This is a genomic window from Planktothrix sp. PCC 11201 (assembly GCF_900009135.1).
In the GTDB taxonomy this organism is placed as follows: Bacteria; Cyanobacteriota; Cyanobacteriia; order Cyanobacteriales; family Microcoleaceae; genus Planktothrix.
This window is the reverse complement of record NZ_LT797686.1, coordinates 1-42,500: the sequence shown is the minus strand read 5'-3', so window position 1 is coordinate 42,500 and position 42,500 is coordinate 1. Positions and strand designations below refer to the sequence as shown.

The following is a 42,500-nucleotide window of genomic DNA, read 5'->3' as shown; positions in this document are numbered from 1 at the left end:
TACTAAGATGTTTCAGTTCGCCCGGTTCGCTCATGCCCACTTATTTGATTCGGTGGGCTGTTTTTGGGTTGCCCCATTCGGACACCTCCGGCTCATTGCTCGCTTCCAGCTCCCCGGAGTTTATCGTCGGTCGCCACGTCCTTCTTCGCCTCTGTGTGCCAAGGTTTCCACCGTCAGCCCTTTCTATCTTGACCACTTTCTCTTTTTTCGAGATTTTCTGTTCTTTTGTGATTAGTTCTCTCAACCTGGGGTTAGTTTCCTTTCCCTCGGCTGGAAGTTCCAACTACGAACTACTGCCAGTTTTTGTTTCTCTGCAATTTTCAAGGTTCTGTCTGGACTTGGTAGTCCAGCATTCTGGCTTCTTTTCAGAGAAGCTAGGTGCTGAATTGTCCTAGGTTTGGAACCGGACTTCGGAGTTTGAAAGCGTCTGTTTGTTTTTCATTCTTCTCGTAACGACCTGGGATGACTTTTGAGGGTGCTATATTTGTTGGATTCAACACTCAACTCAAAAGTAGGTCTCCCTAAAAGGAGGTGATCCAGCCACACCTTCCGGTACGGCTACCTTGTTACGACTTCACCCCAGTCATCAACCCCGCCTTCGGCACCCTCCCCCCTTACGGGTTAGAGTAATGACTTCGGGCGTGGCTCACTTCCATGGTGTGACGGGCGGTGTGTACAAGGCCCGGGAACGGATTCACCGCAGTATGCTGACCTGCGATTACTAGCGATTCCTCCTTCATGCAGGCGAGTTGCAGCCTGCAATCTGAACTGTGCCAGGGTTTAAGAGGTTCGCTCTCCCTCGCGGGTTGGCTGCTCTCTGTCCCTCGCATTGTAGTACGTGTGTCGCCCAGGACGTAAGGGCCATGCTGACTTGACGTCATCCTCACCTTCCTCCGGTTTGTCACCGGCAGTCTCGCTAGAGTTCCCAACTTAATGATGGCAACTAACGACGAGGGTTGCGCTCGTTGCGGGACTTAACCCAACATCTCACGACACGAGCTGACGACAGCCATGCAGCACCTGTCTTCTGGTTCCTTTCGGCACTCCCACCTTTCAGCAGGATTCCAGAGATGTCAAGTCCTGGTAAGGTTCTTCGCGTTGCATCGAATTAAACCACATACTCCACCGCTTGTGCGGGCCCCCGTCAATTCCTTTGAGTTTCACACTTGCGTGCGTACTCCCCAGGCGGGAAACTTAACGCGTTAGCTTCGGCACGGCCCGGGTCGATACAGGCCACACCTAGTTTCCATCGTTTACCGCTAGGACTACTGGGGTATCTAATCCCATTCGCTCCCCTAGCTTTCGTCCCTCAGTGTCAGTTATAGCCCAGCAGAGCGCCTTCGCCACCGGTGTTCTTCCTGATCTCTACGCATTTCACCGCTACACCAGGAATTCCCTCTGCCCCTACTACACTCTAGTCTTACAGTTTCCACTGCCTTTACGAAGTTAAGCCTCGCTCTTTAACAGCAGACTTGATTGACTACCTACGGACTCTTTACGCCCAATCATTCCGGATAACGCTTGCATCCCCCGTATTACCGCGGCTGCTGGCACGGAGTTAGCCGATGCTTTTTCCTCAGGTACCGTCATTGAGTTCTTCCCTGAGAAAAGGGGTTGACAATCCAAGAACCTTCCTCCCCCACGCGGTCTTGCTCCGTCAGGCTTTCGCCCATTGCGGAAAATTCCCCACTGCTGCCTCCCGTAGGAGTCTGGGCCGTGTCTCAGTCCCAGTGTGGCTGATCATCCTCTCAGACCAGCTACTGATCGTCGCCTTGGTAAGCCTTTACCTTACCAACTAGCTAATCAGACGCAAGCCCCTCTCTAGGCGATAAATCTTTTACCTTTCGGCTCATCCGGGTTTAGCAGTCGTTTCCAACTGTTGTCCCCGTCCTAGAGGCAGGTTCTTACGTGTTACTCACCCGTCCGCCACTAAATCCCGAGGGATTCCGTTCGACTTGCATGTGTTAAGCAGACCGCCAGCGTTCATCCTGAGCCAGGATCAAACTCTCCATTTTGAAGAATCTGTTGTTTTGGCTCTAAAACTTGTTTCTCAAAGTTTTAGAATTTTTTGCTTTTTCAGAAAGTTTGTGTTAAACTCCCTGATTAAGAATCAATTCTTTAATAACGAGATTAAGAATGTTTTAACTTGGCTTTCAAACTCTTTAGTTGTCCAGGTTCGGTGTGTCTTTGTTTTTCGACACTTTTATAAATCTATCAGTCTTTTCTCAAGATGTCAACCCTTTTTGGGAATTTTTTTTTCGACTTTGCATACCCTTGCTATTTAGGCGTTTGAGCCTCTTTTCCCTGGAGATTAGTCAAAGATAAATCCCTAATTGGGTTTTTTACGGGTTTTTGGTGGCTTACGGAATTTTTATAGGTGTTACTGTAGCTGGGGGAAGCAGATATCAATTTTGCGTTGATTGCTGAGGGAGAAGCCGTTTGAGACAAAGGCTTCGATGAATAGGTGATCGGTGTTGGACTTATATATAGGTTTAGCAGATGATGCTCTATTTCTCGGGGGCAAAATTGAAGCTAAACTAACGGATATTTTGATCAATCAAGGCCACGGTTATGATTAACGATGCTAACAATCCAGAAATTCAAGCGGAATGGGATTTACTCAATGATCTATTTCCCCATGATCTACTATATCCCTGGAATCCTTATACAATAGAGGCTGAAGCCTATTTTGTAGAGCAGGAGGCGGGGAATTCTATTGTGGCGGTGTTTACTGAAGCGGAACTGGCGCAAAGCTCTCAACGGTTAATGAGCCAAATTAATCAATTGTGGTCAGCGACCCATTTACAAACATCTTTATTAAAACGCTTTGCAGAAAAAATACCTGATGAGTTGTTAAATCGTTTGGTACAAGTGGTCACCCGTATTACTGAACAGGTTTCTTCCCAAAGTTTGTCCCTAGCTGATCAATTAGTTGAGTGTGTTCAGGAACTATTACCCGAATGGCCAGAAGATGATTTGCAGGTTTTAGCCCGTCCTTTTGCTTATGCGATGCGAGGAGCAGAACCGGATGGAGCAGGATCGAATTCGACTATCCTGGAAGGAGCGAGTTGGTCTGAGTTATCCGAGATTGAACAAGCCAGAACTTGTTTGGTGATCGCTCGGTATGCTTTATTGGGGGTTTTTTCTGATCAGGAAGCCTCTTGATGTGGCTCTTGGTCAGCTTAGGATCAGCAAATTTTATTTTTTTTGCTCAACCCCCTAGCCATTTTTCTGATCCTGTGCTAAATTTAAAAATTGTACGGCGAGCGTAGCCAAGTGGTTAAGGCAGAGGATTGTGGTTCCTCCACTCGTGGGTTCGAGTCCCATCGTTCGCCCTTAAAGTAATATGATCTGTTAAAACTGGGGGTCAGGACAGGTTTTTTCCCGATTTAACTCAATCGCAGTGGGAAGTACGACATCCTGCCTGATAGGGGCGCTGGGTGGATAGCGACAAAAAACAAACTACAAAAGTGTTATATCTAGCTTAATCTAATAATTTGAGAAACTTTCCTCGCCACCATTGAGAGATCTGGATCATAAATTCGATTTTTATTATAAATTATTATTTTATAGTTATGTAATTAATTTTGTTTACTGACTTATTGAGATTAGGGCTATTTAATTTTGATCAATACCCCTGCTTTTAAACCCTATAGCGATTTTTGCCTTTGTTTAAAGAGTATATATTTAACATCAAAAAACATTCCCTCTATACTCAGAGTATAGAGGGTTAGGGGATATATTCAAAATATATTGATCAGGAAAATTAAACGGTCTAAAAATTCATCCAACTTTATCCAAATCGATAGCCAAACCCCCGAACAGTAATCACATATTCGGGTTTGCTAGGATCTAATTCTAGGTTTTCGCGTAACCAGCGAATATGAACATCAACAGTTTTGCTATCCCCGATGAAATCTTGTCCCCAAATTATGTCTAATAATTGTTCCCGTGACCAAACTCGCCGCGGATAACTCAGAAATAACTCTAGTAAACGAAACTGTTTAGGAGATAGTTTCACCTCTTGACCACGAACCAGAACCCGACATTCTTCTTGATACAAAATTACTTCTTTATATTGCAGCATGACTGGCTCTGGCAGTTGACAATAGCGTCTTCGTCGCATTAAAGCCCGACAACGCGCCATAAACTCCCGCATTCCAAAGGGTTTAGTTAAATAGTCGTCGGCTCCTGCTTCTAAATAAAAAGCCGAATTATTCGCGCTCTCCCGCAACCCAATAATTAAAATGGCTACGGAATTTCCCTGATGTCGTAACATACGACACAGATCTAAACCGTTGATCGAGTCCATAATTAAAAGGTTAAATGGAAAATCACCGACGGGATAATTATGGTTTTGGATTGAGGGGAGGGCATCCCGCCCATCAGATGTCACCGTAACCCGATAACCCTGTTCTTCCAGAGCTAGGGAAAGCATTTCTCGCCAAGGCTGTTCGTTTTCCAAAAGTAAGATATGGCCATTTTGTCTTACATCAGAACGGTAAGGACTCTTGCTTAATTCAGGAGAAAACATAAAAAATTTTTTGTGGGTTGGATGAGTATAAGTTGTTGAAACTGGCTATTGTCGCCACGAGCAACTCGACATTCTGAGGAGTTAGTCCAGTGTCAACCATCCAACGTAATTATGTTCTCCGTTACGAATCCCTTCACATAGAGACGACCGATATCGGACTGCGAAGGGAAATCCAACCCCCGATTTTGTTGGGGGGTCGCTAGACTCATCCTGATTTAGCCTCGGTTCTAGGTTTTTAAGCATTGTTCACGCTCAATTTGCCTGGTTGTTGGAAATCTGAATATGGTCGACAGCTTCATAGTATTAGGAGAAGGTTAACACAAGGTAAAGCCAGGGTAATCTTATGGTTAAATTATTCTAATCAAATCAAAATTTTGAACGGGTCGTCTTTTGGGTTACCAAGGGGTCAATTTATATAATCGGTTTAACTTTTGTTTTTATTTGGTGAACAGACGACTCAGATACAATAAGAGCAAATCTGAAATTTTAAAGTTGTTTAACTTAACTTAACATAACATAATGTTACTACATCTGAGTACATGGCAAGAAGTAGAAGTTTACCTAACCCACTCCGGCGGTATTATCATTCCTATTGGTTCCACAGAACAACATGGGCCAACCGGATTGATCGGCACTGATGCGATTTGCGCCGAAGCAATCGCCAAGGGAGTAGGAGAAGCAACCAATGCCTTAGTTAGCCCGACTATCAATGTTGGCATGGCATTACACCACACGGCTTTTCCAGGTACTATCAGTCTGCGACCGACAACTTTAATTCAGGTAATCAATGATTATATCACAAGTTTATCTAAAGTTGGGTTCACTCACTACTTTTTTATTAACGGACATGGGGGAAATATTGCTACCCTGAAAGCAGCTTTTTCTGAAACCTATAGCAATTTAGCTGATATTAATATACCCAAAGCCCATCAAGTCAAATGTCAAATCGGCAATTGGTTTATGTGTGGCTCAGTTTATAAATTAGCAAAAGAACTCTATGGCGATCAAGAAGGTTCCCACGCCACGCCCAGCGAAGTAGCTCTGACACAATATGTTTATCCTGATTCGATTAAACAGGGTTTCCTGACACCAGAAGTGGCTTCTGGATATCCTATCTATGGCTCAGAGGATTTTCGCCAACACTATCCCGATGGTCGGATGGGATCTAACCCCGCCTTAGCTACCCCGGAACATGGTCAACAATTTTATGAATTAGCTGTCAAGGAATTAAGTAAAACCTATTTAGATTTCCTGAATAATTAGCAAACAGTTAACAGTCATCAGTTAACTGTTTAGAAGTTGACGGCTATTTCTGCCACTGACAACTATTAATTAATGACTATTAATTAATGACTAATAACTGATGACTAATAGATTAAGTTCTGGATCGAAATTCAACAACGTCTTCCTTAATAGTCACATCATATCCACTCAAGAAATTTTGACCCAGTAAACCCACATCCAAAGCTGGAGCGATCGCAACGGTCAGATTATTTTTGATAGCTCCAGCAACATTAAGAGTCTGAATTGAACCTATTTCAAATTCAACTCCCTTTTGACTAGGTGTATCCGCTTTACCTCGCCCGATGGGAATCACCCCTAGGAGTTCCGCCATCGCAGAAGTAATAACCGTGCCACTTGCTCCAGTATCTACCAACATTTCAAAAGGAATTTGATCATTAAAAATTACTTGTATGACAGGAATTCCACCTTGTCTTCTAATAATTTTGGCCTGATGAACCCCCGGTGTTGACAGGGGAGAGACCGCAGTTTTTGGATCGATTTGCGGAAAAACACAAACTTCATTTAAAGATATAACCTGTCCAGCTTTTGTTTTTAGAAAACAACCCGGATGTTCTTGAGATAAAGCTCCGATACTATCAATTAATATTAATCCTGTGGTTGATAATAAAATCGAAACCAGGAAGATTAACCGAGATAAACTTTGATTTGGAACTTGATGATTAACAAACTTCAAAAAATAGGACATCATAGTTGCAGAACCCGACAATTGGTATAACCGAACTAAATAATAGGAATTTTTCATGATTAAAATAAGTAAATAGTTAATTAAATTCTTACAGAGATATTTGAAGCTGTCAATTTAGTAGAAAAAATATCAGCCTCAAACTAAAAACGTCAAAACAGAAAAACTGTTTGATTGATTCGGCATCTACCGATCTAAGATCTTGACCTAGGAAAATTTTACCCCTGAATTGAGAACGATATATCTTTTCGCGGTATTCTAAAAAATCGGAACCAAAGTCAGTTCGTTTAAGGAAGTCTGTGAAATACTTTTTTTTAACCGATGGATGGACAATTGGACGAGTCTGGGGAGTAGGGGGTCTGTGGGATCAAGCTCTGCGTCGCCGTCCACCAGAAATTCAAAGAATGGATCTGTGTCTTTGGGATCAGAATCAACAAGAAAAGATGTGGCTGTATCGGGTGGAAGATTCTGTCTTGATGTTAGAAGTTAGGCCAGACATCGCCACAATTACCGACTCCTCCAACACCATTGGTCAAGTGGTTCTCACCCGCTTAATTACGGCGGAACAAGTCCTAGAACGTTTAGCCAGTGCTACAACTGAATGTCAAACCAACCAAAGCCTATAGTCTATAGTCCGTGTGGGATTAATTGTAGTCAGCGTTCGTGATATTATCGAAAAATTGGGTCTAAAACCCCTAACTTCCTGGACATCTTTCATATTAGAATATAGATGGTCACTAAGAACCGCAGGACTTGCGGGGATAGTCTGTGGAGCGAACGTAAGACCAAGACTTTTTGAGGGTGGAGGCAGTTGCAAAGAAGCAGAAACCTAAATCGTGAGGTTTAGGAATCGCCGCACTTTTAGGACGGTGAGGATGTCAAAATTACTGCTCTCTTGAAAATCTCAGTCCCTTTAGACATGAAAATGTCAAAAAGCACTGGACAAAGAGGAGCAAAAACTCTTAAAACAACTAGAGAATCAACTTAATTCTCTATACCAGAAAATAAATAATTTGGTTCAATTAATTTAGTAGGGCGACACAGGCCCGAACTCTAGGCTTGTATCGTAGTAAGATGAGTAGAGATAGACCCTCTGGGGTAGCTGTGACTTAGACTTTGTAATTAGTACAGTAGTACGGTTAGGAGGTTTAAGAACTGCCACAAGGACATAGTGCTTAAAGGTCAGTCGCTCAATTAAGAATCCTCGTCTCTTTAGAGCGGGGATTGTCAAAAAAAAGTAACCATTATCAACTAGAAGGAGCGTAGTCAATGGGACTACCCTGGTATCGTGTACACACAGTCGTTCTCAATGATCCGGGACGGTTGATTTCTGTACACCTGATGCACACCGCTTTGGTGGCAGGTTGGGCTGGATCTATGGCCCTTTATGAACTCGCAATTTATGATCCTTCTGATCCCGTCCTCAACCCGATGTGGCGTCAAGGGATGTTCGTCATGCCCTTCATGGCCCGCTTAGGAGTCACTCAATCTTGGGGAGGCTGGAGCCTCACCGGAGAAGCAGTAACTAACCCGGGGATTTGGTCTTTTGAAGGAGTAGCAGCTACTCATATCATTCTGTCTGGTTTACTGTTCCTCGCTGCCGTGTGGCATTGGGTCTTTTGGGATTTGGAACTGTTTACCGACCCCCGAACAGGCGAACCCGCTTTGGATTTGCCCAAAATGTTTGGGATTCACCTGTTTTTATCTGGTCTGCTTTGCTTTGGTTTCGGAGCATTCCACTTAACGGGTTTATTTGGCCCGGGAATGTGGGTATCCGATCCCTACGGCATTACAGGCAGTATTCAACCCGTTGCACCCGCTTGGGGGCCAGAAGGATTTAACCCGTTCAATGCGGGGGGAATTGTGGCTCACCATATTGCAGCTGGAGTTGTGGGGATTATTGCGGGTCTGTTCCATCTGTCTGTTCGTCCGCCCCAAAGGTTATACAAAGCCCTGCGGATGGGGAACATTGAAACCGTCTTATCCAGTAGTATTGCCGCCGTGTTCTTCTCGGCTTTTGTCGTGGCGGGAACCATGTGGTACGGTTCTGCTGCTACCCCCATTGAACTGTTTGGCCCTACCCGATATCAATGGGATAGTGGTTATTTCCAACAGGAAATTCAACGCCGGGTACAGTCTAGTGTTGCCCGTGGGGATAGCTACGCTCAAGCTTGGGAAAAAATTCCTGAAAAACTTGCCTTCTATGACTATGTGGGCAATAGCCCCGCTAAAGGCGGTTTATTCCGGGTCGGCCCGATGAATAACGGCGATGGTATTGCGAAAGCTTGGTTGGGTCATCCCGTATTCAAAGATTCTGAAGGACGGGAATTATCCGTTCGTCGTCTTCCTAACTTCTTTGAAACCTTCCCCGTGGTTCTCACGGATAAAGACGGTGTGATTCGGGCTGATATTCCCTTCCGTCGGGCTGAATCTCGCTACAGCTTTGAACAAGCTGGGGTAACGGTTAGTTTCTATGGTGGCGACTTAGATGGCAAAACCTTTAAGGATTCGCCTACCGTCAAGAAATACGCTCGTTTAGCCCAACAAGGGGAACCCTTCGAGTTTGATCGGGAAACCTTGGGATCGGACGGTGTGTTTCGGACGAGTACCCGGGGCTGGTTCACCTACGCTCACGCTTGCTTTGCATTATTGTTCTTCTTTGGTCATATTTGGCACGGTTCTCGGACGATCTTCCGGGATGTGTTTGCTGGGGTAGAAGCCGATCTCGAAGAACAAGTGGAGTGGGGTCTATTCCAGAAAGTGGGTGACAAAACCACTCGTGTTAAAAAGACCGTCTAGGATATTTCTAGTTCGAGCTTGTGGGGTATTTTTGTAAACCCTAATTTTCAACAGAGTTGGAACTTTAATTCATGAAGTTTCCAACTCTTTCTTTATGTGGAATTGATTGATCGAAGTTGATCATTTTTTTCTAAGTTCTAAAACTGGTAATGTGGGTTTAAATCCAGTGGGTAGTTCACTCTCTCAATGGTAGACTGTTATAAAACAATAGGTTTAGGGAAAATTGACATGGAAAGTGTTGCTTACATCTTAGTTTTGACATTGGCTTTGGGAGTTCTCTTTTTTGCAATTGCCTTCCGGGAACCGCCTCGGATTGGTAAATAACTAAATTAGAGCATCTTCGTCCACTCCAATACTGAGTTATGGGGTTTAAGGTTGGTTTAATGCTTTTTACACAGGGGGAAACCAGATACCCCTAAATTTTTCCCAGGGATTCGGGTGTTCATCAGTTTAAATAAAAACCCTGAGTACCCATAACTCGGTATTGGAATGTTAAAGAGTTAAAGGCTGTGCTTTGTAATCGCTGATCGGAAAACAACTGTTCAGTGAAACAACCGCTCAAAGGACGTTAATTATGCAGTGTCCAGTTTGCCAATATACGAATAGTCGAGTTCTTGAGTCCCGTGCTGCTGAATCGGGTAAAAGCATTCGGCGACGGCGAGAATGTCTTCAGTGTCAGCATCGCTTCACCACCTATGAACGGATTGAATTTGTTCCGATTACGGTGATGAAGCGGGATGGAAAACGGGAGTCCTTTGACCGTTCCAAGTTATTGCGAGGAATGGTTCGAGCTTGTGAAAAAACAGGACTTTCTGCTACGGATTTAGAATCAATTATTGATGAAATTGAAGCGGAACTGCAACAACGTTCCCAACGAGAAATTCCCACCCAGGAAATTGGAGAATTGGTTTTGCACCGACTTAAATCCTTGAGTGAAGTGGCTTATGTCCGATTTGCTTCGGTTTATCGACAATTTCAAGGGATTCGAGACTTTGCAGAAGCTTTGAATCACTTTGAAACGGGTAATGATCATGCTCAAGAGTTAGAACTCGTTGCAGAAGAAGATTCTGTCTGTGCCTGTGAGAATTCATCAATGGATGCCTCCGCTTCTCTGTGTTCTGCATCCCTACTCGGATCTCAACATTAAGATCAATCACCTGTCGTTAGTTTGCTAACAGTCTCTAGTTTATGCTATAACTCAGGGACGGTATTATATATATTGCCTACATATCAAAACAAAAAAACAAAAGTTAACGAAGAAGTATCGGCATTCGTCTGATATCCAGTTAATGACCTAGAGATCAGCACTAATTTTGTTTCGGTCGGAGCTTTCCTGACTCCCGTTGCAGTTGATCGACTTAACGGCAGGTGCGTTGCGACCTAAAAAATGATCCAAAATCGAAAAAAAATGATAGGATAGGAAAGCTAATCTACCAAACTGTGCCAAGATCGGCAAGATTAGCGATTCTCGGTATTCAAAAAATGTCCAGCCGAAATATAAATACCTGATCACAGGGGCGACACAATTGATAAACGAGAAGTCGGAGTATAGTTAAGGTTTTTGGGTCTGCTGTCGGACAGTCAGTGGGCTTTAGACAAATGCTTGTGTAAAAGAATCTGGATGCGGTTTTTAGGGCAGAGATGATCTAAGACTAGACAGACCCTTTGAAACAAGACTCTCCTTTTGCGTCAATCGCGATGTAAGAGTGGGAGTGTAAAATTGACTGGACGTGGTAATGCTCGTTTTTTCTGTCTTGGACAGGTATTCAGTGGTACTAACGATGTCGAGTCAGCAGTAGTTTTGATCGAAAAAGCGAAATATTGACCCTATCGGTCATGATCAAAAACAAGAGCGCTTACTGCAAAACAACCATTTAATAGGAGCAACTTTAGGATAAAACTCGCATGATCAATCAGAAAACAAAACCAAAAGATGTGGGCTTCACCCACGAAGATTTTGCCGCCTTACTCGATAAATACGACTATCACTTTAGTCCCGGTGACGTAGTGGCGGGGACAGTTTTTAGTCTGGAGCCAAGGGGCGCTCTGATTGACATTGGCGCTAAGACCGCAGCATACATTCCACTACAAGAAATGTCAATTAATCGGGTGGAAAGTCCTGATGAAGTATTACAGTCTAATGAGACCCGTGAGTTTTTCATCCTCACCGATGAAAACGAAGATGGGCAATTAACTCTTTCCATTCGTCGCATTGAGTATATGCGGGCTTGGGAGCGTGTTCGCCAACTGCAAGCCGAAGATGCTACCGTCCGTTCTCAAGTCTTTGCCACAAACCGAGGCGGCGCTTTGGTTCGGATTGAAGGATTGCGGGGCTTTATTCCAGGCTCCCATATTAGTACGCGCAAACCTAAAGAAGAACTCGTTGCTGAAGAATTACCCTTAAAATTCCTAGAGGTTGATGAGGATCGCAATCGTCTTGTCTTAAGCCATCGTCGGGCTTTAGTTGAGCGGAAGATGAACCGCTTAGAAGTGGGTGAAGTGGTAACAGGAACCGTTAGAGGAATTAAACCTTACGGGGCGTTTATTGATATTGGTGGCGTGAGTGGTCTGCTCCACATTTCAGAGATTTCTCACGATCACATTGACACACCCCATAGTGTTTTCAATGTCAATGATGAAGTTAAAGTCATGATTATTGACCTAGATGCAGATCGAGGTCGGATTTCCCTTTCGACAAAACAACTGGAACCCGAACCAGGAGCTATGGTTAAAAACCCTCAGCTTGTTTATGAGAAAGCCGAGGAAATGGCAGCCAAATTCCGTGAAAAACTTTTGGCGGCAGGCCAGGGAGCCACGACGGAAGAAGTTTCAACGGAACTCGATGAAGCTGATATTCCTTCTGCGATTGAGGAAGATATTCCTTCTGCGATTGAAGAAGATATTCCTTCTGCGATTGAAGAAGATGTTGAACCTGTGGCTGACGGAGTATAGGTTTCAACCCATCAAGACAAAAAGGGGGATTATCCCTCTTTTTTTTTATCATAAACAAATTAGAAATCCTATTAAAAATTGAATCAGGAGTTTTTGAGGTTGGTTACCCTAGAAGTTCAGAATATTACCTTTAAGAATATTGAAGCGGTTATTTTCGATAAGGATGGAACCTTAGAGGATTCTGCGGATTTCTTGAGAAATTTAGCTCAAAAGCGATCGCGTTTAATTGATGCTCAAATTCCAGGCGTCGGAGAACCTTTATTAATGGCGTTTGGTGTTCAAGGAGATACCCTTGACCCTACAGGATTAATGGCCGTGGGTAGCCGACGGGAAAATGAAATTGCGGCGGCGGCCTATATTGCGGAAACTGGACGAGGATGGTTAGAGTCGGTCAATATTGCCCATCGTGCTTTTGCCGATGCGGATCAATATTTGAAATCTAGCCCCCCTTCGACCTTATTTGTCGGGGGTTTAGAAACCCTCAAATCCCTATCCGATGCAGGGTTAAAGCTAGGCATTGTGTCGGCGGCTCCAACGGCTGAAGTCCAAAAATTTGTCACCCACCATCAGCTAGAACCCTATATTAAATTTCATCAGGGGGTAGATGGCGGCCCGACAAAACCCGATCCGATTTTATTCCTGAATGCTTGTCAAGCCCTTGGGGTTGATCCCGCCCATACTTTAATGGTCGGGGATGCTCAAGGAGATATTGATATGGCGCTCGGGGCTGGGGCTGCGGGTTGTGTCGGGGTTTTTTGGAACCAATCCAACCCTAAACACCTAAATCGGGCGACGGTGGTGATCTCCGATTGGGATCAATTGAAAATTAAGAGCTTGACATTCCCAGGAGTATTCGGGGATTCTTAAAACAATTGGACTTTTAACGGCGATATCAAAACGCCTCTACCCACTCGACTAGGATCTAACCCTAATTTTGCGACTACTTTTCGCAAAGATCGTAATGTTGTCTGAAAATTTATGTAAAGATTTTTGTACTTTCTTTAAGATTTGTGTGCTATAGTCAAAACATGAGCAATTTTAAGATCATGTTCTGTTAAAGTTCATCCCCTGTTTTGAAACTCAGAATTGGTTTTTGTCCAAATTTTAGTCTGGAATTTACTTTATGTCATTTACAGTCGATTCAGCCCGTGGGATTTTTCCAAATACTTTAACTGCTGACGTAGTACCCGCTACCATCGCCCGCTTCAATCAACTTAATGCTGAAGATCAACTGGCATTAATCTGGTTTGCTTACCTGGAAATGGGTAAAACAATTACCGTTGCTGCTTTAGGCGCGGCTAATATGCAGTTTGCTGAAATAACGATGAATCAAATTCGGCAAATGTCTTTCCAAGAACAAACACAGGTCATGTGTGATTTGGCAAACCGAACCGATACACCAATTTCACGGGCTTACGGTAGTTGGACTGCCAACATTAAGCTAGGTTTTTGGTATCAGCTTGGGGAATGGATGGCTCAAGGAATTGTCGCTCCAATTCCATCAGGATATAAGCTATCAGCTAATGCAGCTTCTGTACTGCAAGCAATTCAAGCACTAGAATCAGGTCAACAAATCACTGTTTTACGCAATTGCGTTGTTGACATGGGATTTGATACAAGTAAGTCTGATAGTTTTCAGAGAGTTTCTGAACCTGTGGTTGTTCCTAAAGATATGGCACAACGGACTCAAGTTACTATCGAAGGCGTTGATAATCCCACGGTTCTCAACTACATGAATAACATGAACGCCAATGACTTTGAGGTGCTGATTGAGTTATTCACCCCCGATGGCGCGCTTCAACCTCCTTTTCAGAAACCAATTGTGGGGAAAGATGCTGTTCTTCGATTTTTCCGAGAAGAGTGTCAGAATCTCAAGTTGATTCCAGAGCGAGGCGTAACAGAACCCGCAGATGGTGGTTATACCCAAATCAAAGTAACTGGTAAAGTGCAAACTCCTTGGTTTGGTGCTGGTGTGGGCATGAATATGGCTTGGAGATTTTTGCTAAGTCCTGAAAATAAAATTTTCTTTGTGGCAATTGACTTGTTAGCATCACCTAAAGAGTTGTTAAATTTAGTTCGTTAATTAATAAACGAATCTAATTTAATATAGCAACGGGTTTAAACCCGTTGCCACCCAGACAAAACCCTAATTGTGTGGGTTTTTTAGAGTCTATTTTTTAATAAATAGTGTATTTTAACCTGTGGTTTAAAAGGGAAGATAATCAATAGTTTTTATTTTCCATGTTGGTGCGATTTAATAAACATAAGCCTAATTATGCTTGTGTAAGTTCTGATTAATAAACCTTTTAACTTTAGTAATGATGCAAGTAAATGAGATTGAATGGTCTGAAGCAGAAAAAGAAGTAGCTAAAGCTGCCTTTGATATGGCTTATAAACGAGAAATAAAGGCTTTGATAGACGAAGTTCGTAAACAATCAAGTGCGATTGTAGAAATTGATGATATCTGGCGTTTGCACGACTTTTTAAGTGCTAGAAGACACAATATAGATGGCAAATATGATTATGAATATTCAGGACTAATTTTTATTTTTGCCAGTTTGGTTAAAGAGGGTTGGCTAGATCTTAATGAACTAGATGGACTCAACACAAATAAGCTGACTAAGATAGCCGCTATTGCCCGTATTTGATACTCTGGGCGAATATGGCGACGGGGATTCTTAAAACAATTTGAGTTTTAACATTGACAATCTGGCTACCAAAGCCGCCCTCCACTCGGCTCAAGGGCGGGGCTTTAAACCCATAATTTTCAGTAAATTGGGAATAACCCCTGTATAATTGCTGATCGTCGCAACTTTCTATAATAGAATCCGTCTGATCGGTGAAAGTGAACTTGCGGATTTGATGAGAATTAAGAGATGATGCTGTAGTAGTGTAATTTCAATCCGGTTCTACTGAATCAATCTCACTCGAATACAAGGAGGAATGATTATTGTCTCGCCGTTACCTGTTTACGTCTGAATCCGTGACTGAAGGCCATCCCGATAAAATCTGCGATCAAATTTCCGATACGATTTTAGATGCCTTATTAACTCAAGATCCTAAAAGCCGTGTGGCCGCGGAAGTGGTTGTCAATACGGGTTTAGTATTGATCACGGGTGAAATTACCACCAACGCGCAAATTAACTATATTGATTTAGCTCGGAAAAAAATTGCGGAAATTGGTTATGTTGATGCAGATAACGGCTTTTCTGCAAGTAGCTGCTCCGTTCTAATTGCCCTAGATAAACAGTCTCCCGATATTGCCCAGGGGGTAAACCAAGCCCACGAAGCCAGAGAACTGTTAAGCGACCAAGAACTTGATGCGATTGGTGCCGGGGATCAGGGGATTATGTTCGGTTTTGCCTGCAATGAAACCCCAGAACTGATGCCCATGCCGATCAGTTTAGCCCATCGGATTGCTCGGCAATTGGCAGCGGTACGGAAAAACGGGACACTCCCCTATTTACGTCCTGATGGTAAAACCCAAGTGACCGTGATCTATGAAGATGATCGTCCCGTGGGAATTGATACTATTCTAGTCTCGACTCAACATACCGAGACGATTGGGGATATTACCGATGCAGCGGCAGTACAAGAAAAAATCAAAGCCGATCTCTGGTCTGCTGTTGTTCAACCTGTATTTGAGGATATTGCCGTCAAACCCGATGACCAAACTCGCTTTTTGGTGAACCCAACGGGTAAATTTGTAATTGGTGGCCCTCAAGGGGACTCTGGGTTAACGGGTCGCAAAATTATTGTCGATACCTATGGTGGCTATTCCCGTCATGGTGGTGGGGCGTTTTCAGGGAAAGATCCCACGAAAGTAGACCGCAGCGCGGCTTACGCTTGCCGTTATGTGGCGAAAAATATTGTGGCTGCGGGGTTAGCGGATAAGTGTGAAGTTCAGTTGAGCTATGCAATTGGGGTGGCTCGACCCGTGAGCATTTTGATTGAAACCTTTGGAACATCTAAGGTGGATGAAAACAAATTGCTTGAAGCTGTACAAGCCAACTTTGAATTGCGTCCGGCGGGAATGATTCAAGAGTTTAATTTACAAAAATTACCCGGTCTGCGGAAGGGTCGTTTCTTTCAAGATTTGGCTGCTTATGGTCATTTAGGTCGGATAGACTTAGATTTACCCTGGGAGAAAACCGATAAGGCGGAATTACTCAAAGCAGCCTTACTGCAACCTGTTGCTGCCCTTGGATAGTAGTTACCATTTTTTGTGGCTGAGGTTAATGATGGTGACAGCCAGGGGTCGGTTTGCCAAAAAAATTGCTCCCGTCGGGTTCGGGAAAACCGCTACTGATTTTTAAACCCACTAAAGTATTTAATATTGCTGTCTTATCACCCTTCAGTAAAATCTGGAGGGTTTTTCACATTTTTATTGAATTAAAGCAGTTGCCATCACACTTAGGATATGGATTCGCTGCTTTCTGGCTGGATGACAGCTTCTAAATTGTCCTAACTACCTTGACGGTTGCTATATTTAATGACTGAGAACAGTAGTAACAATAACAAACCCATGTCACAATTGTAGTTAGGGGGTCAAACCCTAAACTCAAAATGGGTTCTGTCAAACCCAGATAAGGTTATATGACTTGAAAATCTAAGGGTTAAGGTTTAACAAGATGAACCAAGAAAATGTTCTTTAGTCAAACGTAACATGGGAGGGAATGGGAGTATAGGCTGATGCCATCTGAAGACTTAAAATCTAACGCAACGAACCAAGATACTAAAATCTTTGTAGCCAATTCTTTCAAGGATTATATCAGACAACATAATCCCTTTCGATGGAATAAGCATTCGGGGTATCGTTGGTTTATTTATCAAAAAATTGGGTATGGCTATTTTTTAGCCATTGCTATTGGTTTTATCGGTTCAATTACGGGATTACTACTGGCGGATATTTACCAAAAACAAGCCTACTACCAATTATCTGATGCTCACCGACAAGCACAACTTTTCAATCACTTTAATACAGCAGTTCTCAATATACAATTGCAAAGTTATCACTTAATATCTTCTGCAGATCAGGCTAAAATTTGGAATCAGGAGCAAAAAAATATCCGCCATAACTTAACTGAAATTGAACAGCTTGTGGTTCAAATTGAAGATTTTATCGATCAAAATCCCAGCTGGTTAGTGGCGAAACCAACGGTTGTAAAATCATTTTTCATAACCTATAAAGATAGTTTAAAAACTTATGTTAAAACCGTTAATACCTTAAAACAAATTTCACCTAATTTATCGGAAAATTCAAAAAATCAAGGAGTTTATGAATCATTAAAATTATTATCTAATCAGCAATCTATTCAAACTTTGGAAAAGCTAAATAATCAGCTAAAAGATTGGTTAAAAGAAGCTCAAAAACAGGAAAAAATGAGTGAAATTTCGATGAAAAATGCTCGAAATTTACAAAATTTAATTATTGTAATTAGTGCATTTTTATCAGTTTTGATTTCTGTACTCACAGCTATAAAAACCACCCATTCAATTACTCAGCCTTTAAGTTTGACACAGCAAGTAGCGGAACAAGTTGCCCAGGAGTCTAACTATAATCTTCGAGTTTCTTCCCAGACTAATATTCATGAAATCTATTCCTTAGCTAACTCAGTTAACTACTTAATTGAACAAGTTGACCAACGCACTCAGCAGTTAGAACAATCAAAGAATTCAGCCGAATCTGCTAACCTGGCAAAAAGCCAATTCTTAGCTAATATGAGTCATGAGTTAAGAACACCTTTAAACGCTATTTTAGGCTATAGTGAAATGCTGGCTGAAGACGCAAAAGATTTAGGTCAGGATGAATTCGTCACGGATTTAGAAATGATCAATACAGCAGGGAAACATTTACTGTCTTTAATTAATGATATTTTGGATTTATCAAAAATTGAAGCCGGACGCATGGAATTGTATTTAGAAACTTTTGATCTAAAAGATTTAATTGAAAGTGTTGTTTCTACGGTTAAACCCTTAGTTAATCAGAATGATAATGTTTTAATTCTCAATTACGATCCTGGTTTAAATCTTATTTATTCTGACTCAACAAAGGTGAGGCAAGTTTTATTTAATTTACTTAGCAATGCGGCAAAATTTACACAGCAAGGTCAAATTACATTAACTATAACCCGTGAAGTAATTGATCCCCCTTTAGATTCTTTAAATCCCGGAAATTTAACTTCTAATTCTTTACAACATTATCAGATTAATTTTTGTATTCAAGATACGGGGATTGGGATTCCTGAAGAGCAACAAAAATATGTTTTTGAGGCTTTTATTCAAGCGGATAATTCAACAGCCCGCAGATACGGAGGGACGGGATTAGGTTTAGCCATTAGTCGTCATTTTTGCAAAATGATGGGAGGGGATTTAAAATTACTGAAAAGTCAGGTTGGATATGGGTCAACTTTTAATGCTTCTTTGCGATCTTCACTGACCGTTGACCTAGGCTCATCACCAGAAATATCCCCTGAGAAAATATAGAGAAATCAAGACACCCGATTTTATCAAGTCGCATCTATCATGTTAGTATGAGTCTAATTTATATTAATTCCCATTTTTTGGGAAGTAGTTTAAAACTTTGAGTCGAGTTTCTGCCGTCAATTTTTGCATGAGGTTTGAGATGACACATCGCCCGATTATTTTAGGTATTGTTGGAGACAGTGCCGCCGGAAAAACAACCTTGACACGAGGAATTGCTCAAGTCTTGGGTGAAGAAAATGTAACGGTAATTTGTACTGACGACTATCATCGTTATGATCGTAAACAACGTGCCGAAATGGATATCACGGCTTTAAATCCAGATTGTAACTATCTGGATATTATGCAGCAACATCTAACTTTATTAAGAACAGGACAACCGATTCTAAAACCGATTTATAATCATCATCATGGAACTTTTGAACCTCCTGAATATATTAAACCCAATCGGTTTGTAATCGTGGAAGGTTTACTGGGTTATTCTACCCGTGGAATTCGGGATAATTATGATGTTAAAGTCTATTTAGCTCCTCCTGAATCCCTACGATCTCAATGGAAAATTAAACGAGATACAATGAAACGGGGTTACAGCGAAGAAGATGTAATTCTTGCCTTAAAACAAAGAGAACCTGACTCAGAAGCATTTATTCGTCCTCAACGAAAATCAGCCGATGTAGTTGTTACCTTTTATCATCCAGATGGTGATGAAAATGGAATTAATTTGAACGTGCGTTTAGTTTTGCGTCCGACCATTCCCCATCCAGATTTTAGTGAAATTTTAGATCAACAAAGTGGTCATCATATTGAAACTGTGCGTCTGGGATTAGATCGAGATATGGGTAAACCAGTAGATGTCCTAGAAATTGATAGTCACGCCACCCTAGAACAAGTCAACGCATTAGAAATGATGCTTTGTAATGAATTACCAAGTTTGAAAAATTTCTGTAGTTCTGGAGGTAATCAAAATTTGGGAATTTTAGCGGGTACAACCGGAGAAATCATACAAAGTTATCCCCTAGCTTTAACCCAATTATTAATTGCCTATCACATGATTAAAGCGACTAAATTAGTTTAGTTAAACTGTAATTTTGAGTTGAGTAAAATTTCTTTAACAGGAGAAATTATTATTGATTATATCAAAATACAGTGAGTTTATATTGAGTTTGAAATTAGGGGAAATAACCCAAAAATTCTTAATCACAATAGGATTATTTCCCTGGGTTTTATCAGGTTTATCGACATCCCAAAGAGGAACGAGTTGCTACCCCAGTAGTTGAGTTTACCCCACTGGCAACTTCACACAATTGTCGAATTTGTTCTCGATCTAGTATGGCATCGCTAAAATCAGCACCCGTAATTTTTGTATGACGAAAGGTTGATCCTAAAAATAATGCTTCAACTAATACCGCATCACTTAAATCAGCTTCGGTAAAATCAGCTTGATCTAACATTGCATAAGTTAAATTTGCTTGTTTTAAGCTGGCTTTCGTTAGAATCCCTTTACTAAAAATAGCACCTTCTAAATCTGAATGATCAAATTTAGCTAACTCCATATTGGAATTAGCGAATTCAGCCGCAGGTAAAGACTGATTAGAAAAATCTCGTCCCTGTAGCAAACTATGACTAAAAAACAGATGGGCTGGATTGTTTGTCGCCCAGGAGGGAACAGGAAAAGCCAATAGCACTGTAGCCACTATTAAAACCATGAATTTCCCAAGTCTGATCATCTGTTTACCGCTCCACTTTACAATCAAATCCTTTATCAGAAAAATGGGTTTAAAACCCCGTCGTTGAGCGACGGCTTTTTATTCTAATTTTCAGTGTATATCAAAGAAGTAATCAAGTGAAAGATGACTTCATCTATTGAAGACTGATTTAAAGCATTTGTGGCTACATATTCCGTTCTGTTGGCAGAAACAGTAACCCGAAATAGTTTGACCTTTTTATAGGAGGGAAATTTATTTATTTTGATTAGCTTTCCCGGTTTTTGTTCGATTGATGACCTTTCGATGGGAAATGGTCGCCACCGGAGGAGAAGTCACCCAAGGGGGTTTAGGATTTTCCAACCCCGATAATTTAGCCCTTGATGCGCTCGGGAATTTATGGATGGTTCGGATATTGCCACCAGCCAACAGCATCAGCCCGTTGCCCCAGGCCGTCTAAGCGACAACCAACAACCCTTAGATGGCACAGATTTATTGGGTCTGTATGGCAATAATTCCCTTTGGTTTCTCCTTTGCTGTACAAACCACCCAAAGGGAAGAATTTATCCAAACTCGTCAAGTTCCTTTGGGTTCAAACTGGCCCGGTAAGCAACCCAACGATCCCCCTAAACCCTCATTAGTCGCAATTCGACGGATAAATTATCAACCTATTTTGGAAAAGCCAAACCCTCTCTAAGTCTGGGTTATACCGATTGAATCCGGTAAAAAACCAGTCTTAACTTTTGTTCCCCCACTTGACTCTGGAAAAACTCTAGTTAAGATATGATACTATTGGTTCAGTCGAGCTGGGGACTCCCTTGCTTTGTGGTATTTTAAGTGTCGGTGTGAGAATTGAGATGATGAACAAAGTTTTATTGAACACTCTAAAGCATAGTCCAGGCATTCTGGGAGCGGCTATTCTCTTAACTAATGCAGCCTTAGCAACTGAGGCTCCATCGGAGAAATTGGCAAATGCTACAGATATGGCAACCGTCACCGTCGAAGCTGCCCGTGCAGTTCCGACCTCTGGACATGATACTCAGTTGCAAGATCAAGCCAATTCCGAGTCAAAGACAGAGCAACTCGCCCTGTCTTTGACCCCTGATGTTCCGGTTGAAGCCACCAATTTAGTCAATGGTGAGGCTACAAACGAAAACAAACCGCAGACTGTTGCCACGGCTCAACAGTTAAACAGCTCAACTTCAGAGGCTTCGGCCCCACTACAAACTGCTCAAGCTTCTGAGTTCCAAGTGGCTCAGATGTCATCGACCGAGCCGAGCGAAACCAGCGTCTCAGGCTTAGAAAAAATTAACGAATATTCTGAAGCTGCCGATGCCCTAGAGCAAGTCACTTCAGTTTCTCAATTATCGGACGTTCAACCCACAGACTGGGCATTCCAGGCTTTGCAATCCTTGGTTGAACGCTATGGTTGTATCGCGGGTTATCCCGATGGAACCTTCAAAGGCAACCGGGCCATGACTCGTTTTGAGTTTGCGGCGGGTTTAAATGCCTGTTTAGAACGGGTTAACGAACTAATTGCGGCGTCTGTAGCCAATTTAGTCACCCGGGAAGATTTAGCCGTTCTGCAACGGTTACAAGAAGAATTTGCGGCGGAATTAGCCACTCTGCGCGGTCGTGTTTATGCCTTAGAAGCTAGAACCGCCGAATTAGAAGCTAATCAATTCTCTACCACTACTAAACTGCGTGGAGAAGTCATCTTCTGGGGTGGAGACGCCGCCGGAGATCGGGCTACTTATAACGTAGTGGGTCAGTTCGCTCACCAGGATAGTGATCCCACGGAAGCCTATTTTGGCTACCGCGCCCGTTTAAACTTTGATACCAGCTTCACAGGTCAGGATTTGTTGAGAACTCGTTTACAGGCTCAATCTATTCCTAACCTGTCTGCCTTCAATATCACCAATACCTTGATGAGTCGTACCGCCATCGATGGTGTCGACAATGGTGTCGTATTGGATGAATTGTACTACCGCTACCCTATCAGTAATGGTAAAGGCAATGTCTTTATTGGAGCTAAGGGTCTTAACGGTGATGATATCTATGACTCCATAACACCTTTTGGTGGTTCTGGGGATGGGGCGCTTTCCCGCTTTGGTCGGTATAACCCGACAACCTTCCGTGGCCCAGATGGAACTGGGGTTGGTCTGAAATATGCCTTCAGTGATCAGTTTAAAGTCAATTTAGGCTACCTCACGGATCGAGCCGAGTTTGCCAGCCAAGGAAATGGTGTTTTCAATGGTGGCTATACCACAGGTCTGCAATTGGTGTTTAAACCCAATCCTAATATTGGTATCGGTTTAGAGTATAACCACCGCTACTTCACCAATGGTAGTGTGTTTGTCTCTGGAGGCACAGGAAGTTGGATTGCCAATAAACCTTTTGGTGAGAATGCTACAACCAGCGAAAACGTAGGGTTACAAGGCAACTGGCGGATTTCCAAAAACTTTGAGTTGGGTGGCTGGTTTGGTTCCACCTGGGCCAACCAAAAGAATGGTGGTAATGACAGTGCGACCATTATTAACTGGGCTGTTTCTTTGGCATTCCCTGATATCCTGAAAGAAGGTGGCTTGGGTGGCTTAATTGTCGGTATGCCTCCTCAAGTAACCAGCCATGATATCAGTGCTTTGGAAGATAAAGATACCTCCATTCACATTGAAGGTTTCTACCGCTATCCCATCAACGACTACATCGCCATTACTCCTGGTTTTTATGTCGTAACCAACCCCGATCACAATAGCAACAACAATACAATCGTGGTCGGAACTTTGCGGACTCAATTCCGTTTCTAAAAGGTTATAACTTAATCGATTCATCAACCAAAAATAGGGAGAAACTCTGGTTTTCTCTCTATTTTTTTTATTGCATATATTGGTTAATAATCACATAGACTCTTACGCGGGTTACTTTTTACTAATAACTGACTGAGGCATGCGCCAAATTTTAATAGTTTTATCTTCACTGCCACTAACAACAACTTCGCCATTTGAACTGACTGCTAAAGCATTAATTGGCTTGTCATGACCCCATAGGGTTGCCAGTTTTTTGCCCGTTTTTAGATCCCAAATAATCACACTATCACCTCCACTAACCAAAGTTTTACCATCCTTGGTGATCGCCAATGACTTCACAGGATTATTATTAGCTCTCCAGACCTGTTTTTGTTCCCCCGTATCTGGTTTCCATAGCCGAATAGTGCCATCATCACCAGCGCTGATTAGGGTTTTACCGTCTGGATGATAAACCAGGGCATTAACAGTACCTTCATGACCTGAGATACTCCGCTTGCGAGTTCCTGTTTCCAAATTCCATAACCGAATTGTTTGGTCTGAACCTCCACTGGCTAGGGTTTGACCATCGGGACTAAATGCCAGGGCCTGAATTGCGCCTTCATGACCCGCAAATTTGAATTGTCGAGATCCTGTGTTTAAAGGCGAAAGGAGAATCGTTTTATCGTCACTGCCACTAGCTAAGGTCTGACCGTCAGGACTAAAAATAACTATATTTACACCTTCAGTATGTCCTTCAATCGTTCGGATTCTATTTCCATTCTTCAAACCCCACAGACGAATCGTTTTATCATTACTACCACTGGCTATAATTTTACCGTCGGGACTAATAGCCAAGGCTTTGACCCAACTGGAATGGGCTGGAATTGTTCGTGGTTTGACATCTGTTGTTAAATCCCAAATTTTAATTGCCCCAAAACTCCCCACAGCCAGGGTTTTATTATCGGGGCTAATGACAATAGCATAAATTTCACCAACGGCTCGTTCGTAGCTCTCTAAAAAAATACTGCCTGGCAACCCTTTCAAAATTAAAATTGGATTAGCCGGAATAAATCCATAACGGATATAACCATCAACCTGTGTATAAATTCCAGTTAATACCATTAAGGATGTTCCCAAAACCCAGAAATATTTAAGCTGAATTTTAGGAAATGTCAGTCTAGGAATAGAAAAATTAAACCAACTATTCCAGTTTTGCTCGACTTGCTTTTTGCCCGTGGGGGAAGACGGGGGAACTTCTTTTTCCTCACCTAGAGGTCTAATATCTTCTAAACATTTCAAGATTGCTTGTGGAGTCTGAGGGCGATTACCCGGAAAAGGAGCCATCAAAAAATCAATAGTTCCCGCAAATTGATCAGAAAGATTGGGCGCGCCCTTTCGCCATAATAACTTTCCAGTTCGAGGATTTTCTGGATAAGCAGTGGGAGGTTTTCCCGTTAATAAATAAATAAAAGTTCGTCCCAGGGCAAAAAAATCGGATTGAGGAACAGCTTTCCCATTCGTTTGTTCTGGGGGTGTATATCCAGGGGAAACAATCCCAGTTACATTTTGCCCCTGTTCTACCTTAGCGATATAGGTTCCCGAAACTTCCCTGGCGGTTCCAAAATCAATCAATACTAATTGTCCATTGGGTTTCCGCATAATATTCTGAGGCTTAATATCCCGATGGAAGTATTGCAAATTATGAACTTGCTCCAGGATCTCAGTTAGTTGTCTTAACCATTCCAAAGCGTGTTCTTGACTGATGGGTTCTTTTTTTCGTTCCTTCATCCAGTCCTGTAAATTTAGCCCTTCAATTTTCTCCATCACTAAACAGTGAAGGGCTTCGTCACTCCCTTTGGGAAGATAGGTAAAATAGCCATCGGGATCAACTTTAGGAATTCCTGGATGATTAAGCTGACTCAAAACTTTCGCTTCTTGTTTGAACAAAGCGACAGCTTTAGGATGGTTTTTTAATAAAACTTTTACAACCTTACATTTGCCTTGATCATCAATTTCAAATGTTTTGCCAAAACCTCCTCCTCCCAGTTGTTTGATCACACGATACCGTCCTTCCAGCAAAAGTTCTGAGCCACATTGACAGCAAGTGCGCCGATTCTCGTTTGCCGGATCAGTTGGATTTGGACACTTAGGATTAAGGCAATAACTCACATTGATCGAGAACCCAGATCTAGGTTGAAAATTTGAAAACCTGTGATAATAATAGCACTCCAGACACGAAAGCAACAAAAATAGAGGCTCATAAAAATAAAATCCCTGTAGGGGCGGGGTCTCCCCACCCAAAAAGCTTCAGTAATATTCGGTGCTTGGGTGTAGGCAACTGTGTTATTAATTTAAAGATACTAGGAATTTACTTCCATTAATTCCTGGGTTTCATCCAAGGTCTGAAGACCTTCAGTTTCCACTATTCCATGATCATTGTCTTATGAGCCTAAATATTGTTTCATTGGTTGGTCGCGCTGGTGGCGACCCAGAAGTCAAATATTTCGGTGCGACTCGTTAAGTGGGAAAGCCATCAAACCCTGATGGTGTGACGCTTGCAAGGAAACGTAGGTAACTACAGAACCTTGACAACTTAATTCCTGAGTGGGTGAGATATTGAAGAAATGTTAAGTACAATCCAAATCTTAACAAAATCTTCACCAATTCAATTCCCACCGTTTAGATGCAAGACGAAGCAATGCCCCCACTGGGGAGGATGACTACCAAACTGGTGAAGCGGGGCATAACGGAGGTAACTCTAAACCTATTAGGGAACCCCTTCTAGCCCAGATGAGCATGAGTAAGGGAACTGAACCTGTGACTGAACCACCGTTATTGATAACAGCCTACATAGGTTATCGGCTGGGCCAAAAGGCAAGGGATTTGGGCTGGGCAACTCGAAATTTGACCCAGAGGCATCCCCACAGAAACCCGATGGATAGCAGGACTCTAACCTCATCGCAAAGCAGGAATTAGGAACGAGATAACTTCTCGGTAATCTCTCACCGAAGGTCGAAGCTTGAGCAGGTAGTCAGCCGCATGATACCGAGAAGGGAGATTGATTCAGAAGCTAACGCCTTTAGGAAAGCTAAAGGATATGCTGACGGAATCACAATGATTTGGAGATAGACAATCAAGTCAGGGTACAAAAGTCATGGACACGGTTAATCAACCGATGTATGAATGGGAAACGATAAACTGGGCAAAAGCCAAGAGATCCGTTTTCAAGCTCCAAAAGAGAATCTATCAAGCCTCTGAACGTGGTGATGTCAAAGCAGTCCATAGGTTACAAAGGCTGTTGACCCATTCGTGGTATGGCAAAATTTTGGCCGTCAGAAAAGTAACTCAAGATAATCAGGGTAACAATAAATCTGGGGCAGACGGGGTAAAACGTCTGCGTAATTACCAGAAAATAAAATTAGCCCAGGAGTTGCGATTTAATGACGCATCCCAACCCAAAAACCGGGTAAGGATACCAAAACCGGGCAAAGAGGAAAAAAGACCTCTGGGCATACCTACGATGAAAGAAAGAGCAAAACAAGCCCTAATGAAACTGGCACTAGAACCAGAGTGGGAAGCAAAATTTGAGCCAAACTCTTATGGATTCAGACCCCGTTGGTCGGCACGCGACGCTATAGCGACAATTTTCAATGACATCGCACAAAAACCCAAGTATGTGCTAGATGCTGATATTGAAAAGTGTTCAGACCCAATCAACCATTCAAAACTGTTGGAGAAATTACAAACCTCCTCAACCTTCAGAAGACAGGTGAAAGCCTGGTTAAAATCTGGAGTAATGGACGGTAATAACCTATTTCTGACGGAAGAAGGAACTCTCCAAGATGGGGTAATCTCGCCATTATTAGCCAATATTGCCCTACATGGCCTAGAAGAAATTCTTACTAACAAATTCTCCAGAAGAATCGGAAAAACCAGTCAAAAACTAGCAATCAGTTTTGTCAGGTACGCTAACGATTTTGTGATCATGGATGAAGACTTGGAAGTAATTTTAGAAGCCAAAACAGTTATAGAAGAATGGTTGTCTGAAATGGGAATAACCGCCAGTAAAACCCAAATTACTCACACCTTCAAATCACATGAAGGAAATACGGGATTTGATTTCCTCGGTTTTAATATCCGACAATACCCATGTAGTGATAAACAAAGTGGGTCAGTTGGTGGGACTGAAGGAAAAAGGGGATATAAAACGCTCATAAAACCCAGTAAAGAAGCTATTCAAAAACATCTACGGAAGATTGATGACTTATTGGAAAGGAACCATACTTCAAGCCAAGAACAAGTAATTAACGCACTCAATCCTCTAATCAGGGAATGGGCAGCATATTACTCAACGGTAACAAGCAAGGAAACTTTCAATAAAATAGATAGCATCATCTTTCATAAATTATTAGGATGGGCAAAAAGCAGAAGGGGGCGCGGACAAAATAACACCGAAGTCGTCTCGAAATACTGGGGGGTCAACAGAGGATTAGGCTGGATATTCTGTACCCAGGATAACAAGTCTATTCTGGAGAAACACCAAAAAAGTAAAATCAAAACTGCTGCGACATTGAACACATAAATAGGTACTGTAACTAGCCAAGTCATTGAGGAGCCGTGTGAGGGGAAACTTTCACGCACGGTTCTGAACCAGAGGTGGAAACGGTGACGTTTCTATCGACTGTAATAGTCCGGTAGTGTTGTCTGTAATTTAACTTTGGCGGTTAACCGTCGGACGAGAAAAACGGATCAGCCCGATTGGTTTAACTTGGAAATTTGGGGAAAAACAGCAGAAGTTGCAGCGAACTATGTCCGTAAGGGTAGTTTAATTGGGATTAAAGGGGTGTTAAAGTTTGAGTATTGGCAAGATCGTAATACCGGAACTCAACGATCAAAACCCGTCATTCGGGTTGATGAGTTGGATTTATTGGGTTCTAAGCGCGATTCGGATGAGGGCGCACCTCGGAATACCTATGATGAGTTTTAAGTAAGGAAAACCGTGGCTCAAGAACCCTTAGACCAGGTTAAAATTGCATATCAAGCGGGTCAGTTTGCCTTTGAACGGGGGCGTTACCGAGAGTCAGTTCAATATTTAGAACAGGCTAGTCGGGCTGTGGAACCCAATTCCCGTCTGGGTGGAGAGATCCAAATGTGGTTAGTCACCGCCTTGGAAGCCTCGGGTCTTAGGCAAGATGCGATTGCTCTATGCAAACAGTTGACTCGTCATCCGAATACTGGCACTCGTCAACAGGCTCGTCGTTTACTCGAAGTCCTAGAAGCTCCTAAACTCTATATTGATCCAGAGGGATTTGTAAAAATTCCTGATTTGGATCATCTGGATGTCCAAGGAGATTCCCGATCTCAAAACAATTCGGCTGCGACCGTTCGGTCTATTCCCAAGTCCTCGGTTCCGCCGGTTATAAATAACTTGGATGGAGTCAAGAGCCAGGACAATCAATTTTTGGAGATTGCTTTAATCATCGTACTGTTAATCAGTGGCGGGTTAGTGTGGTTCGGTTCTTTATAACCAGAATGTCTTCCCCTGCTATAAACTCTGTGGGGGCGAGGCGTGCCTCGCTCTTACAAAAAATGGATTAACCAACCTGATATCCCACTTAGAAAAGGGGGCAAATTTATCGGTATGCACCCGAACACACTTGAAAAATAGGCAGGTAGCACCGTTGCCCCTAAAGTAATGGGGCTTTGTGTCTGACATTTATTAAACGTTCTTCAAAAAGTATCGGTATAGATGGAAGTTGAAATTCCCCAACTAGAAAGTGTTAAGCGCCAACTCATGAACCATCAGAGACCCAAAAAGCCTAAGATGTTGGTTGTTGACGATGAGCCGGATAATTTAGATCTGCTCTATCGTACATTTCGACGTAACTTTAATGTATTTAAGGCGGAAAGCGGGGGTCAGGCTTTAGAAATTTTGGCGGCCGAAGGCGAAGTGGCGGTGATTATCTCCGACCAGCGAATGCCAGAAATGAAAGGTACGGAGTTTCTTAGCAAAACTGTACCGGAGTTCCCCAATACCGTGCGAATTATTTTGACCGGATTTACAGATATTGAGGACTTGGTGGATGCCATCAATTCGGGACAGGTCTACAAATATATTACCAAGCCCTGGGATCCCAATGAACTCAAAGCCGTTGTAGAAAGAGCAGCCCAAACCTATGAATTGCTGAACCAACGCACCGCCGAACTCAATCGTGCTCAGGCTCAAACCCAACTGTTAGCAACGATTATGGCAGCTGCCCAAGTGGCGACGACCTTAGAAAGTTTATTCACTACCTTATGTACAGCCGTCGCATCCCAGTTCCGAGCCGATGTTTGTATTTTGCAACAAATTAAAGACAATCGCTTAACTTCTACAGAAGGTCATTATAGTTCCACGGGTGTTGTGGAAAACTGGTTAGAGATTGATCCTTTAGTTCAGGAAACCATAACCACCGGAACGGTACAAGCATCGATTAATATTACAATCGATCCCGCCTTAGCTACTCTGGCTCACTATCAAAGTTCGGGAATTCAAGCCCATATCAATATTCCCATTACCTATCGGGAACAACTAATCGGTCTATTATCAGTACAATGGAAACAGCCTTGTCAGATGAGTCCTGATGATTTGATAACGGTTCATTTAGTGGCTCAACAAATCGCTTTGGCTTTAATTAGCCTAGGACATTAATCTCTAAACTCAATTTGAAGCAGGGAACAGACAATGGCCAATTGTGGCATCAGGTAACAGGTAACTAGAGGAATGGTTCAGGAAAATAACCCGATTCAAGAGATTTTTAATCGCATCGCCCCGGTCTATGATCAGTTAAATGATTGGTTAAGTTTAGGCCAACATCGGATCTGGAAAAAAATGGCCGTGGGCTGGAGTGGGGCTAAACCCGGAGACACCGCTTTGGATTTATGTTGTGGAAGTGGAGATTTAGCGCTGTTATTAGCACAACAGGTGGGAGAGCCGGGACAGGTGTTTGGGATCGATTTTTCCAGTTGTCAATTGGAAATTGCCCAGCATCGACCCCGACCTTTTACCATTCCAACAGCTGGGATTTCCTGGATAGAAGCGGATGTATTGGGATTGCCGTTTCCAGACAACACCTTTGACTGTGCCACCATGGGGTACGGTTTAAGGAATGTTGTAGATATTCCCCGCAGTCTTCAAGAACTCCATCGGGTACTCAAACCCGGGGCAAAAGCTGCGATTTTGGATTTTCACCGCCCTGCGGGTTCCCTCTTGCGTACTTTTCAACATTGGTATTTACAGCAGTTTGTGGTTCGGACGGCTGAACAATTCGGGCTTCGAGAAGAATATGCTTATATTAACCCCAGTTTAGATCAATTTCCGATCGGCACAGAACAAGTTCGGTTAGCACAGCAAGCAGGCTTTTCAACCGCAACACATTACCCAATTGCAAGCGGTATGATGGGGGTATTAGTAATAACTAAAGGGAACACTGCAATAGGCAATAATGCGCCAAATGGTTTCCTAGTGGGCTGCTACGATAAGAATGGTCAATTTTTCTGAACAGTGGGTTTTAATTACGCCTCCAATAGTGGGTGGAATTATTGGCTATTTTACCAATGATTTAGCCATTAAAATGTTATTTCGTCCCTATCGATCTATACAGATTTATGGCCGAAGGGTTCCGTTTACACCCGGTTTGATCCCTAGAAATCAAGAGCGTTTAGCTAAACGAATTTCTGATACCATTATGGGGTCTTTATTGACTCCCGAAGAATTGCAAAAATTAGCGCGTCGTTTGCTCGAAACTGAACGGATGCAAGCCGCTATTAGTTGGTTTCTGAGACTGGCTTTAGATCAAATTAAAGCGGATACAGAACCCAAAACCGCTAAAATTTTAGCGGGAATTTTACGCGATTTTATTGGAGAGTCTTTACCTAGAATTTTAAGGGTTTTAGCCAGAAAAGATGACTTTTTAGCTCCTCAAATTAATCAAATTTTTGACCAAGTTTTATTAGAATTTCAATTAAATGATCAACAATCACAACAGTTATCTAAATGGCTTTTAGAGGTGGTATTAACTCCAGAAATATTGCGACAGGCTTTAATTGATTTCCTCACGGATAAAAATATTTCAATTATTGATGAAGGATTCCGTGAACAAAGCACTGGCACCTATTGGGTGGTAGCAAATTTATTAGGATTAAGAAATAGTTTAACTCGTTTAAGAACTTTTTGTTTAGATGAAAAGGAGGAAACTAATCGACGATTAACCGAATTAATTAAATCGTTAGGATTACGAGGAAGACTACAAGAGTGGTTACAAAATATATCGTTACAAAATTTACCTGTTTCCACCGTCAAACAGTTAAGAAAAACTATGGGAGATGCCGTGAGAACCTATATTCAAGAACAAGGTATTGATGTGATTCAAGAGTTAAGTCAATCGATCGATTGGGATAATGTTTCAAATTGGATTTTAAAACGGCTACAAAGTTCTCCCGTGATGAATACATCTTTAGAATTAGTCAGTCAGGAATTAGCTTTAATTTTAGAACGGTATTTAGAACGAGATATAGAAAAAATTATGGCTCAAGTTATTCCGATTTTGAACATCGATCAGGTGATTATTAATCGAGTCAAGGAAACTTCTCCTGAAAATATGGAAGCTGCTATTAATGGTATCGTCAAAAGTGAATTACAGGCGATTGTTAATTTAGGGGGAATTTTAGGTGTTATAATCGGGTTATTTCAGACAATTTTGTTAATATTAAGATAGATAAAAATAGGTAATGGGTAATAAACTGACAACTGATATGACAACTCCTAAATCAAATCCTTCTCAACAAAACTCCCAACTGAGTCCTGAACAATATGCCCGTTTGAAGGCGGAAGCCGTGGCTCCTTATCGGGGTTTACGACAATTTATTTATATTGGTTTTGGAGCCTCGGGTGTTATTGGTGCGGTGGTGTTTTTCGCCCAACTGTTAGCCGGACGGAATGTTGCCTCGGCCTTACCAAACCTGGCCCTACAGGTGGGAGTGGTAGCCCTGATGGTGGGCTTATTTCGTTGGGAACAAAAGGCCAGTCGCCGTCCATCAGGCCCAAAGTAACACAACTACATATTTCTCAATCTACCGACACAAGACGCAAACAAAAGAAAATAAAAAAAATATTAAGAAATCAAGGTTTTGCCTTGATCCCTGGCATGATTATATATAGTTAATCAATTGAGGTCAGCTTTTATCAGACCTTAAGCATAAATCCGATTTAATCGCTCAAATGGGGTCAGCTTTTATAAAGACCCTAAACATAACAAATCTACATATAAAAATATGAAGGTCAGCTTCCCTCAGTTGGAAGCTGGCTTTTTGTTTTCAGAACTCTACTGCACCGGAGACCCGGGTTTGATCGATTTCATTTCCAATCACGGTGATAGTATAACCGCGGGTGGCATTATAGACATCATAGCGACCATTAGTCCGAATAATATTTTGACCAGGACTGGCGGTTGTGCCTAAATCTGGTTGAGCTTGAGAGATCGCAACCACTCCATCTCGTTCATTATTTTCAATTAAATTATTTCGTAAAATAGGTTTAGCCTGGTGAGAAATCACAATTCCATCTCGATTTTCGATAATTTTATTTTCGATAATAGTAGGAGAAGCATCATCATTAATTGAAATCCCAAATCCGGTATTTTGAAAAACATTATTCCGAATTTCTCCCGCTCCTGAACGGGCAATTGAAATCCCATTTCCAGCATTTTGAGTGAATATATTACTCTGGATTTTAGGATTACTTTCAGAAGTAATAAAAATCCCATCCCGCTTACTCTCAATAAACGTACAGCCACTGACTACAGGACTAGAAGATTCTATCCATAAACCCGTTCCTCTAGTATTGGGATTAGTAACTGTGACCCCGATAATTTGACTATTTCCTTGGGTTTTAATTGTGGCATTTTGTCGTGCAAAAGTAGGGCTAACGAAATTTCCTCCACCCATAATCACCGTATTTTGTCCATTGGTGGCTTCATCTCCTTGCAATGTCACCCCATCTTTCAGGGATATCGGAAACACTTCTCCGGTTTCCTGACTGTAGGTACCTGGGTTAAGTTGAATCACTGTACCGGATTGAACCCTTTGCAGCGCATAGGTAATCGAACGATAGGGGCCAGTTTGACTTCCCGTAGAAGTTTCGCTATCACGTCCAGTATTGGGATCGATATAAATAATTGAATTTTGAGCCAAATTTTGGGACATTAATGGGGGATTGGGCCTAGTCCCTGGGATATGAGCCAAAACAGGACTTCCCATTCCTGATATCAGCCCTAATCCTAAAATGATCGTTGCCCATCCTCTTAACCCCTGGGGGCTGGGGTGTCGATTCCCTTGGTAGAGTAAAATTAATCGTTGCATCGGCTCCTGTTGATGTGACATAGATATCGCTGGGATTCGTTTAACTTCAAGCATTTTAGCCGATTCAGATCAATCAATTCGGTTTTCCTAAATAAAATGGTGATTCTGTTGGGAACTTCTCAATCGCCAGGTGAGTCAGAGAAGCCAGATTGTTCTTACGTCCGGTTCTAGGTCGGTGCCAGGAAGACAGTTCTAAACAAGGGTGTCAAAAAACCCTTGTATCCACGACTCCTTTGCTACCGTCGGGCGGTCAATCATTTCACATCAAGCGATAGGTAGTTTAGCCGAACCCAAGAACGGATGTGAGATCAGGGCATATTCCGGTTGTGTGCATTTAACGCCAAAATAGAAATTTTTCAATCTCTTGCTATTTTCTTGACACTTCTGTTAAGCTGATACGATATTTTTTTACTCATTACTGACGGGTGCTTGGCTTCACTCCAATGGGTTCTAGTCGGCGGTGTCAAACCATTGTTTGCACCTACAAGAGATGGACTTTGTTCAATTTCCAACATCGTCCCTTTTTCTGTTAAAATGCACTGGATTGTTTGTTCTCTTTAGGATAAACTGAGCGTGGTGTTCATTGAACGACTGGAATCTCTGGTAATTTGAAGTTTAATTCTAAAGCTACCAGTAACTAAGTTCCTATTGTAGAATCCCCAAAAAATCAAAACGCTAACATTATTTAACTCAAGTGAGGAGCACTTAAATGTCTGAAGTAGTAACATCCAGCGGCGTAACATCAGTAACACTAGCAGGGGGCGGAGTTGCCCAAAATGGTGTCCCAGGTAAGGCTAATAGCATTTCAGGTACGGCTGACACCAAGTTAATTCAAGGTGCTGGCCTTAGCGATACTCTATCGGCTGGAGCCGCGGCTCCTGTTGTTATTTATGGTTTCGATGGCGATGACCTGATCTATGGTAGCAACACCGATACCGATGAACTTTACGGGAACCCAGGAAATGACACCATCTATGGTCTAGGAGGCAAAGACTTCATTGCTGGAGGTGCTGGCAATGACCTGATCTATGGTGGTGATGGAGATGATACCGTCTTTGGTGACCTAGGAAGCGATACGATTTCCGGTGGTGCTGGCAATGATATCCTTGGTGGTGGTGAAGGAAATGACCTAATTGATGGTGGTGAAGGCAATGATATCATCTGGGGTGAACAGGGTAATGACAGCCTCTATGGTGGTGCCGGAAACGATACCATCTATGGTGGTCAAGGAAATGATGTAATTGCTGGTGGAGACGGTAATGACTTCATTACTGGAGACAAAGGCAATGACAACCTATCTGGTAATGCCGGAAGTGATACCTTCGCCTTTACTCAAGTTGGCAGTGCTAATGCTGACGTAGTGGTTGATTTCGTATCGGGATCAGACAAGATTGCCTTATCTTCTAGTGTGTTCTCTGCCCTGGGTGTCACTGTAGAAGCCACTGAATTCGACACCCTTCCTGGCTTCAATCCTGCTAATCCTGGCAGTGCAACTAAACTGCAGTATGACACCAACACCGGAAAGTTATACTTCGTCACTGGTGGTGTTGCACAAGAAGTAGCTACATTTGTCAATAATCCTGCTCTGAAAGCCAGTGACTTTGAACTATTCTAAGTCTTGACTTGTAGTAATTCAGAATTAGGGGTAGACAACTACCCTTTTTTTATTTATTTAACGGCCTAATCTAATCTTCGGGTTTAGGAGGAATGGGATCATACCCCCCTGGATGGTAGGGATGACAGCGTAAAATTCGCTTGAGAGCTAACCAACTTCCTGGAATAACTCCAAAGGTTTCTATGGCTTCAATGGCATATTGGGAACAGGTGGGGTGGAAGCGACAAGCGGGGGGAAATAGGGGAGAAATTAAAAGTTTGTAGCCTCTAATTAGGGTAATAAATAGGGTTTTAATCATATTAAAAAAATGGTTGGTTTTCAGTCAGAACAACTTGAGGAGCGAGGAGAATTTGATCGGGAGTTTCGATTAATTTTCCTATTCCTAAGAGTTGGTTATTTTGATCATAGACACTGACGGGATGATCTTCTATTATATAATTATCCATAACAATAGATTGCCCTTGAAACCAGCGTTTTGTTGATTCATAATTTAGGATAATTGTTGTTAAATGATTTAAGGCAATTGTGGGGGATAGGGGAGAAAAAGTTTGCTCCTGAACCTGGGTTTCTAAGGTTTCCAAGGTTAGACTATTTTCTAAATCAAAACCACTGCTTTGGGTTCTAATTAAATTAGCTAAGGTGGCTCCGGTATTAAGTATAGCTCCTAAATCCCGAGCGATGGAGCGAATATAGGTTCCTGAACCACAGGCGATCGCAATTTCTAATTCGGGAAATTCTCCCGGATACCAGTTAAGAATTTTCAGATCAAAAACTTCTACTGTTCGACTGGGAACTTCAATAATTTCTCCTTTTCTAGCTAAATCATATAGGCGTTTTCCTTGAACCTGAATTGCACTGTAAATAGGGGGAATCTGTTCAATTTTACCAATAAATTGAGGGAGAATTGCTTGAATTTGTTCAAGTTGTAAATCGGGTACAGATTGAACGGTTAAGGTTTCTCCTTCTAAGTCATCGGTGGTTGTTGTGACACCGAATTTAATTTTAGCATGATAGGCTTTATTAGAGGGGAGAAATTGTAATAAACGAGTGGCTTTTCCCAGGGCCATTGGTAATACTCCTGTAGCTGCGGGATCGAGGGTTCCCGCGTGTCCTACCCGTTTTAATTTTAAGATTCGACGCACTCGCGCCACACAGTCATGGGAGGTGAATCCGGCAGATTTATTAAGGTTGAGAAACCCGTACATTATTATTAAATTTCCTGTCCTAAAAGGTGGTTTTATCCTAGAATTTATTGCGGTAGAGATTTGAAATTTCCCGATGTTAAATTGCCTGTAAAACCAGGAATAAACGCTAGGTAAGTAGGGTTATCTCGATCATCTGTCCGAATTAATAAACCGTTAACTCCATTCAAGCTATCTGTTTCAAATTTTAATTTACTAAAGGTCAAATCGTTGGGTAGCAAAATGACATCATCATTTTGATTATAGTCTAAAATAATATCAGCTAAAGCCGGATTTCCACTGCCAGAATTAACCGAAATAAAGAAAGTATCTTTTCCGTCACCCCCGACTAAAATATCTTGACCGCGATCGCCGGATAAAAAATCATCTTTATTTCCTCCAACCAGACAATCATCTCCGGCTCCACCATACAGGGTATTATTATTATCATCCCCTCCGGTCAACAGATCATTATCGTTATTTCCCGACAGTAAATCTTTGCCATTGCCACCTTCTAAAGTATCTGCTCCTCTCCCTCCAAACAGGGTATCATCCCCATCACTACCGAGAATAGAATCCCGACCTTGATTCCCATTAATATAATCATTTCCAGCTTCCCCATCGATTAAATCTTCGCCGTCATCACCAAAAATTGTGTCTCCACCTCCGCCGCCATACAAACTGTCGCGGCCGATATTTCCTCGCATAATATCCGCAGCCGCAGTTCCCGTCAGACTAGCACCCAAGGTATCAGTGATTTGGGGAATCTGGTTTCCACTCAAGCTGCTGTTTCCCCCCGTATTACCAGAAACGGTACTATCACCTCCGGGAACCGTTGTGTTACCATTGGTCAAGGTGTCCCCAGGTAAGGTGTTGTCGTATAACAAAAAAACTAAATTCGGATCAAATGCAGATGTCATAATAGGTTCAAAACTAGGTTGATCTGAAATTTTGCCTATACAGGGACAAAGGATTAATCGAATATAATTAGTTTAAGCCTTGAAACCCATGACTAGATAGCTAATTATCTGGTCTGTAGCACTTTATTTAACTAATAAGTTATGATTAATGCCACAGCGATTCTAATTGATGTCTTTGTTCAGCAATTACAAGCTGGATATCGTCGGACTTACGGCGGGTTTAAACCCAACTACCCTGAAATTATTGCCTGGGCCGGAACAATGGCACTGGAAAATATTGCCAATTGTGACGCTCTTTACCACAACGTTGAGCATACCATGTTAGTGACGTTAGTGGGACAGGAAATTTTACGCGGAAAACATATTCGGGAAGGTGGAGTTACGACCGAAGACTGGTTACATTTTATCATTTCTTTACTGTGTCATGATATTGGCTATGTGAAGGGTGTTTGTCGGCAAGATCAAGAATCTGTGGGTTTATTTGCGACGGGAATTGGGGATGGGATTGTGCCAATTTCGGTGGGTGCTACATCGGCTAGTTTAACTCCTTATCATGTTGATCGGGGAAAGTTAGTAATTGATGAACGATTTGGAGGGCATAATTTAATTGATGCTGAACAAATTAAACGGAATATTGAGTTGACTCGTTTTCCTGTTCCTGCTGATGAAACCCATCAAGATCGACATAATTATTCGGGACTAGCCCGGGCTGCTGATTTGATTGGTCAACTCAGTGATCCCCGGTATTTGAAAAAGATTAGTTCCCTATTTTATGAGTTTGAAGAAGTGGGAACTAACAAAGTTTTAGGCTATAAAACTCCCGGGGATTTACGGCGAAATTATGCTAAATTTTACTGGAATGGAGTGTTTCCTTATATTCCGGCGGCACTGAAATATTTGGAATTAACCCAAGAAGGAAAACAGATTGTGGCTAACCTTTACGCCAATGTATTTCAAGTGGAAAATGAATCTCGAATTTTACAGGGAATTAATCAATTTCCGGCTGAAGTCAATGGCGGAATCCGAAATGATCAGAATAAAGGGAGCGATTCAAATGATCAAAAATCCTTTGAATTAACGGGTTTAAATTTATAGAAACTCAAAATTGATCAAAAAAAAGGTAATTCCTAATTGAGAAAGGGAGGTTAATTTATTAATCTTCCTTTTAATATATTTTACGTTAAAATGTTTGAGGTATTAACAATGATAGAAATTACCCCAGAAATTCAGCACCGAATTGAAGAATTAAAACGGTTATTACGGAAAGCCAGTTATGAATATTATGTCTTAGATTCACCCACAATACCGGATTCAGTTTATGATCAATTATATCGAGAACTGCAAGATTTAGAGCAACAATATCCACAACTTATTACTTTTGATAGTCTGACTCAAAGAGTCGGAGAAACCCCCGCTACTCAATTTCAATCTGTTAAACATAATATTCCTCTATATAGTTTAGATAATGCTTTTAATTTTAATGAGTTAAAAACTTGGCAAGATCGAGGTCTAAAAATAGCTATAAATACATCAGAATTTCCGACTTATGTTTGTGAATTAAAAATAGATGGATCGGCTTTAGCATTAACTTATGAAAACGGAATATTAGTTAGAGGTGCAACGCGAGGAGATGGGATAACCGGGGAAGAAATTACTCAAAATGTGAAAACAATTCGTTCAATTCCCTTAAAATTAGAATTAGAAAATCCACCTGATTTAGTTGAAGTCCGAGGAGAAGCATTTTTATCCTTAAAAGTATTTGAAATTATTAATCAAGAAAGACAAAAAGAAAGGGGATCATTATTTGCTAATCCCAGAAATGCTGCTGCTGGAACTTTAAGACAATTAGACTCTAAAATTGTCGCCCAACGGAAACTGGATTTTTTTGCCTATACCTTACATATTCCAGAACGGAATAATTTAGAAATAGTTTCTACTCAAACCCAATGGGATAATTTAGAATTATTGCAAAAAATGGGGTTTAAAGTTAATCCCAACCGTCAACTTTGTTCTAATTTAGATGAAGTGATTCAATATTGTGAATATTGGGATCAAAAACGGCAAAACTTACCCTATATGACCGATGGAGTGGTAATTAAAATTAATCCTTTATCTCTACAGGAAAAATTAGGATTTACCCAGAAATTTCCGCGATGGGCGATCGCTTATAAATATCCGGCGGAAGAAATGCCCACTCAAATTAAATCTGTTACTGTACAAGTGGGAAGAACTGGAGCTTTAACCCCTGTTGCGGAACTTAACCCAATTTTACTGGCAGGTACAACGGTTCAAAGAGCAACACTACATAACCGCGATCGCCTAGCTGAGTTAGATCTGCATATCGGTGATACGGTAATTGTCCGCAAAGCCGGGGAAATTATTCCCGAAGTCGTTAAAGTATTATTAGAATTGCGCCCCCAGGACGCTCAACGGTTTGAAATGCCAACCCATTGCCCGGAATGCGGTCAGGCGGTTGTACAGTCATTGGGAGAGGCGGTAACCAGATGTATTAATGATTCTTGTCCGGCAATTTTACAAGGATCTTTGATTCATTGGTGTTCCAGAGATGCCTTAGATATTAATGGCATTGGGGACAAATTAGTTCAACAGTTTGTTAATAAAAAATTAGTTAATTCCGTAGCAGATTTATATGATTTAACCCTTGAGCAATTAATGACTTTAGACCGGATGGGGGAAAAGTCGGCGACTAAAATTATTCAAGCGATCGCGACTTCTAAAAACCAACCCTGGGCACGGGTCTTATATGGGTTAGGAATTCGTCATGTTGGCAGTGTGAATGCCGAATTAATTACCCAAAAATTCAGGAATATTGAACAATTAACCCAAGCATCCGCCGCCGATATTGAAGGAGTTTATGGTATCGGGCCAGAAATTGCCTATTCTGTCTATGAATGGTTTAATCTTCCTGCTAATCAACTATTAATAGAACGATTAAAAACCGCAGGATTACAGCTTGTAAATTCAGAAAAAATAGAATATAATCAGAATAATACATCTCAAATTTTAGCTAATAAAACCTTTGTAATTACGGGAACGCTACCGACCTTAAAACGGGAAGAAGCTAAAAAAAGGATTCAAAATTTGGGTGGAAAAGTAACTGATTCGGTCAGTAAAAAAACAGATTATCTAGTTGTAGGAGAAGAAGCCGGATCTAAACTTAAAAAAGCCCAAGATTTAGGAATTACCCTATTATCAGAAGCAGAATTACTAACTTTAATATCTGGTGTTTAAGCAAAGAGGGTTGGGAGACCCAACCCCTACAGGTTTTGATCACAAATCAATGCAATCTAATATTCGGGAACTGAAGCATCAATTTCTCGACTCCAAGCCAGAATTCCACCTTTAAGGTTAATTCCTGAAATCCCAGCTTCTTTGAGAATCCCTAATGCTTTTCCTGAACGCATTCCCGATTTACAATGGGCAATTAAACGATGACCATTTAACAATTCTTTAACTTGTTCAATGCCTTTTCCCTGCTCAATATCGGGTAAAGGAATTAACACCGAACCCGGAATTTTAGCAATTTCATACTCATGGGGATTACGCACATCAATTAATACAAAATCCTTCGCCCCACTACCGAGTAATTTTTCCAGTTCCTGAACCGTCATTTCAGGAATATCCATTTTCTGTTTTGCCTCCTGTTCTTGTGCTTGCGGAATTCCGCAGAACTGTTCATAATCAATTAATTTTTCAATTACCGGACGAACAGGATTAGGACGTAATTTTAACTCCCGGAACGTCATTTCTAAAGCGTTATATAATAACAAACGTCCGCTTAAAGTTCGTCCTTGACCCAGAATGATTTTAACGGTTTCTGTGGCTTGAATTACGCCAATCATTCCAGGTAAAATGCCTAAAACCCCGCCTTCTGCACAGGAGGGCACCATTCCTGGAGGTGGGGGTTCGGGGTATAAATCTCGGTAGTTGGGCCCGTCTTGGTAGTTAAAGACCGTTGCTTGACCTTCAAACCGGAAAATTGACCCATAGACGTTGGGTTTGTTCAGCAACACACAGGCGTCATTCACCAAATATCGGGTCGGGAAATTGTCAGTTCCATCTACAATCACATCATAGGGTCGCAGCAGGTCGAGGGCATTTTCTGAACTGATGCGGGTATTGTAGAGGTCAACTTGACAAGCGGGGTTAATTTCCAAAATCCGGTTTTTCGCCGATTCAATTTTGGGTTTCCCCACCCAAGCTGTCCCGTGAATAATTTGGCGTTGCAGGTTGGAGGTATCCACCACATCAAAATCAACAATTCCAATGCGTCCAATGCCCGCCGCCGCCAAATAGAGCAGTAAGGGCGAACCTAGTCCCCCGGTTCCAATGCAAAGCACACTCGCCGCTTTTAAGCGTTTCTGACCTTCCAGACCGACTTCTGGTAAAATCAAGTGGCGGGAGTACCGTTCGTAGTCGTCTTTCGTTAACTGGATTTCATCCAGATTCGGATTTAGCATAGCAATTTTGACAAAAAATATAACCGTCCCAGTTAGGGGTTTGGGTCATCAAAATTATATATTGTAGCTGATGATCGGGAAGATTGGCTAATCTCTGATTAAAGGTTCAGCTTGAAATTGATGATTCTGATCTAAACTCCAATTTTGTAGGTCGGTGGTTTTTCCTTTTTCTACAGAAATAATAATATAAGAATAGTCTGACCAAGCACAAACTCGATCAAATTCGGAGGGAATAGCGGGATGATCGGGATGGGAATGATAAATACCTATTATGATTAAATTGCGATCGCGACCTTGTTTTTGAGCTTGAATCATTTGTTGAGGAGAAATCGTAAACCGACGTTCAGAGGTAACGGGTATATCGGTGGTTTCTACTTCCTCAAAGGTTTTAGCAGTTTCAGAATTCCAAGCGTTTTCGGTTGGAATAATCTCTACTGTAATTTTATGATTATTTTCGTTAATTTCACCCATTAATAACCCACAACATTCCTGGGGGTAGGTTTGTTCGGCGTGGGTACAAATCAGTTGAATCTGTTCGGAGGATATAGTTAATATAGACATTATGGCACTAGGGAACACCGGAAAATGATTTGTGATAAAAACCTGTAGGGGTTTGGTCTCCAAACCCTCTTTGCGCCTGGGTTTGGAGACCAAACCCCTA

The 42,500-nt window shown here is 41.9% G+C and carries 33 protein-coding genes, 1 tRNA gene, 2 rRNA genes and 3 pseudogenes (1 of these 39 running past the window's edge); 26 read left to right on the top strand and 13 right to left on the bottom strand.

Features of this window, described 5'->3' with window-relative positions; all coding sequences use genetic code 11:
* Window positions 1-194: ribosomal RNA gene (locus PL11201_RS00975) — 23S ribosomal RNA — on the bottom strand; it reaches 2,693 nt to the left of the window's first position.
* A 330-nt stretch (window positions 195-524) separates the two neighbouring features.
* A 16S ribosomal RNA gene (locus PL11201_RS00970) occupies window positions 525-2,015 on the bottom strand.
* The 16S and 23S rRNA genes sit together here, the layout of an rRNA operon.
* A gap of 556 nt (window positions 2,016-2,571) precedes the next feature.
* Between PL11201_RS00970 and PL11201_RS00965 the strand changes: the two genes are divergently transcribed.
* Together PL11201_RS00965 and PL11201_RS00960 are read left to right on the top strand one after the other, a co-directional pair.
* A complete protein-coding gene (locus PL11201_RS00965) occupies window positions 2,572-3,165 on the top strand; it encodes a BAR domain-containing protein (RefSeq protein ID WP_079676788.1) in 594 nt (197 codons plus the stop codon).
* A gap of 97 nt (window positions 3,166-3,262) precedes the next feature.
* A tRNA-His gene (locus tag PL11201_RS00960) sits at window positions 3,263-3,335 on the top strand.
* 458 nt (window positions 3,336-3,793) lie between these two features.
* On the opposite strand, the gene PL11201_RS00955 is transcribed toward PL11201_RS00960, so the two are convergent.
* Window positions 3,794-4,534, bottom strand: coding sequence for a winged helix-turn-helix domain-containing protein (locus PL11201_RS00955; RefSeq protein WP_079676787.1), 741 nt, complete (start codon window positions 4,532-4,534; stop codon window positions 3,794-3,796).
* A gap of 519 nt (window positions 4,535-5,053) precedes the next feature.
* On the opposite strand from PL11201_RS00955, the gene PL11201_RS00950 reads away from it, so the two are divergent.
* The gene (locus tag PL11201_RS00950; RefSeq protein WP_079676785.1) at window positions 5,054-5,797 is read left to right on the top strand and encodes a creatininase family protein; all 744 of its coding nucleotides are present in this window, start codon (window positions 5,054-5,056) and stop codon (window positions 5,795-5,797) included.
* 112 nt (window positions 5,798-5,909) lie between these two features.
* On the opposite strand, the gene PL11201_RS00945 is transcribed toward PL11201_RS00950, so the two are convergent.
* Complete coding sequence (locus tag PL11201_RS00945) at window positions 5,910-6,581, bottom strand: retropepsin-like aspartic protease family protein (RefSeq protein WP_234996586.1); 672 nt, start codon at window positions 6,579-6,581, stop codon at window positions 5,910-5,912.
* A gap of 239 nt (window positions 6,582-6,820) precedes the next feature.
* On the opposite strand from PL11201_RS00945, the gene PL11201_RS00940 reads away from it, so the two are divergent.
* The 11 genes from PL11201_RS00940 to PL11201_RS00890 all read left to right on the top strand — a co-directional run bounded on the left by PL11201_RS00940 (window position 6,821) and on the right by PL11201_RS00890 (window position 19,830).
* Complete coding sequence (locus PL11201_RS00940; RefSeq protein ID WP_079676784.1) at window positions 6,821-7,147, top strand: hypothetical protein; 327 nt, start codon at window positions 6,821-6,823, stop codon at window positions 7,145-7,147.
* Between the two features lie 643 nt (window positions 7,148-7,790).
* The gene (psbB, locus tag PL11201_RS00935) at window positions 7,791-9,320 is read left to right on the top strand and encodes a photosystem II chlorophyll-binding protein CP47 (protein WP_079676782.1); all 1,530 of its coding nucleotides are present in this window, start codon (window positions 7,791-7,793) and stop codon (window positions 9,318-9,320) included.
* Between the two features lie 228 nt (window positions 9,321-9,548).
* The gene (locus PL11201_RS00930) at window positions 9,549-9,644 is read left to right on the top strand and encodes a photosystem II reaction center protein T (RefSeq protein ID WP_006619121.1); all 96 of its coding nucleotides are present in this window, start codon (window positions 9,549-9,551) and stop codon (window positions 9,642-9,644) included.
* Between the two features lie 250 nt (window positions 9,645-9,894).
* A complete protein-coding gene (gene nrdR, locus PL11201_RS00925) occupies window positions 9,895-10,467 on the top strand; it encodes a transcriptional regulator NrdR (RefSeq protein ID WP_079676781.1) in 573 nt (190 codons plus the stop codon).
* Window positions 10,468-11,225: 758 nt separating this feature from the next.
* Complete coding sequence (locus tag PL11201_RS00920) at window positions 11,226-12,272, top strand: 30S ribosomal protein S1 (RefSeq protein WP_079676780.1); 1,047 nt, start codon at window positions 11,226-11,228, stop codon at window positions 12,270-12,272.
* Between the two features lie 99 nt (window positions 12,273-12,371).
* Entirely contained in the window at window positions 12,372-13,139 is a 768-nt protein-coding gene (locus PL11201_RS00915; protein WP_079676779.1) for an HAD family hydrolase, read from the top strand.
* 256 nt (window positions 13,140-13,395) lie between these two features.
* Window positions 13,396-14,355, top strand: a complete 960-nt coding sequence (locus PL11201_RS00910; protein WP_079676778.1) for an orange carotenoid-binding protein — start codon at window positions 13,396-13,398, stop codon at window positions 14,353-14,355.
* A 235-nt stretch (window positions 14,356-14,590) separates the two neighbouring features.
* The gene (locus PL11201_RS00905; protein ID WP_079676776.1) at window positions 14,591-14,920 is read left to right on the top strand and encodes a hypothetical protein; all 330 of its coding nucleotides are present in this window, start codon (window positions 14,591-14,593) and stop codon (window positions 14,918-14,920) included.
* 302 nt (window positions 14,921-15,222) lie between these two features.
* Window positions 15,223-16,482, top strand: a complete 1,260-nt coding sequence (gene metK, locus PL11201_RS00900) for a methionine adenosyltransferase (protein ID WP_079676775.1) — start codon at window positions 15,223-15,225, stop codon at window positions 16,480-16,482.
* 482 nt (window positions 16,483-16,964) lie between these two features.
* Window positions 16,965-18,758 (top strand): sensor histidine kinase, encoded by a 1,794-nt coding sequence (locus tag PL11201_RS00895; protein ID WP_079676774.1) that lies wholly within the window; start codon window positions 16,965-16,967, stop codon window positions 18,756-18,758.
* Window positions 18,759-18,897: 139 nt separating this feature from the next.
* Window positions 18,898-19,830 (top strand): phosphoribulokinase, encoded by a 933-nt coding sequence (locus PL11201_RS00890; protein WP_079676772.1) that lies wholly within the window; start codon window positions 18,898-18,900, stop codon window positions 19,828-19,830.
* 157 nt (window positions 19,831-19,987) lie between these two features.
* Here PL11201_RS00890 and PL11201_RS00885 read toward each other — a convergent pair whose 3' ends face one another.
* Window positions 19,988-20,461 (bottom strand): pentapeptide repeat-containing protein, encoded by a 474-nt coding sequence (locus PL11201_RS00885; RefSeq protein WP_234996585.1) that lies wholly within the window; start codon window positions 20,459-20,461, stop codon window positions 19,988-19,990.
* A 158-nt stretch (window positions 20,462-20,619) separates the two neighbouring features.
* Window positions 20,620-20,757, bottom strand: a pseudogene (locus PL11201_RS26985) (IS701 family transposase); the annotation flags it as partial.
* Here PL11201_RS26985 and PL11201_RS27440 point away from each other — a divergent pair.
* Together PL11201_RS27440 and PL11201_RS00875 are read left to right on the top strand one after the other, a co-directional pair.
* Window positions 20,757-21,155, top strand: a pseudogene (locus PL11201_RS27440) (phosphatase); the annotation flags it as partial. The pseudogenes PL11201_RS26985 and PL11201_RS27440 overlap by 1 nt on opposite strands.
* 163 nt (window positions 21,156-21,318) lie before the next feature.
* A complete protein-coding gene (locus tag PL11201_RS00875) occupies window positions 21,319-23,265 on the top strand; it encodes an iron uptake porin (protein WP_079676769.1) in 1,947 nt (648 codons plus the stop codon).
* 111 nt (window positions 23,266-23,376) lie between these two features.
* On the opposite strand, the gene PL11201_RS00870 is transcribed toward PL11201_RS00875, so the two are convergent.
* Window positions 23,377-25,413, bottom strand: a complete 2,037-nt coding sequence (locus tag PL11201_RS00870; protein ID WP_079676767.1) for a serine/threonine-protein kinase — start codon at window positions 25,411-25,413, stop codon at window positions 23,377-23,379.
* Between the two features lie 985 nt (window positions 25,414-26,398).
* Between PL11201_RS00870 and PL11201_RS00865 the strand changes: the two genes are divergently transcribed.
* The 7 genes and pseudogenes from PL11201_RS00865 (at window position 26,399) to PL11201_RS00835 (ending at window position 32,334) form a co-directional block, all read left to right on the top strand.
* Window positions 26,399-27,826, top strand: coding sequence for a reverse transcriptase N-terminal domain-containing protein (locus tag PL11201_RS00865; protein WP_079676766.1), 1,428 nt, complete (start codon window positions 26,399-26,401; stop codon window positions 27,824-27,826).
* Between the two features lie 108 nt (window positions 27,827-27,934).
* Window positions 27,935-28,231: pseudogene (gene ssb, locus PL11201_RS00860) on the top strand (single-stranded DNA-binding protein); the annotation flags it as partial.
* Window positions 28,232-28,243: 12 nt separating this feature from the next.
* Window positions 28,244-28,771: a tetratricopeptide repeat protein gene (locus PL11201_RS00855; RefSeq protein WP_079676764.1), complete on the top strand. Its 528-nt coding sequence runs from the start codon at window positions 28,244-28,246 to the stop codon at window positions 28,769-28,771.
* Window positions 28,772-28,993: 222 nt separating this feature from the next.
* Window positions 28,994-29,935 (top strand): response regulator, encoded by a 942-nt coding sequence (locus PL11201_RS00850; protein WP_079676763.1) that lies wholly within the window; start codon window positions 28,994-28,996, stop codon window positions 29,933-29,935.
* Window positions 29,936-30,007: 72 nt separating this feature from the next.
* The gene (gene ubiE / locus PL11201_RS00845) at window positions 30,008-30,784 is read left to right on the top strand and encodes a bifunctional demethylmenaquinone methyltransferase/2-methoxy-6-polyprenyl-1,4-benzoquinol methylase UbiE (protein ID WP_079676762.1); all 777 of its coding nucleotides are present in this window, start codon (window positions 30,008-30,010) and stop codon (window positions 30,782-30,784) included.
* Window positions 30,768-32,000, top strand: coding sequence for a DUF445 domain-containing protein (locus PL11201_RS00840; RefSeq protein ID WP_079676761.1), 1,233 nt, complete (start codon window positions 30,768-30,770; stop codon window positions 31,998-32,000). The genes ubiE and PL11201_RS00840 overlap by 17 nt, the downstream gene beginning before the upstream one ends.
* Window positions 32,001-32,037: 37 nt before the next feature.
* Window positions 32,038-32,334 (top strand): DUF3493 domain-containing protein, encoded by a 297-nt coding sequence (locus PL11201_RS00835; protein ID WP_079676797.1) that lies wholly within the window; start codon window positions 32,038-32,040, stop codon window positions 32,332-32,334.
* 264 nt (window positions 32,335-32,598) lie between these two features.
* Here the strand turns inward: PL11201_RS00835 and PL11201_RS00830 are convergent, their stop codons facing one another.
* The gene (locus PL11201_RS00830; RefSeq protein WP_200816676.1) at window positions 32,599-33,663 is read right to left on the bottom strand and encodes a DUF1565 domain-containing protein; all 1,065 of its coding nucleotides are present in this window, start codon (window positions 33,661-33,663) and stop codon (window positions 32,599-32,601) included.
* Between the two features lie 688 nt (window positions 33,664-34,351).
* Between PL11201_RS00830 and PL11201_RS00825 the strand changes: the two genes are divergently transcribed.
* Window positions 34,352-35,257 (top strand): calcium-binding protein, encoded by a 906-nt coding sequence (locus PL11201_RS00825; protein WP_079676760.1) that lies wholly within the window; start codon window positions 34,352-34,354, stop codon window positions 35,255-35,257.
* Between the two features lie 70 nt (window positions 35,258-35,327).
* Here the strand turns inward: PL11201_RS00825 and yidD are convergent, their stop codons facing one another.
* Genes yidD through PL11201_RS00810 form a run of 3 tightly spaced genes read right to left on the bottom strand, consistent with a single transcriptional unit; the run spans window position 35,328 to window position 37,358 of the window.
* A complete protein-coding gene (yidD, locus tag PL11201_RS00820; RefSeq protein WP_369821821.1) occupies window positions 35,328-35,555 on the bottom strand; it encodes a membrane protein insertion efficiency factor YidD in 228 nt (75 codons plus the stop codon).
* A 1-nt stretch (window position 35,556) separates the two neighbouring features.
* Complete coding sequence (gene truB / locus PL11201_RS00815; RefSeq protein WP_079676758.1) at window positions 35,557-36,462, bottom strand: tRNA pseudouridine(55) synthase TruB; 906 nt, start codon at window positions 36,460-36,462, stop codon at window positions 35,557-35,559.
* A 44-nt stretch (window positions 36,463-36,506) separates the two neighbouring features.
* Window positions 36,507-37,358: a calcium-binding protein gene (locus tag PL11201_RS00810; RefSeq protein WP_079676757.1), complete on the bottom strand. Its 852-nt coding sequence runs from the start codon at window positions 37,356-37,358 to the stop codon at window positions 36,507-36,509.
* A 141-nt stretch (window positions 37,359-37,499) separates the two neighbouring features.
* Between PL11201_RS00810 and PL11201_RS00805 the strand changes: the two genes are divergently transcribed.
* Together PL11201_RS00805 and ligA are read left to right on the top strand one after the other, a co-directional pair.
* The gene (locus PL11201_RS00805) at window positions 37,500-38,453 is read left to right on the top strand and encodes an Npun_R2479 family HD domain-containing metalloprotein (protein ID WP_079676756.1); all 954 of its coding nucleotides are present in this window, start codon (window positions 37,500-37,502) and stop codon (window positions 38,451-38,453) included.
* A gap of 108 nt (window positions 38,454-38,561) precedes the next feature.
* On the top strand, window positions 38,562-40,610 hold the full coding sequence (ligA, locus tag PL11201_RS00800; protein WP_079676755.1) for an NAD-dependent DNA ligase LigA: 2,049 nt from the start codon (window positions 38,562-38,564) through the stop codon (window positions 40,608-40,610).
* Window positions 40,611-40,666: 56 nt separating this feature from the next.
* Here ligA and moeB read toward each other — a convergent pair whose 3' ends face one another.
* Both moeB and PL11201_RS00790 read right to left on the bottom strand, forming a co-directional pair.
* Entirely contained in the window at window positions 40,667-41,839 is a 1,173-nt protein-coding gene (moeB, locus tag PL11201_RS00795) for a molybdopterin-synthase adenylyltransferase MoeB (RefSeq protein ID WP_079676754.1), read from the bottom strand.
* A gap of 87 nt (window positions 41,840-41,926) precedes the next feature.
* Entirely contained in the window at window positions 41,927-42,400 is a 474-nt protein-coding gene (locus tag PL11201_RS00790; protein ID WP_200816675.1) for a M67 family metallopeptidase, read from the bottom strand.
* Between the last annotated feature and the right edge of the window lie 100 nt (window positions 42,401-42,500).

What these genes read in the sequence shown, in the direction of transcription:
- PL11201_RS00965 (WP_079676788.1), top strand. Translation starts at nt 2,572, where the DNA reads ATGATTAACGATGCTAACAATCCAGAAATTCAAGCGGAATGGGATTTA.
- PL11201_RS00955 (WP_079676787.1), bottom strand. Translation starts at nt 4,534, where the DNA reads ATGTTTTCTCCTGAATTAAGCAAGAGTCCTTACCGTTCTGATGTAAGA.
- PL11201_RS00950 (WP_079676785.1), top strand. Translation starts at nt 5,054, where the DNA reads ATGTTACTACATCTGAGTACATGGCAAGAAGTAGAAGTTTACCTAACC.
- PL11201_RS00945 (WP_234996586.1), bottom strand. Translation starts at nt 6,581, where the DNA reads ATGAAAAATTCCTATTATTTAGTTCGGTTATACCAATTGTCGGGTTCT.
- psbB (WP_079676782.1), top strand. Translation starts at nt 7,791, where the DNA reads ATGGGACTACCCTGGTATCGTGTACACACAGTCGTTCTCAATGATCCG.
- PL11201_RS00930 (WP_006619121.1), top strand. Translation starts at nt 9,549, where the DNA reads ATGGAAAGTGTTGCTTACATCTTAGTTTTGACATTGGCTTTGGGAGTT.
- nrdR (WP_079676781.1), top strand. Translation starts at nt 9,895, where the DNA reads ATGCAGTGTCCAGTTTGCCAATATACGAATAGTCGAGTTCTTGAGTCC.
- PL11201_RS00920 (WP_079676780.1), top strand. Translation starts at nt 11,226, where the DNA reads ATGATCAATCAGAAAACAAAACCAAAAGATGTGGGCTTCACCCACGAA.
- PL11201_RS00910 (WP_079676778.1), top strand. Translation starts at nt 13,396, where the DNA reads ATGTCATTTACAGTCGATTCAGCCCGTGGGATTTTTCCAAATACTTTA.
- PL11201_RS00905 (WP_079676776.1), top strand. Translation starts at nt 14,591, where the DNA reads ATGATGCAAGTAAATGAGATTGAATGGTCTGAAGCAGAAAAAGAAGTA.
- PL11201_RS00895 (WP_079676774.1), top strand. Translation starts at nt 16,965, where the DNA reads ATGCCATCTGAAGACTTAAAATCTAACGCAACGAACCAAGATACTAAA.
- PL11201_RS00890 (WP_079676772.1), top strand. Translation starts at nt 18,898, where the DNA reads ATGACACATCGCCCGATTATTTTAGGTATTGTTGGAGACAGTGCCGCC.
- PL11201_RS00885 (WP_234996585.1), bottom strand. Translation starts at nt 20,461, where the DNA reads ATGGTTTTAATAGTGGCTACAGTGCTATTGGCTTTTCCTGTTCCCTCC.
- PL11201_RS00875 (WP_079676769.1), top strand. Translation starts at nt 21,319, where the DNA reads ATGAACAAAGTTTTATTGAACACTCTAAAGCATAGTCCAGGCATTCTG.
- PL11201_RS00865 (WP_079676766.1), top strand. Translation starts at nt 26,399, where the DNA reads ATGGACACGGTTAATCAACCGATGTATGAATGGGAAACGATAAACTGG.
- PL11201_RS00850 (WP_079676763.1), top strand. Translation starts at nt 28,994, where the DNA reads ATGGAAGTTGAAATTCCCCAACTAGAAAGTGTTAAGCGCCAACTCATG.
- ubiE (WP_079676762.1), top strand. Translation starts at nt 30,008, where the DNA reads ATGGTTCAGGAAAATAACCCGATTCAAGAGATTTTTAATCGCATCGCC.
- PL11201_RS00840 (WP_079676761.1), top strand. Translation starts at nt 30,768, where the DNA reads ATGGTCAATTTTTCTGAACAGTGGGTTTTAATTACGCCTCCAATAGTG.
- PL11201_RS00835 (WP_079676797.1), top strand. Translation starts at nt 32,038, where the DNA reads ATGACAACTCCTAAATCAAATCCTTCTCAACAAAACTCCCAACTGAGT.
- PL11201_RS00830 (WP_200816676.1), bottom strand. Translation starts at nt 33,663, where the DNA reads ATGTCACATCAACAGGAGCCGATGCAACGATTAATTTTACTCTACCAA.
- PL11201_RS00825 (WP_079676760.1), top strand. Translation starts at nt 34,352, where the DNA reads ATGTCTGAAGTAGTAACATCCAGCGGCGTAACATCAGTAACACTAGCA.
- yidD (WP_369821821.1), bottom strand. Translation starts at nt 35,555, where the DNA reads ATGATTAAAACCCTATTTATTACCCTAATTAGAGGCTACAAACTTTTA.
- truB (WP_079676758.1), bottom strand. Translation starts at nt 36,462, where the DNA reads ATGTACGGGTTTCTCAACCTTAATAAATCTGCCGGATTCACCTCCCAT.
- PL11201_RS00810 (WP_079676757.1), bottom strand. Translation starts at nt 37,358, where the DNA reads ATGACATCTGCATTTGATCCGAATTTAGTTTTTTTGTTATACGACAAC.
- PL11201_RS00805 (WP_079676756.1), top strand. Translation starts at nt 37,500, where the DNA reads ATGATTAATGCCACAGCGATTCTAATTGATGTCTTTGTTCAGCAATTA.
- ligA (WP_079676755.1), top strand. Translation starts at nt 38,562, where the DNA reads ATGATAGAAATTACCCCAGAAATTCAGCACCGAATTGAAGAATTAAAA.
- moeB (WP_079676754.1), bottom strand. Translation starts at nt 41,839, where the DNA reads ATGCTAAATCCGAATCTGGATGAAATCCAGTTAACGAAAGACGACTAC.
- PL11201_RS00790 (WP_200816675.1), bottom strand. Translation starts at nt 42,400, where the DNA reads ATGTCTATATTAACTATATCCTCCGAACAGATTCAACTGATTTGTACC.